General features: G+C 38.8%; 40 protein-coding genes (1 of these 40 running past the window's edge). 1 reads left to right on the forward strand and 39 read right to left on the reverse strand.

Translation table 11 applies throughout. The features are described from left to right. Positions 1–140: 140 nt before the first annotated feature. The 3 genes from FJ651_RS10525 to FJ651_RS10535 all read right to left on the reverse strand — a co-directional run bounded on the left by FJ651_RS10525 (position 141) and on the right by FJ651_RS10535 (position 3075). Positions 141–1166, reverse strand: coding sequence for a hypothetical protein (locus tag FJ651_RS10525; RefSeq protein WP_140990489.1), 1026 nt, complete (start codon positions 1164–1166; stop codon positions 141–143). 11 nt (positions 1167–1177) lie between these two features. Further along, the gene (locus FJ651_RS10530; RefSeq protein WP_140990490.1) at positions 1178–2242 is read right to left on the reverse strand and encodes a hypothetical protein; all 1065 of its coding nucleotides are present in this window, start codon (positions 2240–2242) and stop codon (positions 1178–1180) included. A 287-nt stretch (positions 2243–2529) separates the two neighbouring features. Further along, positions 2530–3075 (reverse strand): hypothetical protein, encoded by a 546-nt coding sequence (locus FJ651_RS10535; protein WP_140990491.1) that lies wholly within the window; start codon positions 3073–3075, stop codon positions 2530–2532. A gap of 440 nt (positions 3076–3515) precedes the next feature. Between FJ651_RS10535 and FJ651_RS10540 the strand changes: the two genes are divergently transcribed. Further along, a complete protein-coding gene (locus FJ651_RS10540) occupies positions 3516–4160 on the forward strand; it encodes a DUF6266 family protein (RefSeq protein WP_140990492.1) in 645 nt (214 codons plus the stop codon). Positions 4161–4312: 152 nt separating this feature from the next. Here the strand turns inward: FJ651_RS10540 and FJ651_RS10545 are convergent, their stop codons facing one another. From FJ651_RS10545 to FJ651_RS10720, 36 genes are all read right to left on the reverse strand, one after another. Then, positions 4313–4558, reverse strand: a complete 246-nt coding sequence (locus FJ651_RS10545; RefSeq protein ID WP_140990493.1) for a helix-turn-helix domain-containing protein — start codon at positions 4556–4558, stop codon at positions 4313–4315. Between the two features lie 689 nt (positions 4559–5247). Next, positions 5248–5760 carry a hypothetical protein gene (locus FJ651_RS10550; protein ID WP_140990494.1) on the reverse strand — a complete coding sequence of 171 codons (513 nt, stop codon included), beginning with the start codon at positions 5758–5760 and terminating at the stop codon, positions 5248–5250. Between the two features lie 11 nt (positions 5761–5771). Further along, the gene (locus FJ651_RS10555; protein ID WP_140990495.1) at positions 5772–6320 is read right to left on the reverse strand and encodes a cupin domain-containing protein; all 549 of its coding nucleotides are present in this window, start codon (positions 6318–6320) and stop codon (positions 5772–5774) included. Positions 6321–6405: 85 nt separating this feature from the next. Continuing rightward, a complete protein-coding gene (locus FJ651_RS10560) occupies positions 6406–7209 on the reverse strand; it encodes a helix-turn-helix domain-containing protein (RefSeq protein ID WP_140990496.1) in 804 nt (267 codons plus the stop codon). A gap of 95 nt (positions 7210–7304) precedes the next feature. Continuing rightward, positions 7305–7877 (reverse strand): Pycsar system effector family protein, encoded by a 573-nt coding sequence (locus tag FJ651_RS10565; RefSeq protein WP_140990497.1) that lies wholly within the window; start codon positions 7875–7877, stop codon positions 7305–7307. Between the two features lie 30 nt (positions 7878–7907). Beyond that, positions 7908–8951: a response regulator gene (locus FJ651_RS10570; RefSeq protein WP_140990498.1), complete on the reverse strand. Its 1044-nt coding sequence runs from the start codon at positions 8949–8951 to the stop codon at positions 7908–7910. A 20-nt stretch (positions 8952–8971) separates the two neighbouring features. Then, entirely contained in the window at positions 8972–9346 is a 375-nt protein-coding gene (locus FJ651_RS10575; RefSeq protein ID WP_140990499.1) for a response regulator, read from the reverse strand. 17 nt (positions 9347–9363) lie between these two features. Then, entirely contained in the window at positions 9364–10692 is a 1329-nt protein-coding gene (locus FJ651_RS10580; protein WP_140990500.1) for an ATP-binding protein, read from the reverse strand. Positions 10693–10981: 289 nt separating this feature from the next. Then, on the reverse strand, positions 10982–12703 hold the full coding sequence (locus tag FJ651_RS10585) for an NHL repeat-containing protein (RefSeq protein WP_140990501.1): 1722 nt from the start codon (positions 12701–12703) through the stop codon (positions 10982–10984). A gap of 444 nt (positions 12704–13147) precedes the next feature. Beyond that, complete coding sequence (locus FJ651_RS10590) at positions 13148–13735, reverse strand: NHL repeat-containing protein (protein WP_140990502.1); 588 nt, start codon at positions 13733–13735, stop codon at positions 13148–13150. Between the two features lie 543 nt (positions 13736–14278). Beyond that, on the reverse strand, positions 14279–14848 hold the full coding sequence (locus FJ651_RS10595) for a hypothetical protein (RefSeq protein ID WP_140990503.1): 570 nt from the start codon (positions 14846–14848) through the stop codon (positions 14279–14281). 472 nt (positions 14849–15320) lie between these two features. Then, positions 15321–19835 (reverse strand): hybrid sensor histidine kinase/response regulator transcription factor, encoded by a 4515-nt coding sequence (locus tag FJ651_RS10600; RefSeq protein ID WP_140990504.1) that lies wholly within the window; start codon positions 19833–19835, stop codon positions 15321–15323. A 211-nt stretch (positions 19836–20046) separates the two neighbouring features. Further along, positions 20047–23511: a sensor histidine kinase gene (locus FJ651_RS10605; protein ID WP_140990505.1), complete on the reverse strand. Its 3465-nt coding sequence runs from the start codon at positions 23509–23511 to the stop codon at positions 20047–20049. Between the two features lie 5 nt (positions 23512–23516). Further along, positions 23517–27152, reverse strand: coding sequence for a sensor histidine kinase (locus FJ651_RS10610; RefSeq protein ID WP_140990506.1), 3636 nt, complete (start codon positions 27150–27152; stop codon positions 23517–23519). Then, complete coding sequence (locus tag FJ651_RS10615) at positions 27149–30856, reverse strand: two-component regulator propeller domain-containing protein (RefSeq protein ID WP_216746129.1); 3708 nt, start codon at positions 30854–30856, stop codon at positions 27149–27151. Before FJ651_RS10615 ends, FJ651_RS10610 begins: the two co-directional genes overlap by 4 nt. 7 nt (positions 30857–30863) lie before the next feature. Next, positions 30864–31379, reverse strand: a complete 516-nt coding sequence (locus FJ651_RS10620; protein ID WP_140990508.1) for a sensor histidine kinase — start codon at positions 31377–31379, stop codon at positions 30864–30866. Then, on the reverse strand, positions 31348–31809 hold the full coding sequence (gene tnpA, locus FJ651_RS10625) for an IS200/IS605 family transposase (RefSeq protein WP_140990509.1): 462 nt from the start codon (positions 31807–31809) through the stop codon (positions 31348–31350). Before tnpA ends, FJ651_RS10620 begins: the two co-directional genes overlap by 32 nt. An 836-nt stretch (positions 31810–32645) precedes the next feature. Further along, positions 32646–40259: an ATP-binding protein gene (locus FJ651_RS10630; protein WP_140990510.1), complete on the reverse strand. Its 7614-nt coding sequence runs from the start codon at positions 40257–40259 to the stop codon at positions 32646–32648. Between the two features lie 83 nt (positions 40260–40342). Further along, positions 40343–41443, reverse strand: a complete 1101-nt coding sequence (locus FJ651_RS10635; protein WP_140990511.1) for a sensor histidine kinase — start codon at positions 41441–41443, stop codon at positions 40343–40345. Between the two features lie 35 nt (positions 41444–41478). Continuing rightward, positions 41479–42621 carry an FIST signal transduction protein gene (locus FJ651_RS10640; protein WP_216746130.1) on the reverse strand — a complete coding sequence of 381 codons (1143 nt, stop codon included), beginning with the start codon at positions 42619–42621 and terminating at the stop codon, positions 41479–41481. Between the two features lie 70 nt (positions 42622–42691). Next, positions 42692–43861 (reverse strand): FIST signal transduction protein, encoded by a 1170-nt coding sequence (locus tag FJ651_RS10645; protein WP_140990513.1) that lies wholly within the window; start codon positions 43859–43861, stop codon positions 42692–42694. Between the two features lie 7 nt (positions 43862–43868). Then, a complete protein-coding gene (locus FJ651_RS10650) occupies positions 43869–45008 on the reverse strand; it encodes an FIST signal transduction protein (RefSeq protein WP_140990514.1) in 1140 nt (379 codons plus the stop codon). Positions 45009–45015: 7 nt separating this feature from the next. Beyond that, positions 45016–46155: an FIST signal transduction protein gene (locus FJ651_RS10655; RefSeq protein ID WP_140990515.1), complete on the reverse strand. Its 1140-nt coding sequence runs from the start codon at positions 46153–46155 to the stop codon at positions 45016–45018. 308 nt (positions 46156–46463) lie between these two features. After that, a complete protein-coding gene (locus tag FJ651_RS10660) occupies positions 46464–46850 on the reverse strand; it encodes a hypothetical protein (RefSeq protein WP_140990516.1) in 387 nt (128 codons plus the stop codon). A gap of 361 nt (positions 46851–47211) precedes the next feature. After that, positions 47212–47361, reverse strand: coding sequence for a hypothetical protein (locus FJ651_RS15745; protein ID WP_216746131.1), 150 nt, complete (start codon positions 47359–47361; stop codon positions 47212–47214). 191 nt (positions 47362–47552) lie between these two features. Continuing rightward, positions 47553–48125, reverse strand: a complete 573-nt coding sequence (locus FJ651_RS10670; protein WP_246085352.1) for a DUF6448 family protein — start codon at positions 48123–48125, stop codon at positions 47553–47555. Positions 48126–48538: 413 nt separating this feature from the next. Further along, complete coding sequence (locus FJ651_RS10675; RefSeq protein ID WP_140990518.1) at positions 48539–49237, reverse strand: PAS domain S-box protein; 699 nt, start codon at positions 49235–49237, stop codon at positions 48539–48541. 54 nt (positions 49238–49291) lie between these two features. Next, positions 49292–49630 (reverse strand): circadian clock KaiB family protein, encoded by a 339-nt coding sequence (locus FJ651_RS10680; RefSeq protein ID WP_140990519.1) that lies wholly within the window; start codon positions 49628–49630, stop codon positions 49292–49294. 30 nt (positions 49631–49660) lie between these two features. Beyond that, positions 49661–49999 carry a circadian clock protein KaiB gene (gene kaiB, locus FJ651_RS10685; RefSeq protein WP_140990520.1) on the reverse strand — a complete coding sequence of 113 codons (339 nt, stop codon included), beginning with the start codon at positions 49997–49999 and terminating at the stop codon, positions 49661–49663. 94 nt (positions 50000–50093) lie between these two features. After that, the gene (gene kaiC, locus FJ651_RS10690) at positions 50094–51797 is read right to left on the reverse strand and encodes a circadian clock protein KaiC (protein ID WP_140990521.1); all 1704 of its coding nucleotides are present in this window, start codon (positions 51795–51797) and stop codon (positions 50094–50096) included. A gap of 463 nt (positions 51798–52260) precedes the next feature. Then, positions 52261–52902 (reverse strand): DUF2306 domain-containing protein, encoded by a 642-nt coding sequence (locus FJ651_RS10695; protein ID WP_140990522.1) that lies wholly within the window; start codon positions 52900–52902, stop codon positions 52261–52263. Between the two features lie 28 nt (positions 52903–52930). Further along, complete coding sequence (locus FJ651_RS10700; RefSeq protein WP_140990523.1) at positions 52931–53638, reverse strand: hypothetical protein; 708 nt, start codon at positions 53636–53638, stop codon at positions 52931–52933. Between the two features lie 196 nt (positions 53639–53834). Beyond that, the gene (locus FJ651_RS10705) at positions 53835–54164 is read right to left on the reverse strand and encodes a hypothetical protein (protein WP_140990524.1); all 330 of its coding nucleotides are present in this window, start codon (positions 54162–54164) and stop codon (positions 53835–53837) included. A gap of 83 nt (positions 54165–54247) precedes the next feature. Beyond that, positions 54248–55519, reverse strand: a complete 1272-nt coding sequence (locus FJ651_RS10710) for a DUF418 domain-containing protein (protein ID WP_140990525.1) — start codon at positions 55517–55519, stop codon at positions 54248–54250. 12 nt (positions 55520–55531) lie between these two features. Continuing rightward, positions 55532–56947 (reverse strand): MBOAT family O-acyltransferase, encoded by a 1416-nt coding sequence (locus FJ651_RS10715; RefSeq protein ID WP_140990526.1) that lies wholly within the window; start codon positions 56945–56947, stop codon positions 55532–55534. A 2-nt stretch (positions 56948–56949) separates the two neighbouring features. Further along, positions 56950–57671, reverse strand: partial view of a hypothetical protein gene (locus FJ651_RS10720; RefSeq protein ID WP_140990527.1) — the 3' portion only. It continues 325 nt past the right edge of the window; the window shows 722 of its 1047 coding nt (coding positions 326–1047); the start codon falls outside the window, past its right edge; the stop codon is at positions 56950–56952.

The following is a 57671-nucleotide window of genomic DNA, read 5'->3' on the forward strand; positions in this document are numbered from 1 at the left end:
GCTGGAAGTAGCTTGTTGAACTGGAAACAAATCGACTAAAGGAGATTTGTTCTATTTCAACAATGACAGGAAACTTATGGCTAATTATTTTTGACAAAAGACTTGGTTTTTATCTCAGTTCTTTGTTAGCCTTCGTTAATTTAATTAATTCTCTTATACTCATTTCTGACATGACCTAATGACCTAATGAAACCATTAACTTCATTATTTTCATTATAGATTAACTTTCCAAATCTACTATTGGAAAATGTAAAGTGAGTTTTGTTGTCAGGATATATTTTTATTTCACCAAATTTCGTTGTATCATTTATGTTTTTCCAGGACCAAACTAAATTTTCGTTTTTAATTATTATTTCACTATAAATTACTTCATCTTCTGAAACATAAGTTCCAAGATAATGTTGATATTCTTTCAAATCTTTAACAATTGAAGTGTCTTTTTTGATATTTAAATAGTCTGATAATTCATTGTAAATTTTTATGGCATTGTTCCTAAAAACTAGTGTGTAACCGTTATGATTTCCCAAGTGTCGTATTTTGTATCCGGTAACTTCCCCTAAATAACTAGGATTTGTAAGATAGTATGTGATCTGTTCATCAGAAGTTGTTTGATTTACATGATTATCATAAAGCCATCCATTTGTTTCTAATTTTTTAATCTTATTCATTACATTGTTTACAGTATACTCATCCAATAAATCGACTTCTCTTTTGTTGGTTCCGTATAGGTTTCTTAATTTCTCAACAATAGAATCTTGTTCTTGAATAAACATGTTTTGATTGTCGATTAATGTTTTAAATGCATCATCTACTAAATTGGCTTCTGTAGTACCTCGCATAAAATTTGTATATATACGGTTGGATTTATAATCATTGTAAGTCAATTTTCTATTAAGAACATAATAAATCAAGGAATCATTCCGTCTATAACGTTCGATTACACCATTTGCCTTTTTTAAATTAAAAGCTAACTCTTTATGAACTTGGGTTAATAAAAGGTTTGTTTTCTCTAAAGATTTTATCTCTTGATTCCAATTATTAATAGATAAGGCAATCAATATCCCAATAACGACAAGTACAATCTCTCCGATTGCATAAATCAAATATTTACTGAATTTATTTTCAGTCAACAATCGTTGTCTAATTTTTCTGAAGAATTTTATCATGGGTTATTAGGTTATTTAGGCTTCATTTTAGTCCACTCATTAATACCGTTAGTGGCGAAATACATTTTTATGGTATTTCTCTCTGGAATAAACCTCATCGTAAAATAACCATATACTTTTGAGAATATAGGCTTTTCAGCATGTAACTGTAACAATGGTCCCGTTTCATTGTTCGTAGTTTTAATGTAAAGGTCTTTATTTTTTAAATACACTTCAATGGTCTCGCTTTTTAAAATATTTCTATGCCCATCACTAAATTGATATATACCAACAAAATCTTCAGCATCTTCTGGGTTGTCCACACTAGTTAACCTAATTTCTTTTGGTAGTGGTCTGGCATTCTCTCCCAAAAGCCTATTAATTTCTAGGTAAAGCTCAGTAATTTCGTATTTGTAATTGCTAAACTCCCAAACCATCGCTGATACAGAGCCAAGCATATCTGCCATTTGATTTTTGAATTTTGGATTGTTAAGAATAAATTCAATTTTGGCATCACTTCGCTTGCCATTAAATTCATCTACAGCATTCCAAGGTTGGTTATCGCTTAAATAATACTTGTATTGTCTCGCAATATCTCCAGAATTGCTGTTGTAAGTTTCAAATGTAGTTCGGTTATATGTGTAAATTTCGTCTAATGTTTTTATAAGGTCATCATACTTTTTAGGTACAATGTCTATATTTTCTTTTAATAGGTTATAACCATTAGTCTGAATGTGATATTCCATCCACCAGGTGGTCACAAAACCTAGCCCATATGAGCCGCCAGGGATAGCTTTTATATCTTCAGGGCTCAAATCATCACTCATCATCCTAGTGTAAATAGAATCTTTTCTCATGTAGTTTTCCAGCAACCAATCTGCATTGTCTATATCCTGTAGAATATCATTTTGTATTTTAATCAATATAGAATCTATCTTTTTCTGTTGTGCTTTTTCTTGGTTTAAGGTGTTAATCCAAAGTGCAATTAGGATTCCAATCACGACTAAAATTATTTCGCCAATAGCATATTTTAAATACTTTGCCGTTTTATTTTTTTCCATAAGTTCGTAGCGAATTTTTCTGAAGAATTTTATCATTTATTTAGTGGTTGGTCATAATGAAGGCTAATTCCTTTTATCATCACCTTTAATAACCTTATCCTGCTTTTGGTGAGGTTATTGGTTCATGATTTCAAATATAACTAAATTTTGTTGTGAATCTAGAAAAAATAGATTGTAACTATTTGATAATCTCATTATTTTGCAGTTTAACTCAGGTTTTGTTGGGGTTGGCACAACACCATCTAATTGTACGGTAGCGTTGAGGTTTGGCTAATTTTAAAATAACTTTTATTGATATGGTTTATCGTAATTTTAAAGAGCTCTCAATAGGCCGTGCGTTCTTCAAAGTTTTCAATAAGTAGTTCTACCATTGGTGTTGGGTTGCCCATGGCCAGGTTAACGGCTTTTAATACTTCTTTTAGGGTGGCATAACAGCCTTGGTACAAGTCTGGGACGTCTGTTTTTTTGTTGTGCTTGTTGTCATACAAACAGGGTACCTTAAAATAATAGGTGTTTGGTAGGTCGAGTAACCAAACTTTTTCGAGGTCAATAGACACCAAATCAGGTATATTTACTTGTGGCAAGCTGTGCCGGCTTAGTGCAGCCAGATCTTTATAGGTTAAATAGTTTTGCTGCGGAGCGTCGTGACTATGGTCGAAATAGTGAAATTGTACCGGTATTAATTCAAGCGGGTCATACAAAGTAAAAAAGGTTTCAAAAGCTTGTGGGTGGTCGTACACACCTAAGGCATAATCAAAATCTTGAGATGGGTAAATTTCAGGTTGCAAGGCAATGTCGAGAACCTCAAATATGCCATCATTGCGGGAACATTCAGTAGCGTCAAAACTAATAGACACCAATAAATCCATAGTTTTATTAATTTTTACCTAAAGTGCGTTTTACTTATATGCAGCCACTAAATCATGCCTAAGTTCTTAAAACAACCTTATAAGATAACACAGCTTTTTCAAATATAATAAATCTTGCCATTATGATTACTAATCCAAATAACAATTAAAATCCAAAAACATACACCAATCAAACTGCTTGTTTGGTAGTTGTGCAGTTTGGTTCGGGCTTTGTTCGGGCCAGGCCCCATTTTTTAAGCATTACCTAAAGCCTGAGTAAAACAATCCTCGAACAAGACTCGAACAAAACCCCTAAAAAATAGCACTTGTGTGTCAAACTGTGTCAAATTGTGTCAAATTGTTTCAATTTGTGTCAATGTGTTTCAATTTGTGTCACGGGTTTGGAAATTACAAAAATGCGTTGGTAATTAGCGGCTTAGTAACCCCAAATTTTTTTAATTATGGCCTTTATTAATCAAGGTATCCTCGGAGGAGTCTCCGGAAAAGTAGGCAGCGTAGTGGGTGCACGCTGGAGAGGACGCAACATTATTAGAAGTTTGCCGTCTAGACGTAATTACACGCCAACAGCAGCGCAAGAAGATCAGCGCGAGCGTTTTGGTACGGTAATTCAGTTTCTGTCGCCAATTAGAGCGATTGTGAGTGCCTTTTATGGCAAAAAACAAGGTGATAAGTCGGCCTATAACCTGGCTACCGGCTACCACCTTAAAGAGGCCTTGTTGCCCAATCTGCCCGATGGTTATGTAATTAACTACACCAAAGTGCTGATTTCTAAAGGCGACTTACTTGGCCTGGCTAATCCCACGGTTAGCCCCGATGTTAACCAGCAACTTACCATTAGCTGGTTAGACAACAGCGGTCAGGGTAACGCCGCCGCCACAGACGAGTTAATTGTGGTGGTGTACAACCCAACGCTGGAACTGTTTGAAACTGCCAATCCGGCGGGTACCAGAGACCTGACTACTGTGCAAATGCCATTGCCGGCTTACTGGGCAGGGCAAGAGGTGCAGGTGTGGGCCACCTTTGTTACCCAAGACCGTAAACTGGCGGCTACCAGCAGCTATCTGGGTGCCGTAACGCTCACGTAGCGTTGCCCCTCATCTGGTTTGGCTTCGGCCAACTACCGGAACTAACCGCTATGTATATCATGGCGGTTTTTTTATGCCTTGATATAACAAGGTGAACAGTTTACAGTAAGGGCTGTTGCTATATAGATAGGTTAGATACTTGTTAATAAGGCTTATTGGTCTTCTGTTTGGGAAGGTTCAGTATCTTGTAGCGGATAATTTTGCAAATTGTGTTGTAGCAATTTGTGTATCACTTCTACCGGAAATAACCTTACCTTTCCCAGTTGGGTGTAGGGTATTTGTCCGTTGTTACACATACGGTGTAGGGTAGAGCGGCTAATTTTTAAAAAGAGCATTACATCGCTGGCATGCATATAATCTTTAGAAAATTGATAGTAAAGCAGATGATTCTTTCCCATAATTTAAGTCAGTTTGGCCGTAGCGGCATCAACAATGCATTACTGCATAAACAGTTAAAATACAGACTAATATAATAAAAAGGTGTGGATATTTCCAAATATTCACCTAAAAAAAATAGCTTTAAGCACCTCATATATAAGGGCTTAAACTCGCGTAAGTACAGTAAATACGCGATATTCAGGCGATTAGGTTTTTTTAAAAAAAAGAGGTCTATGGTGTTTTAAGTGGTGCCCATAAGGGTATAAAACCTTAACGTTTTGGTGTTGAGGGAGGTGTGTGCTCGCAGATAGTCCCTAGCGGGACGTGGTTGGTCTTGGTGTGTTTGTACCGATCAATCGTTAGGGCGTGGTGTGAGGGTTTTTTAAGGGATTCCGTAAAATGGAATGTTTTATCACAAATCATGGCCTTATCCACCTGCTTGCCTGCCTGTGGCATGGTTTGCCTTAGGCAGAACGGTTACCGGTGTTGGCTGCCGGAATTTTGCGTTTTAATGAAGACTGATAACTCTTGTAACGGTCCAATGCGCTTCCGTTTTTTTCCAAATCACTATAAATCTGCTTGCTTTAGATTTAATTTCCGGAGTTTTTTTATCATTGAAAGTATGATACCCTATTTGGACAGCTCCGTAATCTTTGATGGGGTAGACTTTATACCATTTAGTTGTTACCTAAACTAAATAATTAACTCATTAATTGCAATTCACGTTAGGGTTCCAGTCATAGAACATGCCGTTAGGATTTTCCTTTTCGGTCCAAACGTGTAAGGCCCAAATTTCTAATTCGTGATTCTTTTTGTATTCCTCATCAAAAAGCATAGGAGCAGGTTCAGATTCAGGTAGTATGCCAAAGGGAATGATATATTCAACACCCAAAAACTCCAAGTCTCCATTGTTATTAGGGGCGTAAAGTAAAACTTGTGGTTCTAAATGGTTTATTCGACCATCAAAAAATTCCATTCTACCAAAATGAATACCCATACCGCCTTCGGTTGGGTGCTGTACGCAAGGCGACATTTGGTTATTCCATCCGGCATTTTGTGCAGCACTGTGATTTGAAAATGTTGTTGTGAGTTCACGCACTTCATCAATCATTTGCGCAATTTCATCAACAGGTTGATCATCGTCTTGCGTGCATGAAGTTGATGAAAATATTAATAAAATTAGGGTAATGATTAGGTTTACAGTTGTAATTTTTGTGTTCATAATTGTATAATTTAAAGAAATGAAATGCCGTGTTTTCCGCAAATGGTTGTAACTTTTTCAAAATCGGGTGGACTAGGTGGCAGTTTGGCTAATTCATGAAACATTTTTTCTATTCCCGCAGGAAAAGCACTGGTAATCATTTTGGCATGTTCAGTGCCAATGACCTTCCAGGTATGCGGAATATTTTTAGGAGCAAAGGCAGTATCACCGGGATTTAAAACGGTAGTTTCGCCACCAACCATAATTTCTACTTGACCCTTAACAACTCTAAATATTTCGTCTTCTTTGGTATGTATGTGGGGTGGAATACGAACGCCTGGCGCTACGTTGTCAACCCACTCAACAATTTGATTATCTGTATCGCTCCCCAAGAGCTTATGCGTTTGAATATCGCCAATAACATTTAGGACTTCTCCTTCTTGGTCACGAATTATTTTAGGCTTAAGATTTGTTAGTGGTTTGTTATTGTTAGAAGCACTTTGTTGTTGTCCAACCAATCCGGGGATGATGGCTAAACTTAGTCCAATTCCGGTGTTTTTGAGAAATGTTTTTCTATCCATGGTTATATCTTTTGGATACGAAGATAGAATGATTATTTTAGGTATAGATTGTGATTTTTACGGTAAAACAATAGCTTTTCGGAACTTATAGTCTTCTAAATTCTGAAGGTGCCAAACCCATATGTTTTTTGCAGAAAGAACTAAAATAGTCGGGAGAAGAAAATCCAAGGTCATAGGCAATCTCTTTAACTGTTCTATCGGTAAACTTTAAGGCATGACGCGATTGCATAACAAGCTGTTCATCGATAAGGCTTTTGGCGTTCACCCCTAAAACATCGTTGACACATTCGTTTAAATATTTATTGGATATATGGAGCAGGTTAGCGTATTCACTTACCTTATGAAATTCAGAAATGTGTTGATCCACCATTTTTTTGAATTTATAAACTAGTGCAGACCGAGCGTTGTTATCTGTGATGACCGATTTAATGTTACACTTGCCATCACAATAAATAAAGAGTGTTTTTAATAATGCCAGAATAGCGTCTTCTTTGTTTTTTAAATTGGTACTTACCAATTCATCAAGCATTTCAATAATAGCTTGAATTCTTTTTTCAATGCCGGGCGCTAAATTAATTTTGGGTATCTCGCCATTGGAAAAAAAACGAACTTCGTTGATATGTAAATTTTTGAATATTGGATTGTTTAAAATAGATTTTGGTAAATAAATGATATAGCCATTTGATGTGAAATGATCATTATTTAAGATTTGCCACTGGAGCTCCGGTCCCAAGAAAAAAATGGAGTTGGCTATGTTACGATATTGTTGCTGGTTGATGATTAAAGCCTCAACTTCATTTTTAACCCAACATAACACACAACAGTCCTCTTTTTGTTTTGAGGTGATTTTCTTAGTGATTCTTGATATTTTAATGGTATCAGAATTCATTTTTTTATTAGCCGATTCTATCAATTGTAAATAAATAAATTGACAAATTTTACTTCAAGAGGATTATACGATCTCTAAATATAAAAAAAATATAATCAAACCGCCGAAATAACAAAATAGTAAATAGAAGCTATCAATAAAACTACTAAGCTGGCCGCTAAAAATCTTAAAGACAAGTGCACGTACCTAAATTTAACGTTGGCAATTTTTGAAACAATGTAAATTTGGTGTCCTAGTTGATGAAATAAGCGGTCTTCGTCTTTACTAATTTCAAAAAAGGTTTTTGAAAACTCGTCTACGTCTCCAAACTTGGTAATGACATCTCTAAAAAAAAATATGTTTTTGTCGAACTTAGCCTCAAAGCGCGGTATAAAACAGCGAATACTGAAATAAATTGAAACAACTATAAAACCAAACCACAACACTAACAGTATGTAAATTAAAACGTTATTTGGAAACTGTTCGAGCAATAAGGTAATGCCTTGGTAAATAAAATTGAGTAAAATACCGTAAAAGGACAAGATAAGTCCGGCCTTAATTTCTGAGGCTTTGATTAGGCTGGCAACATAATTGATACTTCCCCAATAATGGTCAACCAGATCATCGGTGTGTTTGTTTTTGATGTGAACATCTTCAATAACCTTTACTTTTTTTTTCTTTTCTTCCATAAAAAACAAAATGTCTTATTTTAACGCAAGTTATTCAATTACCTCGTAAATGGTAACTGGATTTGATTTATTTTTCATGGTAATACTACCCACTTCTTTACACTGAAAGGCTTCTTTTACTTTTTCGTAACAGGTTTCGCATATCACAATTTGATCGGCTTTGGCAGCGTCCTGTAGTCTGGCAGCCGTATTTACGGTATCACCAATAACGGTGTAATCCAATCTTCTTAAACTGGCAGAACCAATATTGCCCGAAATCATCTCGCCACTTTTAATACCTATGGAAACTTTGGGCTTAAAATCTTTTAAATCCTCCGGTTGTGGGAGTTGGTTTATTTTTTGTCTCACTGCTAAGGCAGCATCAATAGCACGGTCTAAATGATAATCGCCTTTAAATACCGCCATGATGGCATCGCCTATAAATTTATCGATAAAACCTTGGTGATCGATAATTTCTTTGACCATCACGTCAAAGTAGTTATTAATTAAAGTCACTACAGTATCTGCTGTTGCATTTTCACTTATTTTGGTAAAACCACAAACGTCGATAAACACAACAGTGCCTTCAATGGTTTCGTTTACCATTACGGTAGATTCGTAATCCCTGCTGCCCATAAAGTTGAGCACGTTTTCATCGACATACATTTTTAAAATGTTGTTTTCTTTAATGGCTTGCAGGGTTTTTTTTAAGATGGCAACGTGGGCAATGGTTTTTTCTATGGTAAGCTCTAAATCTTTAAAGTCGATGGGTTTGGTAATAAAATCGAACGCACCGCGATTCATGGCCGTGCGAATGTTCTCCATATCGCCATAGGCCGAAACAATAACCGATTTTAACAGGTGGTTTTGCTCGTTGAGTTTACTCAGCAAGGTAAGCCCATCCATTTCGGGCATGTTAATGTCGCTTAACACCAAATCTACATCGGGATGCGTTTCTAATTGTTCCAGCGCAAAACGGCCGTTTTCGGCAAAGATAAAATCGTATTCTTCTTCGCGAATTTTTTTTCTAAAGCGCTGTTTAATTAAAACTTTTAAATCTTCTTCGTCATCTACTACCAGTATTTTGGTTTTCATTGGTTGGTTGTTTTAAATAATTAGTTTAATAAACTGCTAATTTCTTCTTTTAAGGAGTTGAAATCGATGGGTTTGGTAAAAAACTCTTTAGCACCCGAATTAATGGCTTTATTGTAATTTTCGGTATCGCCGTAAGCCGAAATCATGCTGATTTTAATTTGCGGGAAACGTTCCTTTACCTTGTCTAATAATTCCAGACCGGTCATGCCAGGCATATTGATGTCAGAAAAAATGTACATCACTTCGGGCGGATTCGATTTTTCCAATAACTCCAAAGCTTCCTGACCCGAAAAGGCAAATACCAGCTCCAGGTTTTGAGTTTTAATTTCTTTTCTAAATTTTTGACGGAATAATATTTCTACATCTTTCTCGTCGTCTACTACTAATATTTTCATAAGTCAATCTTTATGGTTTATTTCTGGTGTTGTGGTAAATAAATATGAAAGCAGGTAAAGTGGTTTTCTTTTGAAGTTACTTTTATGCTCCCGTTGTGTTTTGTAATAATATCATGCGTAATACTCAGTCCTAAGCCGGTGCCTTCGGTACCTTTTTTGGTGGTAAAAAACGGCTGAAAGAGTTTTTCTTTAATGCCATCCGGTACACCGGGGCCGTTGTCTTCAATATCCACATGCACAACCTCATTGTTGTCTTTGTAACTACTAATGTTAAGAGTTGGCTGGTAGGTATTGTCTGCTAAAAGACTTTTGCTGCGCATGGCATCAAAGGCATTTTTGCATAGATTTAAAATAACCCTGCTAAAATCTTCTGTGTTAAGTGGTACAGCTCCAATACTGTCATCTAGATCTAAATTAATACTTACATTAATAGGAGATTTACCTGCGCGCATGCCATGAAAGGCCAGGTTAACATATTCTTTAATAAGTGCATTCAAATCGGTGGGTTCCATGGTGCCGTTGCCACCACGAGAATGCATCAACATAGAGGTTACAATGCCATCGGCTCTGGTACCGTGGTGATGTACTTTTTTAAGGTTTTCGGTAACATCTTCTAATAACTCTTCTATTTCTGTGGTATAGCTGTTTCGATCAAGTTTTGTGAGCACCTCTTTAATTTCTTCTACATATTCTAAACTTAAATCAGAGAAATTATTAATAAAGTTCATTGGGTTTTTAATCTCATGCGCAATGCCCGCAGCCAATTGCCCTAAAGACGCTAATTTTTCTGATTGAATTAATTGGGCTTGGGTAGCTTTTAACTCTTCTAAGGCGTTTTGAAGTTCCTCATTTTTTTGTTCCAGCTGCGCCGTTCTGCGTTTAATGGCTTCTTTAAGCTGAATGTTTTCGTTAGCAACAGCATCAAAGCCAATAGTTTCACCTTCATCTGCTTTTGAGTCGGGCATTGAAAAGTGTTGGTAAATAAATCTGTAGCCGTCGGTTGTTTTGGTAACTACAGTAGTAAACCGAAACCTGCCGTAATAGTCCCATTCGCCATTATTTAAAAAATAAGCCTCAAGAAAATGAGTAATAAAATACAACCCACCGAACTGCGAAATGGTCCACTCAACTTTTCGCGAATCGACTTTACCGGAAAATTGGTGTGCCGTGGCTTCAAAAAATGAAATGGTGTCTTTTTTGTTTAAATACTCCTCGTTGCTGGTAGAACCAATAAAACGATAGGTATCATCCAAATAAAAACTATAGGTGTCTACATCGCCATTAACGTAGGCGTGAAACCAGGTATCGTAAATTTGTTTTATCTCTATTTTGGCTGTTTGATCCATACAAAAACTTTTACGCTTCTAATATAATCATAAATTTGGTACCAAAAACTAAAGTTAATATTGCCTATAATTTGCCACTATGTGCTTTTTAAAAAACATAACTAAAACTTAGCCTTAACCCCGTTTCTTGTCTGGCGGGCTTCGCGGTAAAAAATCCTATAGAATTTAAGGTAGTTAATATGCTGTATAATTATAACATGCAAGCACCTTTTCAGGGATACCTGAAAAGGTGCTTATTTTTTAAGCAATGAATTGAAATTCTTATGCTTTATAGGGGTCTTCTAAAAACTTAATTTTCCGTGATGCGATAAATAACATTCTTTCCTCCACCCGAAACATAAATATCGCCGGATTGGCCAATGGCTACGCCATCAAATAGGTATGTAGGGGGTAAGAAGCCATCTTGACCAACAGCAGGCCCACTCAGGCTAAGACCATCTGCAACTATACTCACCGCTCCGGTTGTCAGGTCTATGCGCGATAACTGTGAAGCACCGGTTTCAACAACCAGCAGGCTACCATTGTTATCCCAGGCCAATCCTTCCGGATTCATTAGTCCCGAAGCTATAGGTATGGCCGGCATTGGAGTGTTGCCATCAAACCCTATCTGCCAAACAATGCCTGTACCCCAGTCTGCTACCCATAAGGTTTCCCCGTCAGTTGCCAGACCACTTGGGTTGTCTATTGGAAAAATCATCGATTGGTCACTTGCCCGTACCACGCCGCCAAGTCCAAGATCAGACACTGCAATGTCATTCTTAAACCTGATGGCATCTATAGGAACCACCACGGGAAAAGTTTGCTCAACCTGATCAGATTGTGGATTCCAGATTTGAACCACTCCAGCAAACCAAGAAGAAACAATCAGATTCTCCCCGTCTGCAGAAAGCGTAAAAGGAGTGGTCAGATTACCCGGACGACCAAGTAAGTCACCTTTATAAACATTTTCCTCTCTGCCGGAGAGGCCATTAAATTCGTATAAACGGAACAAGTCGGCTACATACAATGCGTCTTGATTATTTGCCCCCGGTAAAACTGCCATACCCATAGGTGCAATCATTCCTGCACGACTGATGGTGCGAGGCTGACCACTAGGTAATATTTGTACTACCGAGCCGAAGTCGGCATTAGAGATATATAAGGTGTCATCTGAGTCAAAGGCCAGGTTGTCAAGACCGGGTTGAATTGTGGCAAAGAGTGTTTTTTCTCCGTTCGAAGTGTTTACTGTAAATACTTCACCTGATTGATCCAATACATGCAGGACTCCTTCGGAATTGAACTTTGCAGCAACGGGAACTGTGAAGCCTCCGGCCAAGAATTCTGCGGTACCATCAACAAAAGGATTTGTGGAAGGCGGGGTTCCTGGTCCTCCGACATTTACCCTGATCACTGCGCCTCCTGCAAATAGAGGTCCGTATAATTTACCATCAGGACCGAAGTCAAATGCATTTAAAAATCCGAGGGGGAATGGGTTTTCCGGGGTGGAGATGATGATCGGTCTGGGTGGATCGATAAGGTTTGGATCAAGTTCATAGAGCCCATCACCTTGGAAGCATAGTCCAACAAAAAGCCGGCCATCGTCAGAGAAGGTAATCGGGTTGGTACCCAGTTCCACAAATTGCTTGGTCACCACGCCATCAGGGGTCATTCGGGCTACAAATCCTATTAAAGTATCTGTCCAGTAAAGCGACCCGTCCGGGCCAAATGCCAAATCATCTGGAGAGTTCACTCCATCCGCCGGGCCAAGTCTCTTTAGGATCTTACCGTTTTGCTTGTTCATTACGATTACTTCCTGACTAGCAAAACAGGCAATATAAAGATTGCCATCCGGCCCGAAGTTTATACCATTGGTACCTTTGATAAGAGCTCCATTGGCAATTTCCTTTACAAGTACTTTTGATTTTCTTTCATAACTGGCATCTTCAAGTACTAGCTCATCGATTTCTTGGCATGCCGGTATCGCTAGCATCAATGCCAGGGATATCAAAATAAAATTTAGTTTGCGCTTCATAATTATATGGTTTTAATGGTTAAAATTTCGAAAAATACTTTTTATAGTTATTTTGATGTTTTGGTTGTAAAAGAGATTATCTTACTCCTTACTGTTGCTAAATATTTCTTAACGCCGGGCAAAATTTTCATCTGGTAAAAGGTGAAAATTCAGAACAAAATGAAATAGCAAAAATCATGATAGCAAGGTACTATGGTATTCAAAATCAGACTGTAGTTATTGTTCCAAATACTTTATATTTTGTTCCAAATCCATAAAAATGAAGATTTTACCTATTTATTTGGCAGGGAAGAAAAAATGTCTGAAAAAGTTGAATCCTCAAACTAGTGTTTAATATTCTGTATAATTATAACATACAAGCACCTTTTCAGGTATCCCTGAAAAGGTGCTTATTTTTAAAGCAATAAATTGAAATTATTATGCTTTATAGGGTCTTCTAAAAACTTAATTTTCCGAGATGCGGTAAATAACATTCTTTCCTCCACCCGAAACATAAATATCGCCGGATTGGCCAACGGCTACGCCATCAAATAGGTATGTAGGGGGTAAGAAGCCATCTTGACCAACAGCAGGCCCACTCAGGCTAAGACCATCTGCAACTATACTCACCGCTCCGGTTGTCAGGTCTATGCGCGATAACTGTGAAGCACCGGTTTCAACAACCAGCAGGCTACCATTGTTATCCCAGGCCAATCCTTCCGGATTCATTAGTCCCGAAGCTATAGGTACGGCCGGCATTGGAGTATCGCCATCAAACCCTATCTGCCAAACAATGCCTGTACCCCAGTCTGCTACCCATAAGGTTTCCCCGTTAGTTGCCAGACCACTTGGTGCAAATACATTGGCGTTGTCTATTGGCAAGATCATCGATTGGTCACTTGCCCGTACCACGCCGCCAAGTCCCAGATCAGACACTGCAATGTCATTCTTAAACCTGATGGCATCTATTGGAATCCCCATGGTATAGGTTTCTATGACCTGATCAGATTGTGGATTCCAAATCTGAACCACTGCCCCGAAATAGGAAGACACAATCAGATTCTCCCCGTCTGCAGAAAGCGTAAAAGGATTGGTCAGATTACCCGGACGGCCAAGTAAGTCACCTTTATAAACATTTTCCTCACTGCCGGAAAGGCCATTAAATTGGTACAATCTAAATAGGTCAGCAACAAACAAATCATCTTTATTATTTGCCCCCGGTAAAACTGCCATGCCCATAGGTGCAATCATTCCTCCACGACTGATAGTGCGAGGCTGACAACTAGGTAATATTTGTACTACTGAGCCAAAATCTGCATTAGAGATATATAAGGTGTCATCTGAGTCAAAGGCCAGGTTGTCAAGTCCCTCTTGAATTTTTATAAAAAGTGTTTTTCTCCGATCAAGGTATTTACTTTGAAAACTGCACTTGATTGATCCAATAAATCACTCATGTAAGATGGGATTTGTATCGGTAATTAAATGTAAAACAATTAATTATATGATTCCTTGGATCAAAATATATTAGAGCTTTTACCGCATAAAAAACCCGGTCTTTTATGACCGGGTTCGTTATTACTGCAATGCCAAAATGTATTAATACGTTATTTCTCCATTGCCTACATGAGAAATTGCGGTTATTGGTGTTACACCATCTGTTTTTAAACCAACGATTTCTATAGCACCATTTTCAATCTCCATAAAACCGGAAGCGCCTTCAAATCGGCCAGTGCCTCCTATGAAAGTAATTAATCCGGTGTAGACGCCGGTGGTCTCTGAGGTAAGAGTAATGGTTAATTCATTGGTAGACCAAACCTCGTCCCCGTTCGCGGCATAGATAATATCTTTTGTTCCTTCTAAACTCCTTACTTTTAATACGTTACCTATGATTTCATAAGTTTCGCTTATAGAATTTACGCTGGTTATTTTTCCCAGATGCGTCATTATTCCAGTGCCGGTGCTTCCTGGACCGTCTGCATCGTCGATACCTTTATAAGTAATGCGAACCGGTCGGGTAACATCATTCCCCGGTCTGGCCTGAATATCGATTAATTCATTACTGTCGTAGGCCTCACTCTCTTGGCTGCAAGAGAATGTAACAAAAAATGCCGCGATAAAAGCAGCAAATAATACTGATTTTCCAATAATTTGTTTCATAGTTTTCATAATATGATAGTTTAATTGATTACTGATTTATTAAAGGTATGTGGCACACAAAACACGATGCTTCCAGGGGTAGAAGTGGACTTCTGGGAATGGAAATCATTTTAAGTGTCATTTTTTTTTGGTTAAATGGTTAGAATTTTGAAAATCGTTTTTCATTTTTACTTGATATTTCGGTAATAAAAAAGATCATCTGACTCATCCTTTTGGTAATTATTTTTTGACCCTATCCAAAATTCGCATCTGGTAAATGGTGAAAATTCAGCACAAAATGAAATAGCCAAAATCATGAAGGCAAGGTACTGTGGTATTCAAAATCAGACTGTAGTTATTGTTCCAAATACTTTATATTTTGTTCCAAATCCATAAAAATGAAGATTTTACCTATTTATTTGGCTGGGAAGAAAAAATGTCTGAAAAAGTTGAATCCTCAAACTAGTGTTGAAAAAGGAGGTTATTAGGCTTTGAAGAAGAATTACCCTTTTCTAAAAAAGCTAGGTGCTTCCCCAAACTCTTTTGTAAACTCTTGTGTAAAATAGCTGGGGTTGCCATAACCCACTGCGTAACCAATCTCCGAGATATTTAAATCAGAATTAAGCAAAAGTTTCTTTGCTTTCTGCATTCTAATCATCCGGATGACTTGAGAAGTGGATTTGTTGGTCAAAGCTTTAAGTTTTCGATGAAGCTGGGTTCGGCTCACTGCAAGCTCTTCGCATAACTCCCCAATGCCAAAGGCTTCACTTTCCAAATTTGCATCTACAATAAAGTGGAGCTTCTTAAGGAAAGCATCTTCCTGTATTTCTATTAGAGTTTCGGGTTTACCTTCGGGAATAAGCGCTGCATACCGCGCCGTCATCTTTTGTCTTAGTTCAATCAATTTCCGGAGTCGAACCTCTAGTTCTTTCTTTTCAAAAGGTTTGGAAAGGTAGGCATCGGCTCCACTTTCCAAACCTTCCAGGCGTGATTCCATATCTGTTTTTGCAGTGAGCAGGATGATGGGAATATGGCTGGTACGTTCATCTTTTTTGAGTCTTTCTACTACTTCATAGCCGTCTTTTTCAGGCATCATCACATCACTAACTATGATGTCCGGAATCATTTCTATGGCTAGTTGGATTCCTTGGAGGCCATTTCTTGCTTTTTGTATTCGATAGTTGCCGTGGAGACAAAGTTCCAGATAGCTTAATACATCTTCATTGTCTTCTACCAGCAAGGCCAGCGGGAGACTTTCATCATAATCTTCGGCTGTCCCAAAGCCCGACACCGCCACCAAATCTTTTACATTTGGATGCGATTCCATAGTAAATTCACCGGCATTCCCTTTTGGGGCCTCATTTTTTATGGGAAGTCTAAGTGTAAATTCAGAACCTTTTCCCGGTTGGCTAGTAACTGCAATAGTTCCTGACATTAGTTGCACCAGTTCTTTGGTAAGTGCCAAGCCAATTCCTGTTCCTTCAGCTGATCTGGTTGACAAATTATCCACCTGGTAAAAACGGTCAAAAATATAAGGCAAATGTTCAGAAGAAATTCCTTTGCCTGTATCCTTCACTTTCATTTCCAAGAAATCTCCCATTTCCAAAGAGGTAATTTTTTCAAGTTTAATATAAATATTGCCTCCCGGTGGGGTAAATTTTACTGCGTTTCCGACAAGGTTGGAAAAAATTGCTTGGATTTTTTCCGGATCAAAATCCATGTACAACGCCTCGAAACCTGATAATATATGCAGACGGATATCTTTAGAATCGGCAAAAGAATCAAACGACTCTGTCAGGTATTTTAGATAACCCAGGATATCGTCATGAATCATCTTTGCCAACAATCTACCCGAATCAAGTTTGGATAGGTCCAGCATTTGATTGATTAACCTTAGCAATTGCGCGCTATTTCGTTTGAGCATTGGCAAACCATTTTCCAGATTCTCCAAAGAGGGTTGGGTCAATATATGATCTGCAATACCTGAAATCACCGTCAAGGGTGTCCGGAATTCATGGGTTAAATTGGTATAAAGGCGCGTTTTGAACTTATCCAATTCCTGCAACCGATTAACTTCTGCATGTTCTAGTTTTCTACGAAGCAAAAAACCATAGATCCAATATAGCATTAATAAGAGTAGAACGGCATAGAAACACCAAGCCCACCAGGTAAGCCACCAAGGTGGGTTAATAGTAAACGTGTATTCAAAAGGTTCACTCCACTCACCACTCTCTCCAATGGCTTTAATTTGGAAAGTGTAAGTGCTGTAGGGCAAGTTACGGTAATCTGTTTTGGCTTCTTTTGAAGGTATGCTCCAATTATCATTGAGTCCCAGCATACGGTGACTGTAGTGTATTTTATGCGGAGCTTTCCAATCTATGGCGACAAAATGAAAGGTAAGATTGTTTTTATGGTAGGGTAGTTTTAAATTGAGTGGGTAGTTCTCAAATTTTTGGACACCGTTAAATGTTATATCATTGCCTACTTGATTCCGATCTCGATCCCGATTGATATCGGGACTATCGGGACTATGGGGAGTATCGGGTTCATAAGAGATATTGCGGTAATCTATAAACTGCTCATTGATATCCAATTGTTTTAATAATGGTTGTGGTATTTGAGGAGATGAATTTAATTTGTTTAAATCCAACATAGTTAAACCCTTACCGCTTCCCCACCAGGCACGGTTTTTACTATCGATTAACGCAGAATTTTGATAAAAATCTAAGCCTTTAAGGCCATCTTGTGTGCCAAAAACTTGTATTGCAAACACGTCTCCTTCTTCGGAAGAAGTAGGACTCGGGCTAATTTGCGTAATCCCTTTTACTGTAGCTAGGTATAAATTCCCGTTCCGATAGCTATCGGAGTTATCTTCTAAAATAGACCTGACACTATTATTACTCAACCCGGCTGCCTCGGTAAAATGAACAAACGATTCACCGTCATATTTCGATAGGCCTCCGCCTTCAGTGCCAAACCAAAGATTTCCGCTTTTATCTTCTAAAATAGACCAGACAGTATTATTACCTAAGCCGGCCGCCTCGGTAAAATGAACGAACGATTCACCATCATATTTCGATGCGCCTCCGCCTTCGGTGCCAAACCAAAGGTTTCCGCTTTTATCTTCTAAAATAGACGCGACCAAATTATGACTCAAGCCGGCTGCCTCGGTAAAATTAACGAACGATTCACCATCATATTTCGATACGCCTCCAAATTCAGTGCCGAACCAAAGGTTTCCGCTTTTGTCTTCTAAAATAGAAATGACAACATTATTAGTCAAGCCGTTTGCCTCGGTAAAATGAACGAACGATTCACCATCATATTTCGATACACCTGCGCCACCAGTTCCAAACCAAAGGTTTCCGCTTGTATCTTCTAAAATATACAAGACTCTATTACTACTCAATCCGGCTGCCCTGGTAAAGTGAACGAACGATTCACCATCATATTTCGATACGCCACCGTCTTCAGTGCCGAACCAAAGGTTTCCGCTTGTATCTTCTAAAATAGACCTGACTCTATCATTACTCAAGCCGGCTGCCTCGGTAAAATTAACGAACGATTCACCATCATATTTAGTTACGCCTCCGCCCCAAGTGCCAAACCAAAGGTTTCCGCTTGTATCTTCTAAAATAGAAATGACTCTATTTTGACTCAATCCGGTTGCTTCGGTCAAATGAACGAACGATTCACCATCATATTTCGATACACCTCCGCCAACAGTTCCGAACCAAAGGTTTCCACTTGTGTCTTCTAAAATAGGAATAACAATATTATTACTCAGGCCGGCTGCCTTGGTAAAATGAACGAACGATTCACCATCATATTTCGATACGCCTCCGCCGGAAGTGCCAAACCAAAGGGTTCCATTTTTATCTTCTAAAATAGACCAGACAAAATTATTACTCAAGCCGGTAGCCACGGTAAAATGAACGAACGATTCACCATCATATTTCGACACGCCTCCGCCTTCAGTGCCAAACCAAAGGTTTCCGCTTTTATCTTCTAAAATAGACCTGACACTATTATTACTCAAGCCGGTTGCCTCGGTAAAATGAACGAACGATTCACCATCATATTTCGATACGCCTCCGCCTTCAGTGCCAAACCAAAGGTTTCCGCTTGTATCTTCTAAAATAGACCAGACAAAATTATGACTTAAGCCGGCTGCCTCATTAAAATGAACGAACGATTCACCATCATATTTCGTTACGCCTCCGCCACCGGTTCCGAACCAAAGGTTCCCACTTCTATCTTCTAAAATAGACCTTATTCTATTATTACTAAGGCCGGCTGCCTCGGTAAAATGAACGAACGATTCACCATCATATTTTGATACGCCTTTGTCGGCAGTGCCAAACCAAAGGTTCCCCCTTGTATCTTCTAAAAGAGATATCACATAAGAGGAACTCATACCTTGGTCCACATCTAAATATTGTAAATTGGTAAGGGCAGCATCTTTAAAAGCTAGGGGCAGGGCTTTGGTGGGTGGTGGTAGTATGGCTTTTACTGTTTTACCTTTGGCAGGTATAGGTATGCCGGTGGGTATGGTGTCACCGCTGGAATTAATTAAAACAAAATCTTTATTGCCTTCGCCAAATTTCACCGTTTTAAGTTGGCTGTGGTCCACCTTGATAGTGGGGATGTTTTCGGGTATTTTATGTCGGTTGGGGTTGGCATCGTGCTTTTCAAGACTTTCCGGAGATTTAGCTTTCACCACTCTGGGTTTTGCCATACTGTCTGTGTGAATGAGTGTTCCCCTTGCGGGTATGGGTACACCGGTGATGAGTGTGTCGCCACTGCTCAAAATGATGGGTTTGATGCGGTCGCCTGTTACCGGGTTTATGGCATAACCACCTTTGGGGTTAGCTGCATTGGTTTGGGGTTGAGGCAAAAGCGATGCAGGGCTGGTTCCATCATCTTTTGGGCTGTGGTTGCAGGCGGCAAATAGCAGAAGAAGGAGAAAGAAATGTATCTTCCCGAGAAATTGTGAAGCTGCTGTTTTTATGCTCATCTTAAATAGGTGATTCAATGTTTAATTCTGTGCCTACCTGTTACTACCCGTTCCTGTCCGTCCTCCGGCAGCCGGTGTTAGCCGGGCCGCGAACAGACCTTCATTTTCTTTTAATTGTATTTTTATTAATCCACCGTGTGTCTCTGCTATATCATAAATCTTTTTAATAAATGATTTATAAGTATTTTAAGGATTGCACGAATTTCTTTTTTTATACTAGTGGTAGTATAATGGTAAATTGTGTTCCTTTCTCTTTATTGCTGTTTAAAATCAACTCACCCCCGTGCGCTTTCACAATATCGTAGCTAAGCGATAAGCCAAGACCTGTACCTTGCCCGGTTGGTTTTGTCGTAAAGAACGGCTGAAATATTTTGTCTTTGATAGCCTCAGGGATGCCGGGGCCGTTATCTGAAACGGTAATTTCAATACCGTTTTCCGCATGTTTGGTTGAAACTACAACTTTTGGATTTTCTATACCATTTACCGCTTGAAAAGCGTTATTAATCAGATTTAGCAATACCCGGCCGATATCCTGGGGCACTACCTTAACTTTAGGAAGGGTAGGGTCTAAGTTGGTTGAAAAATCGGCATTAAAACTTTTGTCTCTAGCCCTTAAGCCATGGTAAGACAGCCTTAAGTATTCATCTGCCAAGGCGTTGATATCGGTAGGTACTTTTTCACCCGAACCGGAACGGCTATGGGCGAGCATTCCTTTTACAATGCCATCGGCGCGTTTGCCATGGTGGGTTATTTTTTCGAGGTTTTGTTTGATGTCTGTTGCAATGGCCTTGGCTTCTTCTATAGCGCCTTTGTCTAATTCGTCATTCATTTCGTCAATCAATTCATTACTCACTTCGCTAAAGTTGTTGACGAAATTGAGCGGATTTTGAATTTCATGGGCAATCCCGGCGGTGAGTTCACCAAGACTAGCCATTTTTTCGGACTGTATCAATTGCTGTTGCGTGGCTTTTAAATCGTTGTACGCCTTTTCTATTTCTTTGGCCTGTTCTAATTCGCGTTCTTTAGCTTTTTCCCGTTCCTTTTTTATGGTTCTTTGTTTCTGATAGGTGTGGACTTGCTTAAAAAGTAACAAAAGCAATACTCCATAAATACCATATGCCCACCAGGTGCGGTACCAGGGTGGTAGAACTGTAAATGCATAATCGGTTTCGCTCCAGATCCCGTAGGGGTTTAAGGCTTTAATTTTAAGCGTGTAATCCCCTTCATAAAGGTTACCATAATTAGCAATATTAGTTTGACCTAACGGACTCCAGGCTTTATCAAAGCCTTCTAAAAAATACTGGAATTGCGTGCTTTTAGCCAGAAAGGGATCGACGGCTGAAAATTCAAAACTTAAGGAGTTGGCAGAGTAGGGCAGCTTTAGACCTAAAGGAATAAAATCATAAGGGACAAGACTATCATAACGCACAGAGGTAAAGGTTTTTTTTAATCGATCAAGTTCTTCTTCTGTTTTTTGTAGCCCAAATCTGGAATTCATTTCAGTTGAAGACACCAGCGTGTCATTGGCATATCTATCATTAAGGTGAGACCAGACGATGGACTCTCCATTAATACGAATATTAGTAACGGAAACTGGAAAAGCCCTGCTGTTCTCTTTTAGCGCAGGATAATCAAAACGGGCAAGACCGCCGTCTGTTGTGGTTATCCATCCTACACCTTGTTGATCGACGACTAACCCTCTTCCTGACGGGATTGGAAACCCCTCTGCAGAAGAGAAATTTTCTACGACAAGACGATTGTTTAAAGAATCTAAACTAACTACACTAAGTCTATCACTCGATCCGCTTCGCAACCAAAACTTATTATTATGGTCATCTTTTAGGATTGTACCAATACTGCTTTCCTTTAAGCCATCGGCTTTTCCGTAATTGGTAAACACATTGTTAGACAAAATACTTAGCCCACCATCTGTCCCAATCCAGAGGTTATTATTGTCATCTTCGTTTATACTATTTACAACGTTATTTGGCATGCCATCTTTTACAGAGTAATTGGTAATCGTTTCATTATTATAATTATATAGCCCACCTTCACTACCTATCCATATATTGCCTAAGTGGTCTTCAAAAACAGAACTAAAGTAAAAACCTCCTAAATTATTTGAAGATGTTATTTTCACTAAGGATTTACCATCAAAAGTTAAGAGGTTATAATTATTGTTCTGCTCTGAGCTTGTTAGCCATACTTTTCCTTTAGAATCAATAAGTTCTATAAAAACAAAACGTTCTTGTCCCATGTTATACGATTGAAAATGGGTACCATCATATTTAGTAAGGAAAACTTCGTCTCGATTACCGTGGGTAAACCAAATATTTCCATGATTATCTTCTACTAGATTACCAATGTTATTAATTGTCCCATAATCTTGCGTGGGTTGTTTTAAAAAGTTAAAATTGGTCAATGTGTTTCCATCAAAATGAAAAAGGCCATTAAAAAAAGAACCATAAAAAAAATCGCCATTTACAGCCTGTATCAAACTTCTTAAAGAGCGATTCTGGTTTTTAGAATTATCCTCTATGAGATTGTCATAGGTTTTAATCGAGTTTTCAAATCTTCCCATAAAACTCTGACCAGTAACCCAAATATTACCTTTTTCGTCTTTATGAAGATCAAGCCGTTCTAATTTTTTAAGCTCAGGATTGTCATAAAAATCAATACTTGTAAGAGCATTGGTTTTAACTATCCCATTTTCTGAGTAACTCCAAAGGGTATTGTGCTCATCTAATACGCCACGGAATAAGCTTTCATCATTTATTTGTGTGGACTTACCATCCTCAATAAGAAAAGTACCTTTAGGTGTTGATACATAAAAGCTGGTAGAATTTATAACTAGAACATCGTTAATTTTATCCTCAGGAATGAGGTTTTTAAAGCTCACTTCTTCAAAAGTTCCATGATAAAGTTTGATCAATTTATCACTTCTACCATCAAAAAAGAAGGTACCGTCGTCACCAAAATCACTCACATTTGTTAATAACTCTAATGCTAAGCCTTCAATATTATAAGATGCCAATAATTCTTCACCCTGGTACTTTAATAATGTATTATCAATAGTATTTAAATACCAAGTGGAATTTTTATAGCCTTTTGATATAAATTGAGTTAAACTACCGTCGTTTTCACTTTCTATAAAATTTAATTCTGAAATTTCATTAAAATTTAAACCATCAAAAAGTAATGTTCGCCACTCAAAGCCTTGTGAACTAGGATTAAAGCGGTTTAACCATAATTGGTCGTTGAAAGTAATCTCCATTTGAAAGTTATACCAACCAGAATCTAAAATACCGTAGTCTTTAAACGTTTGGCCGTTATACTTTAAAATTTGAGAGCCGAAATTGCTGAGCCAAATATTTCCTTTACTGTCCGTATTAAATGTATTGAAACGAGCGGGCGGCATTCCATCCTTAGGTGTAATCGAAGAGACGACCTCCTTTCCATATAGCGGATCTAATGAGAATGGTCGAGCACTGGAAATATAATTTTCCTTAGGAATTTTTGGTCCGGTTTTAAAAGGAACGACTTCCATTTTAATTACACTGTCGTTTAAAACAGTACCTACTGCTTGTTTACCAATTTTTTGTTCTTTGCTTTTAGTTACATCGGTACAGCTAAAGCAAAGTAAAAATGCACACAGGATGAGTAAAAAGTTTTTCATTTCTCTTAATTAGTCGGTATTAAAATACAAAAAGTTGTGCCAACTCCTTCTTTTGAGTCTACGTTTAATTCCCCACCATGCCCTTTGGTGATGATGTCATAACTCATACTTAAGCCTAATCCTGTGCCTTGTCCCGTAGGTTTGGTCGTAAAGAACGGCTGAAATATTTTGTCTTTGATAGCCTCAGGAATCCCTGGGCCATTATCTGAAACGGTAATTTGAACAGTATTATCTATATGTTTAGTGGCAACTACAACTTTTGGATTTTCAACTTCTTTAACTGCCTGAAAAGCGTTATTAATCAAATTTAATAACACACGCCCAATGTCTTGTGGCACCACATTTACTTTTGGTAAATCAGGATCAAAGTCGGTTGAAAAATCTGCGTTGAAGCTCTTATCTCTAGCTCTTAAGCCATGATAAGACAATCTTAGGTATTCATCGGCGAGGGCGTTGATATCCGTCGGTACTTTTTCTCCCGAGTTGCTTCGGCTGTGGGCGAGCATTCCCTTTACGATGGCATCGGCGCGTTTGCCGTGGTGGTTGATCTTTTCGAGGTTTTGTTTGATATCTGCTGAAATAGCCTTGGCTTCTTCTATAGCGCCTTTGTCTAATTCGTCATTCATTTCGTCAATCAATTCATTGCTCACTTCACTAAAGTTGTTGACAAAGTTGAGCGGGTTTTGAATCTCATGGGCAATGCCGGCAGTCAATTCTCCTAAGCTTGCCATTTTTTCGGATTGGATGAGTTGGCTTTGGGTGGATTTAAGGTTGCTAATGGTCTCCCGAAGTTCATTGGTTCTTTGAGTTACTTTTTCTTCGAGCAAGCGGTTTTCCTTTTTTAATTGCCTCGAGCGGTATTGAACGATAGCCCGGATGCCGCCAATGGTTATGATGGCATATGCCAGGTAAGCCCACCAGGTCTGCCACCAGGGCGGAAATATTCGAAAACTGAATTCAGCAGGGTCACCCCATTGGCCTTTGATTCCTCTGGTTGCAACGCTAAAGGTGTAGGCACCGGGTGAAAGATTATAGTAATTTTTGCTTTGAGGCTCCCGGCCGGCATAGATCCAGGCATCGTCTTCGCCTTCCAGCATATATCTGAATGAGATGTTGTCCCTGTTCAAGACACGCAGATCGGTAAAACTGAACCGCATGTAATTTTGATCATAAGGTAGTTTTAGCCCGATGGGCAATTTATAAGGGCTTGACAGGCTGTCCCATCGCATTTGGTGTTCAAATACATATCCAGAGTCTTGCGGCAGCGTATTTTCTGTGAAGAGTTGATTGCCATCGCTGGACCACAAGGGATCTCCCGTTTCAAGATAGGGCCGGAAATCTGACATACGTTCGAAAGAGCGTTTCTCATCCATGATCGTCAGGCCGGTGATGGAAACCGGATATGGCAAGGTGTCAATCACAGGATCTTGTGTAAGAATGTTCAATTTCCAAGTAGGCCCACTAACAAACCAAAGTTGCCCGTTAGGCAGAAGTAAGCTCGCTCTTCGGTTATAGTCATTTGAGAGGAAACCTTGAGCTGCGCTATAGGTGAAAAAATTCCAGGGCGTGTTTGGATCAGCGGGAGGATTTACCAGCGTGAGACCATCTACACTCCCTATGTATAGGGTGCTATCTTTTTGCTGTAAGCTGTACGCGACCTCCGGTACGAGTCCTTCTGCTTCCCCCAGATTGGTGATGGTTTGACCGACAGGATCAATTATTGAAATGCCACCGTCTGTTGCCACCCACAATGTACCATCCTCCCTCTGTATGATCTCATGGACAGCGTTATGGGACAATCCTTCCTCTTCTCGTAAATATTGGATCGTATTTTTATCCGGGTCTATGATAACCAATCCATTGGTCGTGCCCAGCCAGTAACGACCTGATCCATCATCGAGAATACAGCTTACCCAATCAGCATCTAATTGAGGAGACTCCTCCGGGATGGTCTTTAATCCATTTGATTCCGGATGATAAACTGCGAGTCCATTATCGGTGGCTAACCAATAGCTGCCCTTTTCGTCTTTGAGGGCGCCGAAAGTCCGTTGTGTAATGTTTTGATTTTTAAAATAGTGGGTTAGTAACTTTTCTGCACGATTGATGATGAGAAAACCCGGAGTTCCATCAACGAAAAAGTTATCTTTTTCTAATTCCTTGATGAAGAAAATATTATTTGAATTTGGGATTTGTAAAATTGCCTCATCGATCGCTTTGAGGGTTTTGGTGGAAGGGCTATAAATATTAATGCCTTTAGGTGTGCCGAGCCAGATATCCCCGCGATGGTCTTCCTCTAAACTCCTGATTTGACCATCCATCAGTCCATCAGACTGTCCCAGCACCTCGGGTAAAGGTCCATCCGGATCCACCAGGAGGATTCCTTTCGTAGTAGTACCAATCCAGATGACGCCCCTTTTATCTTTTATCGTATTTCCAAATCTTATAGGACTGTTGGTCGCAATTGATTTCATTTTAGTGTAATCTCTGTTGATTATATGGATGCTATCACTATTGATCATCCATAATCTTCCTTGATTGTCTTCCTCATAAAATTGCGCATCGTCATAAAATTGCGCTTCTTCATTAAATCCATCCCTCTCATTAAGGGTACGGACAGTTTTATCGTCTAATGAAATGCCATGGGCGCCACTTACAGAAGTCATCCACATCCTGTTATCACGATCCAGAAAATGATAGCCACCACTAGGCAGGATGTTTGTATAGTACTGTCTGTCTTCACCGATGATACTGGTTACGGTTTGATCCCCGTTTTGACTTAATAGCCAGATATTGTGATTCCTGTCCTCCATTAATGGATAATTGGGACGAATTCCTGTAAATCCGGTATTGGTGATTCGACGTAAATGCTCCATGTCACTATCCATGACATAGGTGGCCTTTTGCCAATGGGTCATCCACATCCGATTTTGATGATCAGGAAGAAGTGAAAGGATTACCTCCGTCGACAGGAAATGGGTTTGGGTTTTTTTCTTGAAGTCAAGAACGTAGATCCCAGTTGTAGTGGCCAACCATAATTTGCCATCCCGGTCTATTTCGAGATCCCAGATTCGCAAATAATCATAAGTATATAACTCATTCCCGTTGTAGAGACATAGTCCTCCGTCGAAGGTGGCAATCCAATAAGTGCCGTCTTCGTTCTCGATAATTTTTCGGATGTCGTTGGAAGGCAGCCCCTGATTTCTTGAAAGCTGTAACAGGACGGTAGTGGTACCTTCGAGCTTCTGTGGTCTGTCCATCCGGGTGACAACAGGCGTTGGAATGATAGAAATTTTCTTTTTAATCGGAATGGTGTCAAACTCCAGCTTCATCCGATCATTGGGATCCCAATCCAGCGGAGATTCCTTTATTGGAGACTTTAGAGGTTTAAACTCACTGATGCTGAATGGCTGAGAGGGCATTTTGTCAATGTCTAACGGGTAGGTTTGAGGAAGGTCAATACTATCCGGGTCAACAACTTGCCATTCGATGGGTTTGGCTTCGGTGAACTCAAATGCTTTGGTGACAGGCGCCCTGAAAGCGGTCGGGTCAAGAGCGCCTTTTTGAGTATTATCATCACAGGATGCCATTATAACCGCTGCAAGCAAAGAAAGGAATAGTATGGTTTTCGTTTTTGACATCATGATAATTGATTGATTTTAACAGGCAAGTTAACAATAAATGTTGTACCAACGCCCTCTTCAGATTCCATAATGAACTTCCCTGAATGCGCTTTCACAATATCGTAGCTAAGCGATAAACCAAGACCTGTACCTTGCCCGGTGGGTTTGGTAGTGAAAAATGGTTGGAAGATTTTATCTTTTATAGCCTCAGGAATCCCTGGGCCATTATCTGAAACGGTAATTTGAACAGTGTTATCTATATGTTTAGTTGCAATTACTACTTTTGGATTTTCAACTTCTTTAACTGCCTGAAAAGCATTATTAATCAAATTTAATAACACACGCCCAAAGTCTTGGGGCACTAAATTTACTTTAGGCAGGGTAGGGTCTAGGTTGGTTGAAAAATCGGCATTAAAACTTTTGTCTCTTGCCCTTAAGCCATGGTAAGACAATCTCAGGTATTCATCGGCCAGGGCATTGATATCAGTTAAAACTTTTTCTCCCGAGTTGCTTCGGCTGTGGGCGAGCATTCCCTTTACGATGGCATCGGCGCGTTTGCCGTGGTGGTTTATTTTTTCAAGATTTTGTTTGATATCTGCTGAAATAGCCTTGGCTTCGTCAATATCGCCTTTGTCTAATTCATCGTTCATTTCATCAATCAATTCATTACTCACTTCGCTAAAGTTATTGACGAAGTTTAAGGGATTCTGAATCTCGTGTGCGATGCCTGCAGTGAGCTCTCCAAGACTTGCCATTTTCTCGGATTGGATGAGTTGAGATTGGGTAGATTTTAAATCTTCGAGAGAATGTACAAGCTCTTCAGATTTTTTCTTTAATGCGCTAGTTCGCTCTTCCACTGTTTGTTCCAGCTTTTTCTTTTCTGCTATCAGCTTCCTTTCCCTCCACTTACTAAAAATTCTCAGCACCAATAAAAACAACAGAACGTATATCAAATACGCCAACCACGATTGCCACCATGGTGGATTTATAGTAAACGTATATTTAAATGGCTCACTCCATACTTCACTCTCTCCAATGGCTCTGATTTGAAAGGTGTAAGTGCCGTAGGGCAGGTTACGGTAGTCTGCTTTGGCTTCCCTTGTAGGATTGCTCCAATTATCATTGAGTCCCAGCATAAGGTAACTGTAGTGTATTTTATGCGGAGCATTCCAATCTATGGCCGCAAAATGAAAGGTGAGGTGGTTTTTATGGTAGGGCAACTCTAAATTGAGCGGGTAGTTCTCAAATTTTTGCACGCTTTTAAATGCTATTTCATTACCCAGGCTATCTGAAATATTGCGGTAGTCTAGAAACTGCTCATTGATATCCAATTGTTTTAATAATGGTTGTGGTATTTGAGCAGATGGATTAAACTTGTTTAAATCCAACATAGTTAAACCCTTACCGCTTCCCCACCAGGCACGGTTTTTACTATCGATTAATGCAGAATTATGATAAAAATCTAATCCTTTAAGGCCATCTTGTGTGCCAAAAACTTGTATTGCAAACACTTCTCCTCCTTCGATGGAAGCAGGGAGCGGGCTAATTTGCGTAAGCCCTTTTACTGTAGTTATGTATAAATTCCTGTTGTTATCTTCTAAAATAGACCTGACTCTATTATTACTCAAGCCGGCCGCCTCGGTAAAATGAACGAATGATTCACCATTATATTTAGATACGCCTCCGCCTTGAGTGCCAAACCAAAGGTTTCCGCTTTTATCTTCTAAAATAGACCAAACGCTATTATTATTTAAGCCTTCTTTCTCGGTAAAATGAACGAACGATTCACCATCATATCTCGATACGCCCCCGCCATCAGTGCCGAACCAAAGGTTTCCGCTTTTATCTTCTAAAATAGACCTGACACTATTATTACTCAAGCCGGCTGCCTCGGTAAAATGAACGAATGATTCACCATTATATTTAAATACGCCTCCGCCTTGAGTGCCGAACCAAAGGTTTCCGCTTTTATCTTCTAAAATAGACCAGACTCTATTATTACTCAAGCCGGCTGCCTCGGTAAAATGAACGAATGATTCACCATTATATTTAGATACGCCTCCGCCTTGAGTGCCAAACCAAAGGTTTCCGCTTTTATCTTCTAAAATAGACCAGACAATATTACCACTCAAGCCGGCTGCCTCGGTAAAATGAACGAATGATTCACCATCATATTTCGATACACCTCCGCCCCAAGTGCCGAACCAAAGGTTTCCGATTTTATCTTCTAAAATAGACGTGACGCTATTATCACTCAAGCCGGCTGCCTCGGTAAAATGAACGAACGATTCACCATCATATTTCGATACACCTCCGCCCCAAGTACCAAACCAAAGGTTTCCGCTTTTATCTTCTAAAATAGAGCTGACTTCATTATTACTCAAGCCGGCTGCCTCGGTAAAATGAACGAACGATTCACCATCATATTTCGATACACCTCCGCCATAAGTGCCGAACCAAAGGTTTCCGCTTTTATCTTCTAAAATAGAAAGGACAATATTATTAGTCAAGCCGGTTGCCTTGGTAAAATGAACGAACGATTCACCATCATATTTCGATACGCCTCCACCCCAAGTGCCGAACCAAAGGTTTCCGCTTTTATCTTCTAAAATAGACCAGACATTATTATCACTCAAGCCGGCTGCCTCGGTAAAATGAACGAACGATTCACCATCATATTTCGATACGCCTCCGCCTTCAGTGCCGAACCAAAGGTTTCCGCTTTTATCTTCTAAAATAGACCTGACTCTATTATTACTCAAGCCCGCTGCCTCGGTAAAATGAACGAACGATTCACCATCATATTTCGATACACCTCCGCCATCAGTGCCGAACCAAAGGTTTCCGCTTTTATCTTCTAAAATAGACCTGACATCATTATTACTCAAGCCGGCTGCCTCGGTAAAATGAACAAACGATTCACCATCATATTTCGATACGCCTCCGCCTTGAGTGCCAAACCAAAGGTTTCCGCTTTTATCTTCTAAAATAGACCTGACTCTATTATTACTCAAGCCGGCTGCCTCGGTAAAATGAACAAACGATTCACCATCATATTTGGATACACCTCTGTCTAAAGTACCGAACCAAATGTTTCCGCTTTTATCTTCTAAAATAGAGCTGAGATAAGAGGACCCCATACCTTGGTCCACATCAAAATATTGTAAATTGGTAAGGGCATCTTTAAAAGCCGGGGGCAGGGCTTTGGTGGGTAAGGGTTGTATGGCTTTTACTGTTTTGCCCCGGGCAGGTATAGGTATGCCGGTGGGTATGGTGTCACCGCTGGAATTAATTAAAACAAAATCTTTGTTGCCTTCGCCAAATTTCACAGTTTTAAGTTGGCTGTGGTCCACTTTGATAGTGGGGATGTTTTCGGGTATTTTGTGTCGGTTGGGGTGGGCATTTACTTTGACAAGCTCAGTAACCGCCTTGACCACTCTGGGACTGGCAACACTGTCCGGGTGAATGAGTTTTCCCCTTGCGGGTATGGGTACACCGGTGATGAGCGTGTCGCCACTGCTCAAAATGATGGGTTCGATGCTATTGCCTGTTACCGGGTTTATGGCATAACCACCTTCGGGATTGGCTGCAATGGTTTGGGGTTGCGGAAAGAGAGGTGCGAGGGTGGTTCCGTCATCTTTTGGGCTGCGGTTGCAGGCGGCAAATAGCAAAAGCAGAAGGATGAAATGTATTTTCCTGAAAAATTGTGATGTTGTTGTTCTCATAGTCATTTTATATGGGTAATTCAATGGTAAATGTAGCGCCTTCATTTTCATTTGATTCTATTTTTATTGATCCTCCGTGCGCTTTCACAATATCGTAAGATAAGGATAATCCCAATCCGGTTCCTTGTCCGGTGGGTTTTGTGGTGAAAAAGGGTTGGAATATTTTGTCTTTGATAGCCTCAGGAATCCCCGGTCCGTTATCTGAAACGGTAATTTGAACAGTATTATCTATATGTTTAGTGGCAACTACAACTTTTGGATTTTCAACTTCTTTAACTGCCTGAAAAGTATTATTAATCAAATTTAATAGCACACGCCCAATGTCTTGTGGCACCACATTTACTTTTGGTAAATCGGGATCAAAGTCGGTTGAAAAATCTGCGTTAAAATTTTTGTCTCTTGCCCTTAAGCCATGATAAGACAGTCGCAGGTATTCATCGGCCAGGGCATTGATATCAGTCAAAACTTTCTCTCCAGTGCTGTTTCGGCATCTACTCAAGTTCATTGAAAATATATTGTTCATCGTAATCAATTTGAAATTCTTTTAAACATTTAAGATACTCTTCTTTGAAAGATTCCTTTCTGTGATGGGCTTCTTGATTTTGAATGTATTTAAAAATCATATCCACATCGCGTTGCCTGTAAGAAAATACACCGTAGCCGGTTTGCCATTCAAAACGTTGCGGAGTTAGTGCATGATCATTGATGTATTTTGATGATTTGGCCTTTACAGATTTCATAAGATCAGAAATGGCAACAACGGGTCTTAAACCAAAAAAGCAATGCACATGATCTTCAACCCCATTTACAATGATGGTTTTACAATTGCTTTCGTTAATCAAATTGCCAATAACTGCAAGTAGTTGAGGGCGCCATTCCTTTTTAAGAACAGCTCTGCGGTACTTTACTGCGAATACCGCTTGGATGTAAAGTTGGTGATACGTGTTTGCCATAGTATGTCTTTTTTTTGTTGGACCGAGGTCCGGGTTTTATGCACCAGACTGAAGTCTGACGTCATAAGATGTGCCGAGCCTACGGCTCTGCTGGTTACTTACTTTGTCTCTCACACCAGACTGAAGTCTGACGTCATAAGATGTGTCGAGCCTACGGCTCTGGTGGTTACTTACTTTGTCTCTCACACCAGACTGAAGTCTGACGTTATAAGATGTGTCGAGCCTATGGCTCTTTTCTTTTCTTTCTTTTGCGTCGGACTGAAGTCTGACGTCATAAGATGTGCCGAGCCTACGGCTCTGCTGGTTACTTACTTTGTCTCTCACACCAGACTGAAGTCTGACGTTTCAAGATGTGTCGAGCCTACGGCTCTGGTGGTTACTTACTTTGTCTCTCACATCAGACTGAAGTCTGACGTCATAAGATGTGCCGAGCCTACGGCTCTTTTCTTTTCTTTCTTTTGCGTCGGACTGAAGTCTGGCGTCATAAGATGTGTCGAGCCTACGGCTCTGGTGGTTACTTACTTTGTCTCTCACACCAGACTGAAGTCTGACGTCATAAGATGCGCCGAGCCTACGGCTCTGGTGTTTACTTACTTTGTCTCTCACATCAGACTGAAGTCTGACGTTATAAGATTTGTTGAGCCTACGGCTCTTGTCTTTTCTTTCTTGTGCGTCGGACTGAAGTCTGACGTTTTAAGATGTGTTGAGCCTCTGGCTCTCATTTTGTTTCTATCTCAGAGCCGTAGGCTCGAAACGTTTTTGTATAGTTGGACTTCAGTCCAACGCGACTCCCCCCTCCTGCGTGCAACTTAGTGCCGTAGGCACGATTCATACAATCATCGGGGTAAATGAATAACAAACACAGTCCCTGCATCTTCTTTCGTTAGTATTTTTAATTCGCCTCGATGTGCCTTAATAATGTCGTTTGTAATGCTCAATCCCAAACCGGTACCCTCAGTTCCTTTCTTGGTAGTGAAAAATGGCTGAAGGATTTTATCTTTGATGGCATCAGGAATGCCGGGACCATTGTCTTCTACTTCAATAACAATGGCATTGGTTTGTTGTTTGGTACGCACCGTTAGTTTTGCCGGTCGATGATCTACGGTTTCCCGCATGGCATCGAAGGCGTTGTTGGTGAGATTGAGGATCACCCGGCTAAAATCTTCACCGATTAGAGACACGGTTTCGATGTTAGGATCGAGTTGTAAATCGATAGCAACATTGATGGGGTTTTTCTTGGCGCGCATGCCGTGAAACGACAAATTGGTATATTCTTTAATAAGCGCATTCAAATTTGTAGCTTCCATTTTACCACTGCCACCGCGACTGTGTTGCAACATAGATTTTACAATACTATCGGCGCGGGTGCCGTGTTCATGTACTTTGCTGAGGTTGCCTTTTACATCGTCTAAAATGGCTTTAATGTCTTCCTTAACATCAGAGTCCTCTAATTTTTCTAACTCCTCAAATACTTCATCGATTAGCTCATTACTGACTTCGCTAAAGTTGTTGACGAAGTTGAGCGGATTTTTAATTTCATGCGCAATGCCTGCGGTAAGCTGCCCTAAACTGGCCAGTTTTTCTTGCTGTACCAGTTGCGTTTGGGTCGCTTGCAGCTCCTTAAGTGCCTCTTCTGCTTTTTGCCGGGCTTGTTTAATGGCAATTAAATCTTTTTCGGCTTGTAAGGCTTGTTTTTCTGCGATTTTTAAATCGTTAAAACGCGTATAGGTTAAATTAAATACCGCTGCAAACCGCTCTAATAGGTCTATGGTTTGTTGTGGTTGTTCTTCGGGTGCCGCCATACCAATTAAACCTCCCGAAAAATAGGCTATGGTCTGAACGCGTCTTTTTTGCTGCAAACCATGAATAAATGGTATCTGCATGACCGTGTTTAAATAGTGAAAATAGTCTTGCAGCTCCTTACCGCTCATGTCAATAATGGCAGATTTTTTTTCTTGCTTCCAGGCGTCAACCATTTTTTGAATGGATTTGTTTTCTGCAGGATGGAGTTGAAAGTGTTTTTCAATTTTACTGCCGTCTTCATTGGTTGCCCAGGCTTCAATAGCTTTACCCTTGTCTTTAATGATTCCAATAAATAAACGATTAGGGGCAATGCCTAAATTTAAAAGTTCTTTAAAAACGATGACAGAGGTATCTGCCAATTCTGAACTGTGTGCCATGGTCATGGTTCTGGATCTTACCTTTTCAAGTGCCATTTCAATTTGGGCTTCACGGGCACGCATTTCAGCTTTTTGCAAATCGCGAAAACGGGTGTAGGCAAATGAAAATACGGCCGTAGCTCTCTTTAACAGGTCCCAACTTTCTTCTGAAATGTCCCCGGGAGCGGCAGCGCCTATAAAGCCATCCGAAAATTTGTTGAGGTGATAAGTACGGGTAGGGATGGTATTACCATAAAATTTGCTGGTTGAAAAATGTGTTGATTGTTCTTCGCAATATTGTATCCATTCTATGCGATGCTTTCCTGTCATCACAATAGAAGTACTAGGTGATGAAGATTTGTAAAACGATTGCATTTTTCTACCTACCCATGTGGCCTTTAAATCAATAGTCATTTGATCGGAAACAGATTTACCATCTTTCTCGTTTTTGATGGTAAACCAACACTGGGTGGAGTCGTTCTCCTTATCGTGAATATAAATAGAACTGGTTTCTAGCGCTTCAACACCCAGAGCACCCATTTCTTCCCGAAGCAATTGTGCTACTTCAATAATTTCAGCAGGACTTTGCATGGCTAAGGATCTGGATCGCACTTTCTCAAGGGCATTTTCTATTTGTGCTTCTCTTGCCTGTGCTTCGGCTTTTTGTAAATCTAAAAAGCGTATATAAGCCTGTTCAAATACCTGAGCAAATCGCGGTAAAATATCCATGTTCTCAATGGGTTTGAGTGAGGACACCAAGATATAGCCATGTTTAAACGAGGCACCGTAATCTATCTCCCACGGTGGTGGTGCGGGCATGGGTGCGTTACGGGATTCTAAGTCCTTTATGGTGATTTGAGCAGAGGGTAACTTAAAAATATCTTCAAAATGCTGTTCAATAAAATCACTTGGAATTTCAATTGAAAATAGGGGATTGCCTGCTTTCCATTGGTCATAACGGTATTGATGGATATAATCCAAATCAATCGGCACAATCATAGGGCTTAGCATACCGGCACCCGGAATACTGTGCCATTGCTCTACATGGCCTTCAAGCTTATCGCAAAACACAATGCCTGTGGCAAATAGATCTTCACCAAAGTTTCGCAATTGGTTAAACATTTCGGTGGTGACATTGGCAAAATCTAAGGTGCTTTGCATGCCCATGGAATGCGAACGTACGCGCTCTAATGCCGTTTGTATTTGAGCCTCTCGTGCGCGCGCTTCGGCTTTTTGAAGATCGAGGAAACGGGTATAGGTTTGATCAAATACTTTGGTAAAGCGTTTAAAGATGTCGTGCGCATCAGGAACCTTTTCATAGGTAATAAACAGCAGAAAACCGTGACTAAATTTACACAGATGATTGATCTGGTAGGTGGGTAGCGACAGTCCGAGCCTGTCTATTTCATCAAAAGTTGGTTTTAGATCCGGGAAGGATTTCATATGGGCATAGTGCGACACTAAGGCTTTTCCGCCGAGCTCTTGCACCAACATGTCCTTACCATTGTTCATAAATTCTCCCATCTCGTCGAAGGATGCTTCACCCCAAAGGCGAAGCTGAAATGGTGTTTGCAAGGTTCCTTCGCTACTCATAGCGCAGGTTGCAGTTGTGAGATCTTCGTTTAAAATATTGTACCCACAACTCCAGGCGTTAATGCCAAGTGCCTGCACTTCCAGAAACAACATATTGGCTACTTCAGGCAGCTCATCACTAGACTGCATACCCATGGTGCGGGAGCGCACTTTTTCGAGGGCAACCTCGATTTGTGCTTCGCGCGCTTGTTCTTCGGCTTTTTTTAGGTCGAGGAAGCGGGTATATGTTTGATCAAATACTTTGGCGAAGCGTTTAACTATGTCGTTCTCGGCCTCTGAATATGGTATACCTTGGTAATTAAGGACAAACAATGAAATGTTATTCATGAACACCTGTGAGCGAGCGACACCAGGACTATTCAAAATATATTGTTGTCTTTCTTCTGGAACCCATGGCGCATGTTTGAAAAAGTGTTTCCACATGATATTTTTTTCATCAAATGGGAACGTATCTGCTAAAAACTCAATTTGTTTTTCTCTTGCCTTTTTATGACTGTTAAACATTGGGTGATCTAAATAAGGAATTTCAAACAACCGGGGGTAGAGGTTGCCGGGTGTGCCAGTCCAAAGTTTCCAATCATCTCTTAATTTGTAATCCAATTGAAAGTTGGCAGAGTCAATGTTTAAATTGAGATGGTTCAATTGCTCAAACACTACTTGAATCACTTCCTTGAGTTCATCACTTTTATGCATAGCCATACTTCGGCTGCGAACTCTCTCCAATGCCGCTTCAATCTTTGCTTCCCTCGCCTGCGCTTCTGCTTTTTGAAGGTCCAGAAAACGTGTATAGGCTTGTTCGAAGACTCTACCAAAACGTTCTAGGATTTCCAGTTCGTCTTCAGATATAGGATTAACACTCACCGTTTGTAGTCCGCTATACTTGAAGAATGTAAAGCCGGCTACATAGCGTTCAAGGGCTTTGTTGGCTTCCTGAATGTGCTTTGGAAAACGTCTAAATTCAGTATCATTATAAAGATATTCATCATATATTTTTTTCTCTTCTCCTTCTAAGGTATAGACAAATCGCTTTTTTTGATCTTTCCAGGCATCCCACATAGCGTGATGAAATGGATAATCTTCAAATTTCATGTAATAAGACTCAGGGTCTTTACCGGTTTCGGGATTAGCGGCCCACACCGTGTTGCTCATGTCTTTTTCATCAATCAAATTGATGATACAGAAAGTGAGCGTGAATTCGAGATTGGTAAATTCCTGCAAAAGTGTATCAACCACAGCAGATAATTCTGATGAATGATGCATGGCCAAACTGCGGGATCTGACTCTTTCCAAAGCCGCTTCAATTTTTGCCTCTTTTGCTTGTGCTTCGGCTTTTTCTAGATCCAAGAAGCGGCGATAAGCCAAATCAAATGCCGCCCCCATTTTTGGTAAAATAAACTCCATTTCAGCAGGCGGTGGAACAGTAAAATCCAGATTAAGTTTTCCTTTTTCCAATTGAACAGTTGGATGCCAGGTGTGTTCTATTTTTGCGGCTCTAATAAATTCCCTGTAATTATCTGCTGCGGTTTCATCAAACTCCCTGATCCATTTTTCACATTTGATAAAGTCATCGCCACTCATTTCTATCACACTGTATTTTTTACTTGCATTCCAAATTCTTCTCACCCATAAGCCCGGGTCAGTATCTTCTAACCTGAATGTGAAATCAGAGCTTAGCTGCGGTTCTTGTTCCGATTCTTTTAATTCTGTAATATCCCATACTCTAATTTTGTTGTCATCGTGCTCAAGGTAAATGGTTGCCGCGGTTATGCCGCTTAAATTCAAACCTTCCATTTGTTCTTTAAGCGTCATTGCCACCTGTAGTATCTCTGCTGATTTATGCATGGCGAGTGCTTTTGCCCTAACTCTTTCAACAGCCACCTCAATCTGTGCTTCACGAGCCTGAACTTCGGCTTTTTGAAGGTCGAGGAAACGGATAAAGGATTGTTCAAAAACTTTGGCAAAACGTTTTAAAATGACTACTTCATCTGTTGAAGGAACTACCCCGGTGTGCGAGGGAATGAGTATGGCGGAATTCTTCTGCCAGGCGAACGAAAGGATGTGTTGGTCGTTTTGAAATATCCACTTCTTAAAGTCTTCCGGGAAATGCTTGTAATCAGAATATTCAAAAGCATACTCAAAAAAACTGTTTTTATCTTCAATTGAATAAGCTTTTGAAAAATACAACGCGCCGCTTTCTCTGGATTGCCATGCGTCATTAAAAATAGGATGGTCAAAATAGGGTAGCAGATAGCTACCGGCAAAACTAAAATCAGGAGCCGCAATCCAATGTAATACATCTTTTGAATCAGTAAAATAGGTACACAGCACGACGCCATTGGCGTCTAATACGACATCTAGTTCTTTCAATTTCTCTACAATTATGCTAACCACTTCTCCCAGTTCATTTGGGGTATGCATGGCCAATGACCGGGACCTTACTTTTTCGAGGGCGGCTTCTATTTTTGATTCTTTTGCCTGTTCCTCTGCTTTTTTGATATCAAGATAGCGGGTATAAGTTTGCTTAAATTCTTTTGAAAAGCGTTCAAAAATTGAAAGTTCCTCTTCTGTGAAGGGTTCCAGATCCGAGCGAACTATGGAAACGGTTACGTTTTCCAAAAATGCATCGACAATGGTCGAACCAGGGTTTGCATATACCAATTCCCTGACCTTTTCTGGAACAGCAGGTGCATATTTCCAATAGTGATCAAGAAATTCGTCTTTCTCCTCTTTTGTAAAAAATTTCGTTTGGATAGGGTTGCCGGTCTTTATATACTCCTCTACAGCGATTGCTGTTTTGGTGAAGTATGGCGTATCAACGTAAGGAATGTGAATTTTGCGTGTGAGGTTGTCGGCACCAGGAATATGACTCCATAATTCCCAATCTCTATCTTTTGTAATGGCTCCTTCAATAAAGGTAACGTCGGTGAACCTCACATTCAGATCAATAAGTTGTTGGCCGAATAATTCTACAATGCCAAGTAGGTCTGACTGGGTTTTCATCGCCATAGTTTTGGCCCTGACTCTTTCCAGTGCTAGTTGTATTTGTGCTTCCCGTGCCTGCGCTTCTGCCTTTTGCAGATCTAAGAAGCGCGTATAAGCTTGTTGAAACACCTTGCCAAAGCGCATTAAAATAGCATTCTCTTCGTCTGAAAACGGAGTGCCGCTATAATTTTCTATATACAATCCGACGTTATCTAAAAGCACCGTTGAGATGGCCAAACCTTCAAAATCAAAATAGATATTTTTTGTTACTTCAGGCAAATCTGGAATAAACTGAAACAGGTCTTTATAGAATTTATTTTTTTCTTGAAACCCTAATTGGTTGCTAAAGAAATTTTGTCCTGTTTTCTTGGCTTCAATAAAGTTATTCCAATGCGCGCAATCAAAATAGGGCAATACAATCTTTGGAAATACGGCATTATGGTCGGCTAACCAAATATGCATATCCTCATTTTCTTTGTAATCTAATATAAAACCGGCATGTTCCACTTTGACCTGCAATTGCACGAGTTGGTCATAGACGACTTGGATAACTTCCTTGAGCTCATCACTTTTGTGCATGGCCATGCTTCGGCTACGTATTTTTTCAAGCGCTAATTCTATTTGGGTTTCGCGAGCTTGATTTTCTGCTTTTTGTAGGTCGAAAAAACGTTGATGCGCCAAGTCAAAGGCACTTGCAAACTTTACTAAAATATCGATGTCTTCTTTTGGCGGGTTTTCAACTACCCCCGGTAAACTATAGCCTATTTCTCCGTGAGTGGTTCTTGCCATAATAAAGGTCAAGCCGCCGATATGTCTAATATCGTCATGAGAAGGCGCTTGAGGGTCTATATTTTTGAAATCACCAAGTGATACCATTTTATCAACATAATCAATAGCTTCATCAACCGTCATGGTGTAGACAACAGTTGGTTTTTTGCTTTTTTCCCATTTGGCCAATTGTGGAATATTACCATGGATATGTCTTGGTAGTTGCATGACAAAACCAATTTTAGTTCCATCGCCAGAGGTCATGGCTTTTTCGTAGGTTTCGGGTAGCCACATCATATGCCAGAAATAATGCGCTTCGTGGCCTAGTTTAATAAATTCCTTGCGCATGGTGACCACAATATCAAGCAAGTCTGAAGACTCCCTCATGGCGACGGCTTGCGCACGAATACGTTCTAATGCTGCTTCAATTTCCAGTTCTCTATTTTTTACAACAAGGTCTGCTGTTCTTTCGGCTACCAGATTTTCCAGTTCTTCTGCTTTTTCTTTCCAGCTTTGCACGCCCCATGTATCTTTTTCACTTTCTACATGCTCCGGCTTTGAGCCATGCCAATGCACTACCATCCATTTATCGTCTGCATATTCCATCACTATTGAAAATCGCAAATATATTTCTATAGGGTTATCGTCTACTATCAGGTAAAGTGTTATTTCATTGGTAAAAATGGCTGTATTTTCATCGGATGAGATATAAAGATCGAGCGTGTTGATTTTCCAACTTAACGCCATACCTGCACTTTGTTCCTTTTGCCTCAACAACAAGTCACGCAACTCTTTCACCCCGAATAATTTTTCATCCACAGTAGTGCCAAATCCCACCACGTCCTTAGACACAATATCTTCAAGTATTTCTAAATTTTCTCCGCTTAGTCCTACCTCTATAAATGAATTAAAGGTGTTATTTAACAGTTCTCTTTTTTGTTTTTTCATCTGTTTATCTTTATTGTTTTTTAAGGTCAGATGTAACACTTATATTCATTCTGCTTTTTGTATAATAATTATTCATGAGTGTTTCATTTTAATGGTAATTGTATAATAAACTTAGTACCAGTTGTAACCTCTGTTTGTTCTTGGAGATTTTCTATTGATTTAGTTTCCACTTTTAAGGCACCACCATGTGCCTTCACAATATCATAACTCAAGCTCAATCCCAAACCCGTGCCTTGTCCGGTAGGTTTTGTGGTGAAAAAGGGTTGAAATATTTTATCGACGATGGCTTGGGGAATTCCGTTGCCATTGTCTTCCACTGATATCAATACGTTGTTGTTTGATTTTTTGGTGCTTACTGTAACTGTGGGTTCATAATTTTCCGGTTGTTGCTTCTTTTTTTCCGTCACAGCATAAAACGCGTTAGTGATGAGGTTTAAAACTACGCGACCAATATCTTGTGGCACAATGTTGATGTTTTCTATAGAATCGTCTAAATGTGTCTCTAATGCAGCATTAAACGATTTGTCTTTGGCCCGTAAGCCATGATAAGCCAGGCGTAAATATTCGTCTACCAGAACATTGATATTGGTGTCTTCTTTGGTACCTGAGCTGCTGCGGCTGTGTTGTAGCATGCCTTTTACAATACCATCGGCCCGTTTGCCGTGGTGGTTGATTTTTTCTAGATTGGATTCTATATCGTCTAGGATGGTTGATATGTCATCTAACGCATCTTCGGGAATGGGCCTATCGCGATAGGCCCTTACGGTGTCTAGTACTTCGCGTACTTCTTGCATCAGTTCCACAGATACTTCTGAGAAGTTGTTCACGAAGTTGAGCGGGTTTTGGATTTCATGGGCAATGCCTGCAGTGAGTTCACCTAAGCTTGCCATTTTTTCAGATTGAATTAATTGCGATTGGGTGGCTTTTAAGTCCTGTAAAGATTTTTGCAATGCTTGGTTAGAATCTTCAATGGCTTTTCGTTTTTGTTCCAGCTCTTCTATGGTTTCTTCTAACAAAATAGCGGTGGTACGTTTTACCTTTTCGGTACGCTCGAGTTTGAATTCTGAGATTGTCAAATCTTTATCGGCATTTTTCAGGGATTTGATAAGTGTTGCTTTGTCGTCATCAGATATTTGATTACTGCTTTCAATAAAATCTAATATGTGTTTGAGATTTTGGTTCATGTTAATATTTGGAAATAAGGAGATGTTTTAATTAGTTATTTTTCTTTCAATGCCACCCAGCAGCAGGTCATGTTATGAAATTCATTATTTCCACCCGTGGCACGTCCGTATTCACCATAAGTAAAAAAGCCTGCCATGGGTACATTGTACACACTTTGTATGCCTTCCAATTCTTCGGAAGTCATGGGTCCAAAAGCGTCTATTCGGCCTATGCATGAAAACATGACGAGCGCGTCGGCTTCGGGCATTTCTGTTTGCTGAAACTGCTTTGCATTTTCACTAACTTCGGTTAATACATCAAATTCGGGCATTAATGTGAACCTGAATTTATCACCGGGTTTTATTTTGCCTGTTACAGCAATTCCCTTGGTGTCCATGTTAAAGCCCATAGTAGCGCGAATTATGCTGCTTTTATTTTCTCTTATCAGGCTTAAAAAAATGTGCTTTAGGTTGAAATCCTTAAAATCTTCCGGAGAAAGATTTTCGCCCATATATTTCATAACGAGATCGGTAGCCGGCTGGTTATCAATTTCAAGAATCCAGCTTCCTTCGGACTTCGTAATTACCTTTTCAGTACCAATAGGCGTCATGCCTGACGCGGCCCTTCCATTGACCACTATTTTGTCTTCATTCAACACCAGCATCAAAATACCTTTGTTGGAAATGTTGGTGTTATTGAATACAAAAGTTTCTTTAAACATCAGGTCGTCGCCTGAGCTACCGCCCCAGATGGTTACATCATTTCCAGCGGTATGGCTAATGGATTGTACTATTTTTTCGCCCAGTCCCATATCCTGCGGTTTTTCGACGCTGTTGCTGAGCAAAAAAGCCGGCCTTGCAAAAATTGTCAATGCTTTCTGGGTCATTGCCTTAGCTACTTCCACGACCTCACTACCCGCATAATCATTAAACAATATTCGGAAGTTGGCCGGTTCCATATCCATTAAAAGAATGGAAATCGCTTCGTGGCTGATATCGCTACCTGAAATCTCACCACTCGATGTGGCTCCAAAAATTTGAATATTTTGTCCGTCAAGTAGGCTGATAATGGCAGTTATATCCTGCTTTACGGAAATAAAAACAAGGGCGAGTGTGGGTTTGAAGCCATCGGCCGTACTTTTTTCTAAAGCTGACTTAATTTCATCGGTTGACTTTCCTTTGATTGATTTTGCTTTCATATTATTGCCCATGACAGTGGGAATCTTTTTAATGATTATACGTTTTTACTAAATTATTGATTTAATAACATCATTGCGGTTTCTCTGTTAAAGCTACCATACAGCAGGCATTGTTATGAAATTCATTGTTGCCTATTTTAGAACGGCCATATTCACCATAAGTGAAAAAGCCAACCAATGGTGCCTTCCAAAGGTTTTGTACTTGTTCTATTTCCTCTTTAATTAAAGCTCCAAAAGATAAATGGCGGCTCACACATGAAAACATAATGAGTGCATCTGCTTTTTGTTGGGTGTTATCCTTAATGCTTTCACATTCTGCAACAACTGTTTCAATGGCATCAAATTCGGGTGGAAATGCAAACTTGATTTTTGAACCTTGAGGGACACTTCCTGTACAAATCAATGAACGGTTTTCGCTGTTGGCAAATCTCGTTGCCCGGATTACAATATCTCCATTGTCTCGTTCCAGTTGTAACGGATAGTACCATGAATTCAGAAATGCTACAATCCCATTGTTAGCCTCTTGCTCGACATTTACTCCAAGGTATTTCATCAGCATATCTAAAGCCGGTTTGTCGTCTATGGTATATACAATATTCCCTTCACTTTTTGTGACTGTTTTGGTAGTTCCGATGGCTTTCCAGCCACAACTGGCAATGCCTCTAACATCTATGTAATCTTTATCAATAATGAGCGCCATAATGGCATTATCTGTACTCTTCCCGTTGGTGAAGACAAGTGGTTTTTCAGCAATTAAATCATCTCCCGCCATGCCTCCAAATACAGTGAGTTCGCTATCTTGAGATGAGGTAGATTTTCCAAATCCGTCAATAATGCCTTCCATAATTTGATCACCATCAATAAAAATTCCGCCGGTTGCTATAATTAATGCAGGATTGTTAAAAGTGTTTTTTGCAATAACTCCGAGTTTTTTTGCATCATCAACGGTGGTTTGTTCATTGGTTTCAATAAATTCCACTTTGAAATAAGCAGGATTCATGTCGATTAACATCATAACGATGCTGCCTTCTTCAATATCACCATCTATAAACTCGCCGGCAGTAGTAGCGCCAAATATCTGAATACCCTTTTCGTTGAGTAATTTGGAAATAGCTTCTCGGTCTTGTTTAACGGAGATGAACACGATGGCTAAGGTTGGCTTAAAACCATCAGATGTTGCCTGATCAATTTCTTTGATGATGGTTTCAGTTGAATTTCCTTTGATTGTTTTTGAAATCATTTGTTTATTATTTTTCTTTTAAAGCTACAATACAGCAGGTGTTATTATGAAACTCATGTTTTCCGGTTTTTGATTTCCCAAATTCACCATAGGTAAAAAAGCCAACCATAGGTGCATTCCAAACTTTTTGCACTTGACTAATTTCTTCGCTCATCAAAATACCAAAAGATAAATGTCTACTAATGCATGAAAACATAATGAGTGCATCGGCCTCTTGTTGATACTCGTCTTTTAATTGTTTACATTCCTCAATAACAGTTTCAATGGCATCGAAATCTGGTGGTAGTGAAAACTTAATTTTTGAACCTTGAGGTACGTTTCCGGCGCAAATAAGTGAGCGATCTTCGCGATTTGCCAGCATGGCAGTTCGCATGACCGGCGCAACATTTTCACGTTCCATTTGTAAAGGGTAATAGGCACCAATTTGTGTTACAATTTCTTTACCTGTATCAAAATCATACTCCACACCAAGGTATTTCATAATCATATCTAATGCAGGCTTATCATCTATGGTGTACACAACGTTTCCCTCACTTTTGGTAATTGTTTTTGTGGTACCTACAGGTTTCCAACCACAGGTTGCTATACCATTGATTTCAATTTTATCTTCGTCGATGATAAGTCCTATAAGGCCTTTGGCGCTACTTTTTCCATGGGTAAAAGCAATTGGGCCTGTCAAAAACATATCGTCTCCTGCCATGCCACCAAAGATAGTAACCTCACCACCAGAACCTTCTGTTATACCTTCAACGATATTTTCACCATCTTTAGATAGCCAACCGGAAACAATAATAAATGCGGGATTTTTAAAGGTATTTTTTCCTTCGCTGCCTAATTGCTTAGCATTTTCGAAAGTGGATTGCTCACCTGTTTCCAGAAACAACAGTTTAAAATACTCATGGTTGATATCAAGTAACATAATAACAATACTACCTTCTTCAATATCACCATCAATAAATTCTCCGGCAGTAGTAGCGCCAAATATCTGAATGCCTTTATCGTCAAGTACTTTTGAAACCGCTTCTCTGTCTTGTTTTATAGATAGAAAAACGATTGCTAAGGTTGGCTTAAAACCATCAGATGTTGCCTCATCAATTTCTTTGATGATTGTTTCAGTTGAATTTCCTTTGATTGTTTTTGAAATCATTTGTTTATTATTTTTCCTTAATAGCTACGCAACAAGTCGTTAGGTTGTGCATCTCTAAATTACCACCGGCCATTCTGCCCAATTCAGCATTGGAGAACATACCGGCCATGGGTACGTTCCAAACGTTTTTGATGCCTTCTATTTCGGCAGTCATCATTGGACCAAAAGACAATATGCGGCCAGCACAACTAAAAACTAAAACGGCATCTGCTTCGGGCATTTCGGTTGCCTTTAAGTGTTGAACACCTTTAACCACTTTATCCATCACATCCCAGTCTGGTGGTAAGGAAAAACGGATTTTCGAACCCTGAGGTACGGCACCACTGGTATAAAAAGAATGATCTGACCAATCAACAACCAAACCCGGTCGCATTACAGGGTCTCCTTTTTCTCGTTGTAATTGTAGCGGGAAATTGGCAGCCAGATCCATTAGCAGGTCTTTATTATTGGGTTTAATATTTTCAAGGCCTCCGTATTTTGTAGTAATGTCTAACGCAGGTTCGTTATCTATGGTGTAGACATGATTACCATCGCTTTTGGTGACCGTTTTTTCTGTGCCAACAGCTTTCCAACCACAGGTAGCAATACCTTTCACGATGATGTTTTCTTGATTAATGACCAAACATACCATGGCATTGTTATTTTTAATGCCGTTGGTAAAAACAAATGTTTCTGAAAAAGCATAATCGTCGCCTGCAGCACCACCAAAAGCATTGACATCTTTTCCGATGACCTCTTCAAAACCACGTAAAATTTCCTCTCCGTCTGTTGCCGGATGACTCGTACCGATAATAAAGGCCGGATTTTGAAAGTTTGATTTTGATTTGGTAGCAATACTATAAGCTACTTCTTTGTAGTTGTTGTTAGGGTATTCTTCAAGATAAATTTTAAAATCATCTTTTTTAATATCCAGTAACAATATGGAAATAGAACCTGTTTGGGTGTTTTCGTCTATGAATTCGCCGTTGGTGGTAATCCCGAAAATTTCTAAATCTAAATCATCTAGAACTTTCATTAGTGCATCAATATCTTGCTTTACAGAAGTAAATACAATGGCCAAGGTTGGTTTAAAAGTTTCTGTAATACTGTTTTGAAGGGCGTTTTTAATAGCTATTACAGAGTCTCCATCAATAGATTTTGCAATCATAAAAGTTTACATTAATGGTTAGGGCTTGTGGTTATCACAAGACATTATTGCAATCGATTTGTGGAGAGTTTAAATATAAATAAAAATTATTTGTTTTGGAATGTTTAATAATTTTCGTTTGGAGTTTTTATTCGATAGAATGAAAGATGAAAATGTGATATGTTAATTACATGTGTGCAGTAACATGAATTGAAATATCATATAAATTGTAGATTTTTAAGAGATGATAACTTTATGATTTTAAGAGATAATTTGTTTATATAAAATTATTTTTGGATGGAATATTCGAATGATATTTTCAAAAAGATTTATAGTACACCATAAATTAAACTACCACCAAATAGCATTGAAAATGGCGCTACCATTCTAACATAATTAGGTTTTAAAATATTGGCACAATAAAGTGAGTATTTGTGATGCATGCTTCTAGGAACCAGATACAATAGGAGTGAAGTAGCAATCATAAACCAGCCAAGCAGTTTAAAAGACTCGGGATATTTTGAAAAGTTTGCATAGATTATCAATGCGGCTGCAGGAATCATTCGGATGGTTATTTCGGTATAATTGATAAAGTTGGTACTGCCTGCGCTGCGTAAAATTGCGCGTGCTTTTTCCGGATTGAATAGCATTAAAAAACCAACGCTAATGAGAAATACCCCAAAAAGCACTACAAGATATTTAGCCGCGAGAATCATTGATACTGTAATTGTGCTTGATTTTAATTACCTCGTCCCAAAGATAAGGAAAATGCCTTTGTGGTATATAGTAACAGCTATGTCAACAAACTTTTTAAAGCGATAGATACTTTTATTAATAATAACGGCTTGAGCAAGTGCCCGAGCCGTTATTTAATTTGACTTTTGACTATTTGTATTGAGTTATTTTTTTAGAATTTTATGCTTATTAAAATCAACCGGTAGTAATATTATTCTTAAATATTCTGAATTGTAATTTGCCGCTTTTCCTTTAATTTTTTAAAATGTAGCAGTGTTAATTCTGTTGTTTTTTTGAACTGTGTAGATAGGTGTTAGGAGCAACTATCATTCAATTTGATATTTAACTGCTTTTTATCTTCGTCCAATACCTCGTTTTTGTTTCTATTTCGCCTAATTCAATTTTCACAAGGGCTATGTCGAGTTCTTCTAAGGCATCTAATACAAAGAGTTTACAGCTTTCAAAGGCCATGTTTTTTATATATATTTTCATGATTTATTTTAGGGTTGTATTTTAATATTTTCAAAAACAGATTACAACAGAGTTGCGTATAATTCTAAGTATAGTTTTCCAACTATCAAATCGAATATTTATCACACTTCTTTAGTTGAATAAGCTTCATGCTTTTTATCAATCAGTTTATTTTCTATCGATTAAAATTGCGCGTTGTTTTGTAAAATTGTTTAATTATGGGTGGCACCATTTTCCATAAAATAATGAATAGCTTCAATGGTATGCGTATAATCGACGTAAGCGGTTACAAATGCTCTTCCTTGAACTACCGAATTATCTTTAACTTTATAAAGTTCGGCCACTTTTCTGTATTTCTCACGAATCACTTTATTGAGATGGTCGTCCATTTTTACTATAAAATTTTCGATGTCATCATCTTGAAGTGCCGTATCGGTCATTTGAATGATTTGTTTAGTGCTTCCTAAAGGTTTTAATCCCGTATATGGCGCATTTTGGGATTCGTGGTGTAAACGTACCAAGGTTTCAATAAAATGTTTTTCAACAATTTCATAAACGTCTTTATCTTGACTTTTTAAAGCATGGGTTTTATTGAATAAAGTGATGATTTCTATCTCTTGTTCAGGGCTTATCCATTTTAGCACTAAATCAACTTTATTGTCGTCGAGGGCTTTAACCGCGTCTTTAATAACCGGGCCTTCAAAAGAATCGCATTGTGCTGTAGCGTCATGAAAAGCAAATAGTAATAACAGGGACAGTAGCACCGTTGCAATACTTGTTTTCAATATTTTGACTTGTTTCTTATTTTTATGAGTGTTCATGTTACATAGTGTTAAATTGTGAAAGCTTTTTCGCAATTCTTGAAGGTAAGCAGCTTTATTGCCTTTTATATTACACAATTGTATAAATATGCTACAACTTTCACAGGTTTTTCTCAGTACGATGGATAGTTCAACAAGTCAAGACACTTATGGTGGCGCAACCTACATCACAAGTTTCTAAAAAAATTAATACATAAATAGAATCATGTATAATGAATATTCAAAAAGAAGTTTTGTGTTTTAACTAAACTTTTAAGCGTGTTTGATAGGGATGTAATCGGGCTGATGTTTTTAAGATTTTTCAGAAGAAGAAATAGATGTCACTTGTGCGAAAGCGTTAAAATACCTAAAAAATGATTTGACGGTGAATAAAGTAGTTAAGGTCTATTTTTTTTCTTTAATTTATCTACCAGGCTGTTGAGTTTTTGAATTTCTTTAAACAATTTGGCATTGGCAATTTCTAATTTGTTTTTTCTGGCCACATCATCAACTGTGTTACAAATAGCATCAATACGCAAGGCGCGTAAGGCTTTAACGTGGGTTGCGAGTTTGTTGACTAACCCAATTAGCTCATCCTCTTTTTGTTTTAAATCAGAAATATCTGTAGCAATAAGGATGAAATTATCACCCTGAAGATATGGTGGTAAGAGGTGAATTGACATTCGTAAATGAACCGCATTGTTTAAAGTTACATTGATTACATCGTGCTTTTCGTAACTTATATTTTTAAGAAACGCATCTAACTTTAAAACATCATTTGGAGTGATATAATCTTTAATATACGATCCAACAACTTTATTGTGACGTTTTGATACAATTTCGGCAAATCTTTGATTGCAATACAGAATGGTGCCATCTTTTGCAAGTGTAACGGCACCTTCGCTCATTTCCTCTATAAACGTGCGATAAGGCGCTTCGGCAGAACTTAATGAATATACCTGTTCTCCATTTTTGCCGGAAACTATAATGGCATCTACTTCTCCGTTACGGATAGCTTCAAGTGTCTCTTCCATTTCATTTAGACGAGAACGCAAGGTTTCATTTTCAAAAATGAGTTGTTCGTTTGTTTTAATCATTTTAATTATAGATAAAATGTGTAAAGGTTACTACAAACCTTTATTATTTTTAAGCTATTTCAAATTTAATCCCGATAGCACTTTTTCTGTGTTCGACATATCACCGATAATGCGCCTAAGCGGAAGTGGTGATTCTTTTATTAAAGTAGGCGCGGCAATTATTTGTTCGACTTGGGCCAAATCAGGAAATTGAAAAAGATCAATAATCTCTAATTCGTAATTATTTTTTAAATATTCTTTACAAATCTTCTTGAGGTTTGATATTGCTAAAATTGATCGGCCTGATTTTCCGGCAATATATAATCGCAAGACATGTTTTTCTTCTCGAGGTTTGGTCAAGCTTTGTTCAAAGGTATTTGTTGCGCCTATTAAAGGGCTTTTTCTATTTTTCATCTTTATTTTTTTTTCATAGCAAACCTTTAGCTATTCGGCAGGTCTTAAATCTAAACCTATAAGAACACGTTCTGTATTAGATAGGTCACCAATTATTTTTCGAACAGGTACGGGTAATTTTCTCACTAAGGTTGGCAGCGCAAAAATTTGATCTGCTGCTCCCAGTTGTGGGTTTTTCATAAGGTCAATAACTTCAATAGCGTATTTACCTTTTAATTGGTCTTCACAAATTTTAGTGAGGTTGTCAAATGCGGTTACAGCTTTTGGTGTTTGGCCTGCAACGTATAACCTTAAAATCCATTTGTCCTTGTCACTTTTTTTCTGTTTTTCTTTGGGCTTTTTCTCTGAATTCAGATCTTGTTGTTTCATCTGTTTATTGATTGTTTGTCATTGGTTGTTTGTAATTTATAGCTAAATCGACTACTTGATTATGGTTAAATTTGGCTTGATCTAAAAAAATCGTTTAAAATTCGGCTTTTCTGCTGGTAGCCATTACTTTTTTATCTTGTTCGAGTTGTTTCATCATTTGTTGTTCTTCTTCAATAATTTTATTGGCTTCAGTTTCTTCAGATTTAAAGTCAGTGCGCATTGCTTCGACTTGTGCTTCCAGCTCTTTTCTTTTTCGCTCTATTTCCCTTATTTTAAATTCTATTTCATACTTACGCGCAAGCATTTCTGAATTTTCATGGGCTTCCTGTGCGATCCTTGCAGATCCCGTTAAAACGCCATTTGCACCAATATAAACATCTCGCAACTTTACGCCTTTGTCTGTTAAATCAAATTCGCGAATTTGGTTTGAGTTAGCGATTCCTCTCGATTTTAATATATAAATACCCCTATTTCGTTCTCCATTTAGTTCTATATCACGCAGTAGCAGCCACGTATCTATGAGTGATGAAATGCCCGCATCAGAACCTTCTAATCCACAATCGGATCGTGTAAGACTGGTAAATAGGGCAGTAATTTGCTTTACCTTCAAAAAATCAATAATACGCATTAATAAAGTTCTTAGCTCAAACTCTTTATCATTGGTAACGAACGTATTTATGGGGTCTAAAACAACTACGTTGGGTTTAAACTCATTAACAAATTTATGCGTTACGGCAAGGTGCATTTCCAATCCATACAAGGTTGGTCGGGATGCTTGAAACTGTAGCAGACCTTTTTTAACCCATGGTTCTAAATTAATACCGATGGAAAGCATATTGCGAATTAACTGCTTGGGAGATTCTTCAAAACAGAAATACAGTACACGTTCGCCTCTTTTACATGCGGCGGCGGCAAAGTGAGCTGCGATGCTGGTTTTGCCTATTCCGGCAGTGCCTGACACAAGCACGGTACTTCCGCGGAAATAGCCTTTGCCTTCAAGCATGTCGTCAAGGGCTGGTATGCCACTTGAAATTCTTTCATTAGATACTTTATGTTCTAATCCTAAAGAGGTAACAGGCAGTACTGAAAATCCACTTTCATCAATTAGAAACGGATATTCGTTAGTGCCATGAACCGAGCCGCGATATTTTACAACCCTTAAACGACGTGTGGAGGTTTGCTCGGTCACACGATGGTCTAGCATGATAACGCAGTCGGAAACATATTCCTCCAAACCTTGTCTTGTTAGCGTTTCATCGCCACGTTCTCCAGTTATAATGGCTGTTACGCCCTTTTCTTTTAACCAGCGAAATAAACGTCGCAATTCGGCGCGCAAAATTAACTGGTTTGGCAATCCCGCAAAAAGTGATTCTATGGTATCCAAAACAACGCGTTTCGCTCCTATAGAATCTATGGCATATTCAAGTCTTATAAACAGGGCTTCTAAATCGTATTCACCGGTTTCTTCTATTTCACTCCGTTCTATATGTACATGGTCGAGAGCAATTTTTTTTTGCTTTATTAATTTATTCAAGTCAAATCCAAGCGAAGCGACGTTAATTGTTAACTCTTCTATGGTTTCTTCAAATGACATGAATACACCCGGCTCGTTAAACTGGGTTGCACCGCGTACCAAGAATTCTATTCCAAAGAGTGTTTTCCCACAACCGGCGCCACCACAAACCAGTGTGGGGCGTCCTGTAGGTAAGCCACCTAAGGTAATTTCGTCAAAACCTGTTATACCCGTAGGCGACTTAGGTAGTTTAATAGTCGTATTTGCATTTGCTATCTTGCTCATTTAAATTGTATTATAAACTTTATGTGATTGGTTATGTTTGAACAAACACTTGGGTCTAAAATTTCTGTAAAATTTAAATTTATTAACTAATTAGGTGTTGCATAATCATTTAATAATATTGCAAAATTCACAGTTTTTTTATGGAACATTGAAGAAGTCGATCGTATTTGCAGCCATGGAAGAACTTTTAGACGCTCGCAGTTTGATTGTAAGGTGATAAATGATTTTTGAAAATTAAAGTTATTTGAATTTTCAAAAATTGCCTAAAGTTAATAGGCGATATAAAAAGACTTAATTGTTAGATTCGTTTTCATCGTCTTTTTTCATTTTTATATAGCGAGTTACCAACCTAACACCTAATCGTGCAAACAGGATTATGGCAATCAGCATGATAATGTTAAAACCATCCATAATTACAAGGTAAGTATTTTTGTTGTCATAACAAAAAAGAAGATGTTGAAGTCTAGTTTTTATTTTGAATTGCTCTAGCTGCTGAATTCTTTTCTTTTAAATTTTGAAATAACCAATTTATCCAGATGATTGTAAGTGGCACAAGCCATACAGCAAGATCGGAAATAAAATAAGCCTGAGATTCATTTTTAGTTAGGTAATTAAAGAATCCCATAGAAGTGAGCGATATAATTCTGACCGTAACAAAATAAGCTGCGCAAATAAATGCACTTATCATGAGTCTTTTATGGAGTGTAATTCGCTTATTGATAATTGAAATATAGGCTGCCATAATAAAAATTAGCCACAGCGTTGTGACCATATATTGGGAAATTTTACAACTTTCGCATAGGCCTTTAGGTACAATGCTAATGAATAAAGTAAGAATACACACAAGCGACAGAACTATGTAAAATTTTCCAACTCTGCGATGGTTTGCATAATTTCTATTTCTATAAGCTGCTGAAAATTGAAATGGCGCTAATGCAAATACTAAAAGGCCAGAAATGATATGAGCGACAAACCAAAACCGACTCAAAAAAGAAGTGCGATTGAGATATTCCGGAATGCCGCTTTGAAAATAGCCGAGCGTTGGTATGAGAAATATTAAAACCAATAGGAAGAAAATCAACCAGATGCTATGATATAATTTCATATAAATTGAAGGTGTTAAAAATTTATTTTTAAATATCAACAATCCCTGCGCCCCAATTTGTATTTGAAATGACCATACTTAGTACAGACGCCACCCAATACAATCCAAAACACCACCAAGATACAGGAAGTATTCTACCTTGGGTTTTACGGTCATGAAAAAGCAAGCTTCCTGTAAGCACTAAAAGGATTAACAATCCCAGGGGCATGCTTAATGGTAAGTCGGTTAAATGACTAATAATTCCTGCAAATCTGTTGGTAGCGGCAAAAATAAATACCAATCCGGTGTAAAGCATCAAGCGTTTATGAATTGCAGGTTGATTTCGTTTTAAAATGGCCATACTTAAAAAAGCTATAAATAACAGGCACATAAAAACATCCAACCACAGTATAAAAGCCAATCCCGGTTCTACTTCTTCAACCGTTGATTGAAGTTGATTCGCCAGTTTAATCATTCGGTTGGGAAATAAAAATATGACCCATACTGTAGAAGCAACTACTAACAAAGCCCAAGAAGCCCCAAACCAGCCAAGTTTTTGGTGTATTTGAATGCGATTAGATTGGATAAAACCAGTTTGTAATACCAACAACACATACCAAACGGTTAAAATGATGCCGTGAATAATATGAGGCCAAGGTAAACCATCAGGATAAAAGGGATAGTCACCAATTAAAGGTTTTAAGTAGAAACTAGGAGCAAAGCCCAAGAATACAAACACGAGCATGATTCTGGACATGTTTTGGAAATACTTGCTTTTGCTATACATGTTAGATAGTTGTAAATAGCGTAGGTCAAGCTTTCATTTCCCGATTAGAGAATTTAAATTACTAAAATGATTTAAAGGGTTTTAACCAAGGTAATTTAATATGCCAATAAAACTAATTTTATAAAAATGACACTATTTTTGATATGACATTTATATTGATCTACAACTAATAAAGTAAATTATCTAATAGACTTTCTATGTATTTTTCTTTACGATTAAAGACTTTATCGGCTAAAAAAACTTTGTGGATTTCGTTTCTTAATTCCATTAATTCGGTAATATCAAATTCCAGATTGCTTATAGCATGTTCAATTTTACTGACTCTTGTTTCATGCGTGTCATTAATAAATTCTTGATGAATTTCCTCAAAATAGGTCTGCTTGGTATGCGAGTTGATTATTTTAATTTCTTCAGGAGAAGCTTCGTCATCTGCATACGTGCAAAGCAGTAAAATATAGATTTTTAGTTTTTCTTTAGACCAGTTAGTTGCATTCATTGTTTGATGCGATTAGATGATGTTATAAATATAAACAAATTTTAGGTGATGACATTTTTTTATTTTTAAAGGGGTATATCTGGCTATATCTCTTTTGATAAAATTACCTTGCTATCTTTTTTTAAGTTAGGTCCATATACCAGTTTCCGCCACAGCCATTCCATTGGTCCGTGTTTAAAATATTGAAACCAAATTTTACTAAAATAAGCCTGCACAGCAAAAATTGAAAACGCCATAATCATGATGATGGTGTAGCCATATTTCCCGGTAAGATTAAAACCAATGCCATAAAATATGATAATTGAAATCACCGAATGAAACAGATAACAACTCAATGCCATTTTACCTACCGGTTTAAAAACATTTAGAACGCCTGCACCTTTATGGCAAATTAGGGCAATACCGGCAGCGTAACTTAAGGCTAATGGTACGGTGCCTAAGGCATAGTTTAAAACATGAAGAAACTGTGTGGTGGTGGTACGTTCAACATAAAATTCTAAGTATCCTCTGGCAATGTTAATGGGTAAACCTATCAGCAGGCCTATGATAAACACTTTCTTTAAAAAGGCAGTATTGTCTAGTAAGTTGCCATTTAGAATTTTTCTACCTGCCCAAATGCCAATTAAAAATATACCAAAGACTTTAAAAACACGCCCTTCTTCTAAAATCATTCCTATTCGTATAAACCCTTCACCCAAATTCATTTTAAAAAAATCTATAATGTTGTCGTTTAAAAGATAGGCTTGTATATCGGGCATGCTGAAACCATCCATTTCTACAACCGGCATACCAAAATACTGATAAACAGTGGTGCTTTGTTCAAAGGCCAAACCCGGATAAAAAATACCGGTAAAGTGCATAAATGCCCAATTCACCAAAGGAAATAAAATTAGCAGCGCAGCCGTAATGAGTAAGGTTTTATCAGACGCCTTCATAAACCAAATAAGCACAAATCCTAAAACAGCATATAAGGTTAAAATATCACCTGCCCAGATAAGGAATAGGTGAATAAGTCCAAACACCAGCAACCAAAACATGCGTTTTCTAAAAAAAGGTGCAAAGCTGCCATTTTTAGCAGTGATATTATTGTACTGAATGACGAAGCCAATACCAAACAGCAAAGAAAAGATGGTGTAAAACTTACCATCTACCAGCACATACATGATAAAGTTAACAATTTCGTCTGAAGCCCAGTTGATGTCACGAATGGGATGTGTGGGTTCAAAAAACCAAAGCCCGGAGAAAAACGGAATATTGGCTGTGAAAATAAACATAATGGACAGGCCTCGAAGAATGTCCAGAAAGTCGATTCGATCAATGGATTGTACAGGTGCAACGCTCGTTCGGTTACTCATTATTTGGTTTTTTTAAAATTGAAAGTAAATAAATTGTTCACCGCTGCCTTGTGCAATGGCGATTAAAAATAGCATGATGGCCCAAACCACTCCTAATATCAACGCCGGTGTTTTTGAGGACACTTCTTTTAAAGAGGTATTCCTCATAATCCAATGACATAAAAATAATATGGCAATCACAACACTTACTTTAATAACAGTGAAGGTATCCAGAATTTTTTCACCTTCGGTTTGCATATAAAACATAGATTTGATCATATGCCAGGCTGTTTCAAATTTTCGGGCTCTAAAAAACACCCAGGTAATGTTGACGCAGCTAAAGGTTATAAAGGCTAAAAAAATACCATTCCATTTGGTTATTTCAAATGGTAGATACCGTCTTTGCAGGCGTTCCAAGATAAGATAGGTGCCGTGTAAACCACCCCATACCATAAAGGTCCAGGCCGCACCGTGCCACAATCCACCCAACAACATGGTAATCATTAAAGCGGCGTACATTCTTGTAATGCCATGGCGATTGCCGCCTAAAGGAATGTATAAATAATCTCTTAACCACGACGACAACGATATATGCCAACGTTGCCATAGATCTGAAAAACCCAAAGAAGCATAAGGATACCTAAAGTTATCGGGTAAAATAATTCCTAACATTAAGGCAATACCAATGGCACAAGTTGAATAGCCTGCAAAATCAAAAAATATCTGACCCGAAAAAGCCAGGGTGCCTATCCAGGCATCTATGCCATGTAATAATTTACTCGAGCCAAAAACTTTATCTGCGGTGTCTGCCAGCAGCGTGTCTGCCATCACAACTTTTTGAAACAAACCAATAGTTAGCAAAAAGGTACCCCAGTAAAATTGTTTGGCACTGGCGCGCTTTTCTTCGTAAAATTGGGTGATTAAATCTTTGGCGCGTACAATGGGTCCGGCCACTAATTGAGGGAAAAAAGTAACGTACAATGCAAAATCAAGAAAGGTTTTGGCCGGTTCTATCTTGCGCTTGTACATATCAATGGTGTAAGACATGGTTTGAAAGGTATAAAACGATATACCCATGGGTAAAATAATATCCATGGGCTGTGTTTGATAACCATAACCATAGGTGTTGACTACGGTTGTAAAATTATCAAGCAGAAAATCGCGGTATTTAAAAAATGCCAGGAATCCCAGATTCACCACCATACTCAGCATAAGCCAAAAATTGCGCTTTCTTTGGTTATTCTCGGTTGCTAATTTGTTACCGGCGGTCCAGTCGACCATTGTTGAAATCCAGAGTAGAATTACCAATGGTGGATTCCATAAACCATAAAAAACGTAACTGGCCAGCAGTAACATTCTTTTTTTGTTGGTCCAATTGAAGAGTTTGGCGTAGTACAACACCAAAACAATCACTAAAAAAACAACGAAACTTAAAGAGTTAAATAACATAATTAGTTGGTTTTTAAATTAGTGATGATCTTATCTTTGAGTAAGATGTTTACAAAATTTTCGGTAAACAGATCGGCGTCGGTGGCCGACAGATGCGACCATTCAATGGTTTGAAAGCCGTTTAGACCTTCGTAATCCTGATAGTGATACGCTGGTACGTTGGCTTTTTTTACCAGCTCTTCCCAGAAATCATTACGAGCAAACGCCATATTTTCTAAGTCGGCGAAAAAGCCATCCGACGGACTTCTCAATAGAATAATCTTACCACCACGGGCTTGGAATTTCTCGGCATCTTTAAGAAAAAAGGCGATGGTTCCTTCCTTGTCGGGTGGCGGTGGTTTAGGCTCTGAGGTGAGCATAGACTTCCAAACTGCCTTAATGGAATTGGCGAAAGCAGTATCGGTGACCATGCGCTCTTTCATACGCACATTGCGCCTATCGTCAATATCCTGAAATCTTCTAAATGGTGGATCTTGAGGTTTGCCGGTTCTGTTGGGAAGTTCAATAGTATTTAACAGTGCCTTTAAATTGAGGTCATCGTACCAAGCCTCGTCGTCATTAGAAATAAAGGCCAGACTTTTTTGAAGCGGTATAGACAATTGGTAATTTAAGCGTTGTGCATAGGTGCGATTTTCATAAAAATCAGAACGTGAGGATGCTCGGGTCCATGGTGGAGCCTGCTCAAAAGTAGTTGAAAAAAATAGCGGTGGTGTTACGCCAACAA

Origin of the sequence: Paucihalobacter ruber (genome assembly GCF_006494535.1) — a bacterium.
Classification (GTDB): Bacteria; Bacteroidota; Bacteroidia; order Flavobacteriales; family Flavobacteriaceae; genus Paucihalobacter; species Paucihalobacter ruber.

Coding starts and splice junctions, on each gene's coding strand:
- FJ651_RS10525 (WP_140990489.1), bottom strand. CDS start 1,166: ATGATAAAATTCTTCAGAAAAATTAGACAACGATTGTTGACTGAAAAT.
- FJ651_RS10530 (WP_140990490.1), bottom strand. CDS start 2,242: ATGATAAAATTCTTCAGAAAAATTCGCTACGAACTTATGGAAAAAAAT.
- FJ651_RS10535 (WP_140990491.1), bottom strand. CDS start 3,075: ATGGATTTATTGGTGTCTATTAGTTTTGACGCTACTGAATGTTCCCGC.
- FJ651_RS10540 (WP_140990492.1), top strand. CDS start 3,516: ATGGCCTTTATTAATCAAGGTATCCTCGGAGGAGTCTCCGGAAAAGTA.
- FJ651_RS10545 (WP_140990493.1), bottom strand. CDS start 4,558: ATGGGAAAGAATCATCTGCTTTACTATCAATTTTCTAAAGATTATATG.
- FJ651_RS10550 (WP_140990494.1), bottom strand. CDS start 5,760: ATGAACACAAAAATTACAACTGTAAACCTAATCATTACCCTAATTTTA.
- FJ651_RS10555 (WP_140990495.1), bottom strand. CDS start 6,320: ATGGATAGAAAAACATTTCTCAAAAACACCGGAATTGGACTAAGTTTA.
- FJ651_RS10560 (WP_140990496.1), bottom strand. CDS start 7,209: ATGAATTCTGATACCATTAAAATATCAAGAATCACTAAGAAAATCACC.
- FJ651_RS10565 (WP_140990497.1), bottom strand. CDS start 7,877: ATGGAAGAAAAGAAAAAAAAAGTAAAGGTTATTGAAGATGTTCACATC.
- FJ651_RS10570 (WP_140990498.1), bottom strand. CDS start 8,951: ATGAAAACCAAAATACTGGTAGTAGATGACGAAGAAGATTTAAAAGTT.
- FJ651_RS10575 (WP_140990499.1), bottom strand. CDS start 9,346: ATGAAAATATTAGTAGTAGACGACGAGAAAGATGTAGAAATATTATTC.
- FJ651_RS10580 (WP_140990500.1), bottom strand. CDS start 10,692: ATGGATCAAACAGCCAAAATAGAGATAAAACAAATTTACGATACCTGG.
- FJ651_RS10585 (WP_140990501.1), bottom strand. CDS start 12,703: ATGAAGCGCAAACTAAATTTTATTTTGATATCCCTGGCATTGATGCTA.
- FJ651_RS10595 (WP_140990503.1), bottom strand. CDS start 14,848: ATGAAAACTATGAAACAAATTATTGGAAAATCAGTATTATTTGCTGCT.
- FJ651_RS10600 (WP_140990504.1), bottom strand. CDS start 19,835: ATGAGCATAAAAACAGCAGCTTCACAATTTCTCGGGAAGATACATTTC.
- FJ651_RS10605 (WP_140990505.1), bottom strand. CDS start 23,511: ATGAAAAACTTTTTACTCATCCTGTGTGCATTTTTACTTTGCTTTAGC.
- FJ651_RS10610 (WP_140990506.1), bottom strand. CDS start 27,152: ATGATGTCAAAAACGAAAACCATACTATTCCTTTCTTTGCTTGCAGCG.
- FJ651_RS10615 (WP_216746129.1), bottom strand. CDS start 30,856: ATGAGAACAACAACATCACAATTTTTCAGGAAAATACATTTCATCCTT.
- FJ651_RS10620 (WP_140990508.1), bottom strand. CDS start 31,379: ATGAACAATATATTTTCAATGAACTTGAGTAGATGCCGAAACAGCACT.
- tnpA (WP_140990509.1), bottom strand. CDS start 31,809: ATGGCAAACACGTATCACCAACTTTACATCCAAGCGGTATTCGCAGTA.
- FJ651_RS10630 (WP_140990510.1), bottom strand. CDS start 40,259: ATGAAAAAACAAAAAAGAGAACTGTTAAATAACACCTTTAATTCATTT.
- FJ651_RS10635 (WP_140990511.1), bottom strand. CDS start 41,443: ATGAACCAAAATCTCAAACACATATTAGATTTTATTGAAAGCAGTAAT.
- FJ651_RS10640 (WP_216746130.1), bottom strand. CDS start 42,621: ATGAAAGCAAAATCAATCAAAGGAAAGTCAACCGATGAAATTAAGTCA.
- FJ651_RS10645 (WP_140990513.1), bottom strand. CDS start 43,861: ATGATTTCAAAAACAATCAAAGGAAATTCAACTGAAACCATCATCAAA.
- FJ651_RS10650 (WP_140990514.1), bottom strand. CDS start 45,008: ATGATTTCAAAAACAATCAAAGGAAATTCAACTGAAACAATCATCAAA.
- FJ651_RS10655 (WP_140990515.1), bottom strand. CDS start 46,155: ATGATTGCAAAATCTATTGATGGAGACTCTGTAATAGCTATTAAAAAC.
- FJ651_RS10660 (WP_140990516.1), bottom strand. CDS start 46,850: ATGATTCTCGCGGCTAAATATCTTGTAGTGCTTTTTGGGGTATTTCTC.
- FJ651_RS15745 (WP_216746131.1), bottom strand. CDS start 47,361: ATGAAAATATATATAAAAAACATGGCCTTTGAAAGCTGTAAACTCTTT.
- FJ651_RS10675 (WP_140990518.1), bottom strand. CDS start 49,237: ATGATTAAAACAAACGAACAACTCATTTTTGAAAATGAAACCTTGCGT.
- FJ651_RS10680 (WP_140990519.1), bottom strand. CDS start 49,630: ATGAAAAATAGAAAAAGCCCTTTAATAGGCGCAACAAATACCTTTGAA.
- kaiB (WP_140990520.1), bottom strand. CDS start 49,999: ATGAAACAACAAGATCTGAATTCAGAGAAAAAGCCCAAAGAAAAACAG.
- kaiC (WP_140990521.1), bottom strand. CDS start 51,797: ATGAGCAAGATAGCAAATGCAAATACGACTATTAAACTACCTAAGTCG.
- FJ651_RS10695 (WP_140990522.1), bottom strand. CDS start 52,902: ATGAAATTATATCATAGCATCTGGTTGATTTTCTTCCTATTGGTTTTA.
- FJ651_RS10700 (WP_140990523.1), bottom strand. CDS start 53,638: ATGTCCAGAATCATGCTCGTGTTTGTATTCTTGGGCTTTGCTCCTAGT.
- FJ651_RS10705 (WP_140990524.1), bottom strand. CDS start 54,164: ATGAATGCAACTAACTGGTCTAAAGAAAAACTAAAAATCTATATTTTA.
- FJ651_RS10710 (WP_140990525.1), bottom strand. CDS start 55,519: ATGAGTAACCGAACGAGCGTTGCACCTGTACAATCCATTGATCGAATC.
- FJ651_RS10715 (WP_140990526.1), bottom strand. CDS start 56,947: ATGTTATTTAACTCTTTAAGTTTCGTTGTTTTTTTAGTGATTGTTTTG.